The organism is Patescibacteria group bacterium (assembly GCA_041661625.1).
Lineage (GTDB): Bacteria > Patescibacteriota > Patescibacteriia > JAHIZJ01 > JAHIZJ01 > JBAZUB01.
The window spans coordinates 230,686-288,356 of sequence record JBAZUB010000002.1; the positions used below are offsets into that span (position 1 = coordinate 230,686).

Here is a 57,671-nt window from a genome sequence, read left to right on the forward strand (position 1 = left end):
ATAGCATCAGGACGCTGCCGAGAACCGCCCAGATTCCGACCCGCCGCATTTGCCCGCCGACCCGGCCGAATGACAGCTTGAGGAAGCAGACAAAGTCCATCAGATCGAAGATAAGGCCGCCGAATATGATATAGTCCAGCAGCCGAATGACACCAACAAGGGCCAATGGTACGATTCCTCCGAATAACGAGCCCGCTATCGCACCGTAGTACCACGCGCTCGCTTGGATTTGCCAGCTGATGCAAGTTCCAACGGTGAGGCCGAAAGCCATGCCAATAGCGATGACAATGAGCATTGAACGCGTCATGGCGCCCTCCAGGTTGAGACCTACGGTTTAGTATTGATTTGAAAGCATCCTAAACCATATGTGACCAGGTGTCAATGTGGGAAGACTCAAATTTTTATATTGACGTAGGCGGGCCCCGTACCAGAATCGGTACGGGGTTCTGCCCGCCTACGGTTGTTTTGTTGTGTTGGGGTGATTGTGATTTGCCTTATTTATCAAAATCAGTATAATGCCAGTGGTCCCGAAAGAAGGAGGCATGGACTATGTACGTACCACCCAAGCGTCACCGTACTCATGGTGGCACGGCGATGCAGACCACGGATGCGCCTGGAGGATGGCGTCAGATACGAGTCCGGGGCAACAACTACATCATTTTCGGAAGTGGCCGATGTATGCGCGTCGTGATGGCAACGTCGGTTTGGCCCGTTCGACAGTGTGCGTCGAAGAACATTCCCGGTGCCGTCAAGCTTCGCATGAGCCAGTATCAGGCCTGTTCGCGCAGTCGGTACCGCCGCATCCGTCGTCGGAAGTACTAGGAGGTCCCACCCGCACACCGTGTGGGTGATTTCTTTTGGAGGTCTTGACACCCCCCATACGGCCATGATAGTATACCCGAAGTAGGAAACGTCTTACTTATAGGATATTGTAAATATATGATTCATTCCCTAAAAGGCCAAAAGGAATTCTACGGTACCACCACCATCAGCGCCAAAGGCCAAGTGGTAATTCCAGCCGAAGCCCGCACCGCCATGAAATTAACCAAAGGCGAGAAACTGCTGGTTTTTGGCATGGGCGGGCGGGTATTGGCTTTCATGAAAGCAGAAAACGTCGAAGCGATGGTGGCGCATATGGCTGAACAGCTGGCCGGCTTACAAAAAGTGATTAAAAAGGCCAAACAGTAATTATTATCACCTCGAATGCTCAAACTGGTTAAATATTTAAAACCATATATTTGGCAACTACTGGGTTTGCTGGTGTTTGTCTTTTTGTTGGTGGCGGCAAATTTAGAGCTACCAGACTTTATGGCCCGGATTGTTAACACCGGCATAGTCAATCAGGACATGCGCTATATTTGGAAAGTGGGTGCCGAGATGTTGCTTATATCCTTAGGCGGCGCGGCCAGCTCGGTGATCGTGGGATATTTTGCCTCGCGGATTGCTACGGGCTTCGCGCGCGATATTCGCGAGAAGGTTTTTACCAAAGTCGAGAATTTTTCTTTAAACGAGTTCAATACTTTTTCCACTGCGTCCCTGATCACCCGATCGACCAACGATATTCAGCAGATTCAAATGGTGCTGGTGATGCTATTACGATTGGCGTTAATGGCGCCGCTAACAGGAGCCTGGGGTATCGTTAAGGCCTATCATACCGCTCCTTCCATGACCTGGATCATGGCTCTGGCGGTGGGTGTGTTGTTGGTGGTGGTTGGTGCGGTATTCGTGGTGGCGATTCCACGATTCAAGATGCTACAGAAACTGGTTGATCGCCTAAATTTAGTTACTCGGGAAATATTAACCGGTTTGCGTGTCATTCGCGCATTCAATACCGAAGCAAAGCAGGAGCAGAAATTTGATGCAGCCAATGTTGATCTGACCAAGGTAAATCTGTTCGTTAATCGGATCATGGTCATCCTCCAGCCGATCATGATGCTGATAATGAATGTGACTATGTTGGGCATAGTTTGGGTGGGTGCGCGCGTGATTGACGCAGGCAATCTCCAGATCGGTAGCATGTTAGCATTTATGCAATATGCCATGCAGGTGATCTTCTCGTTCTTGATGATTTCAATTATTTTCATTATGGTACCGCGCGCGTCAGTGTCAGCCCAGCGGGTGGCGGAAGTGCTCGACAGTGAACCTAGCATCAAAGACCCGAAACAACCCGTACCGGCCGGTCGCAGTCAGGGGCGGGTGGAGTTTGACCACGTGACCTTTACCTATCCCGGCGCGGATGAGCCGGTTTTGAAAGATATCACTTTTACTGCTGTTCCTGGCCAGACAACGGCGTTTATCGGCAGTACCGGCAGCGGCAAGTCAACCTTGATTAACCTGATTCCCAGATTATACGATGTCAGTGAAGGTGCGATTAAAATAGACGGCGTTGACGTGCGACAGATGCGCCAGGAAGAAGTGTTTGCCAAGATCGGCTATGTGCCGCAACAGGGTGTGCTGTTTTCCGGTTCGGTTGAGAGCAATATCAAATACGGCCGTCCCGATGCCTCAGATGATGAAGTAAAACAGGCGGCGCGCATTGCCCAAGCGGACGATTTCATCACCCAGCTTGAGGGCGGTTATACCGCACCGATTGCCCAGGGCGGCACTAACGTTTCCGGGGGCCAGAAGCAGCGCTTGTCCATTGCTCGAGCGGTAATTCGCCGACCAGAGATATTCATATTCGATGACAGTTTTTCAGCGCTGGACTTCACCACCGATGCCAAGCTGCGCCAGGCACTGGCCGGCATTACCAAAGGCCAGACCGTATTGATTGTGGCTCAGCGTATCAGTACCATTATGAAGGCCGATCGGATCGTCGTACTGGATGAAGGCCGGATCGTCGGTCAGGGTACGCATCGGGAATTAATGCGTGACTGTTCGGTTTATCGCGAGATCGCATTCTCCCAGCTTTCCGAAGAAGAATTGAAGCAGGTAGCCACCGTGCGGCCGGCCCAGGAGGCGACACAATGAACCCAGCCCCACGACCACAATCGATGCCGAATTCGAACACGCCACCGCGGCCCGGTCAGTTTGGACCGATGCGCGGCGGTCCGGCAGCCATGATGATGCCCGGCCAGAAGGCGAAGAATTTCAAGGGCACCATGAAGCAGCTGGTGGCTTATTTGAGGCCATACTGGATCTCGATTATTATAGTGATCGTCAGCGCGATCGGCAGTACCATCTTTGCCATTATCAGTCCGAAGGTGTTGGGTCACATGACCAATCAGGTCGTGTCCGATTATATTCACAAAACCGCCTACGAACAAGTTCAAGCCAATTTACCGGCCGGGACGATAATTCCACCCGGAACGACCGGGGCCCAGCTGCTGGAGCGGATGCCCGCGGTCGTGGCTGATAAAATACCGGCCGCCATTCGCGAAGGATTGAAGGCGCTTGATTTGTCTACGAAGCCGGCATTCGATTATGTTAAGCTGCGCAACTTCGCGCTTGAGCTGATCGGTTTATATTTATTGAGCATGATCTTCAGCTACATTCAGGGCTGGATCATGACCAACGTTTCACAGAAAGTAACGTACAAATTCCGGCGGGATATTTCGACCAAAATCGGCCGAATGCCTTTGAAATATTTTGACAGTCAAACGCACGGCGAAGTTTTGAGCCGGGTCACGAACGACATTGATACGGTCAGTCAAACGCTCAATCAAAGCCTGAGTCAAATTGTCACATCGGTGACCATGATTGTCGGTATTTTGGTAATGATGTTGACGATCAGTTGGCAGATGACCCTGGTGTCCTTGATAATTCTGCCGATAAGTTTTGGCCTGGTCGGCCTGATCGTGAAACGATCTCAGAAATATTTCAAACAGCAGCAGGATTCGCTGGGCCAGATCAATGGCCACGTGGAAGAAATGTATTCCGGCCACAATGTGATGAAAGTCTTCAATGGCCAGCAACGCTCGATCGCCAAGTTTAATGCCATTAACAAGGATTTGTTCGGTAGCGCCTGGAAATCCCAGTTTCTATCCGGTCTATTGTTTCCGTTGATAAGTTTTATCGGCAACCTGAGCTATGTGGGCGTATCGGTGGTTGGCGCTTGGCTGGCGGTGCAGGGCCGGATCAATATTGGCGACATCCAAGCCTTTATTCAATACGTCAATCAATTCAACCAGCCGATCATGCAGACCGCCAACATTGCCAATGTATTGCAATCAACGGCCGCGTCGGCGGAACGGGTGTTTGAGTTTTTGGCCGAGTCAGAACAGTCGTCAGAGGCTGATCAGCCGGTCACGATTAAGGACGTAAAAGGCCGGGTTGATTTTGAAAACGTGGTATTTGGTTACAATCCCGATAAGATTATCATCAACGGTTTTTCGGCTTCAATCCAGCCGGGTCAGCGGGTGGCGATTGTCGGCCCCACCGGTGCTGGAAAAACCACCATGGTAAATCTGCTGATGCGATTTTACGAAGTCAATTCGGGCGCGATCAAGATTGACGGCGTTGATATTCGAACCCTGAAACGGGCCGACGTGCGCAAACTGTTTGGCATGGTATTGCAGGATACGTGGCTGTTCAACGGGACGATTCGCGAGAACCTAGCCTACGGTAAAACTGACGCATCGGAAGAAGAAATTATTGCCGCCGCCAAAGCCGCGCACGTGGATCATTTCGTGCATTCATTACCGCACGGCTACGACATGGTGCTGGACGAGGAAGCCAACAATATATCCCAGGGTGAAAAGCAGCTGCTGACGATCGCCCGTGCCATGCTGGTTAATACGCCGATGTTGATTCTGGATGAGGCCACCAGCTCGGTCGATACCCGTACCGAAGTGCTGATCCAAAAAGCCATGGAACGTCTGATGCATGGCCGGACCAGTTTCGTCATCGCCCATAGGTTGTCGACGATTCGCAACGCCGATTTGATTCTGGTGATGCGCGACGGCAATATTGTGGAACAGGGCCAGCACGAAGCGCTATTGAAACTGAACGGCTTCTACGCGTCGTTATATAACAGTCAGTTTGCCGGACCAACGGGGACGAACAGTCCCGCGGCAGTTTCGGACGTCGGTGCGTAACCGGTATCGGTTTGAGGCGTACAGGGAATTGACAATCATCCTTGTTTTGATATAGTCAAACCGATCTTGATGCGACAGAGGCGCGGATATGACAACCAGGAGGGCTCTTTCAATGCCGAAAATCGTTGTTGATCCAATCGTCACACTCACGACGTATGAGCTGGTCATTGGGGTGCTGTCGCGGTTGCCTAGGCGCCGTTTCACCGAAGGGCGGTATTTCCAGTTCTTTTTGAGCTTGTTAGAAGACAGGCCGGAGGTCGTTCAATACCTCCCAACCACTTCGCCAACTCGCGGTATGAAACTGAAGAGTCTCTATCGAGTTCTATCGATCATGGAGATAGGCCAATTCGTGGCCTGCTACCCCGAAGTTTATGAAATTCGACTATCAATGGCAACTGCCACACGCGCCGATGAACTGCGGACAATTCTTGAGGCGAGACATGGTGCGCTCTTTGATGCTTTAGCTCGAGAGTTTATAACCGTCCGAACGAGGGGAACCACAGCGGTGGTTCCCGGGAGGTAGACCGTGGTTGAAATCGTCACTCGGCACACGAACCCCCACTGCACCGCCCCCCGTTGTTTTGTCAGCGCGAACGGAGATCACGCCCAGATCATAGTGGTGCGAGACGGTCGTCCGGAAACCGTCTTCACCGGTCCGAAGTTCGATGAGGTAGCGGCGAAACAGTGGGAGGACGAACGTCCTCACTTGCCCATCCATCGCATCAGAGAGGCTATCCCCACGTCCTAAAGTGGGGATTATTTTTTCATCTCATTCTTTCGGTCTCCAAGGATAATGTGGGATTGTTTGGCATTCCCAGATGTTCCGATTGACAATCAAGGTGCCTGTCGTATAGTTATATTGGTGTCGACATGTCGGAAGGAGGTCGTCGATGCACGATGGATGTGGGGTAGAAGTCGGGCGTTGTCACTGCAGCTGCCACACTGAAGGCGGCGTCAAGGCGGTACACTGTTCGCCTTGTTGTGGTTCGTGTCCAATATGTGGTTTGGACCGAATCAGTAATGCGCATATGGAAGCGCATCTAAAGACGCATGAACCAGATTCCCGGGTCGAACCCGAACCAACCAGTTGAAGCGACTGTGGCAATCCAACGGCAGTTACCCTCGGTCAACCTGACCGAGGTTCTTCTTTATGATTGCGCGGAATACGCAGTTGACAATAATAAGATATTTTGATTGTATGTATGGGTACGAACTGGATTCTTGGGGAACAAACCGGGGAGGCGAATATGAACCAGGTATCTTGGGTCGGTATCGCAACAGCGCCGCTGGCCTTCGCGATTTGGCGGCTGTTCGTATGGATCGTCGGCGTTCCCGTGGTTAGCGCGACGGTCAGTAGGCAAACCACGAATTCACGGATGGCTATCCAACAACTATTGGTGGTGTTGCCACTCGCAGTAGCCGTGACTTTCGTACACTGGTGCTTGTTTCACCAGTTGGCCTGGTTGTCGGCTGGACTGTTCGCATGGCTGGGCTTGATCGCGCTGGGGATGGGTGAAGGACGCCACGGACTGGGAAGCTTGAACGTGATCGCGGCCGTTATCATCAGCTTCTTAGGAGCGGGGCTCTGGCTCAAGTCAATCGCGTTTCCGGAAACGTACATCGCCGCAGCGTTTGTAAGCGTGTGCTTCTGTGTACTACTGCGGCGACGCGTAGCCGAGTTCCGTGTATTTGTACCCGAAACCGATCGGAGTGGACAATGGTTGCTGCGGCGGTATGACGAGTCGGTAACCTTTGCTATGATGGTGTCAGCCACCACAATGATCTGGAAGGGCTAGGTGTCTAGTACGCGCCCTGATTCGCATCGGGGTGCTTTTTTGTAATGTTGTTTATACGGAAGACACTAATTGGAAAGACTAGTGTATTTATTTCTGGTATATGTTATAATATTCATTGCAGTCAAATAACACACATTTAATTAAGACAAAAGACAATGGTTACAAAGAGAAAAACAGCCGCCAAAAAGAAAATCGAGTCTAGGGAAATTTTACCCACCCGGGAACCGAAACTTTACTCCAACTGGGAGCTGATCTCGTCCACTAACCTTCTGTTGGGGATACTGATCGGCGTTTTAGCGTATTGGAACTACCAAGTCAGCGGCAATGTGCTGGCGCTATTTATCGCCCTGGCCTTCATCATGTTCTGCGCCTCTCATGTTACCCAGGTGATGGTGGCTGAGAAATGGCGCAATTTGGCCGTGACACTAATACGTTTTATCGGATACGCGGTTTTACTGGCGGCACTATTTATCGCTTAGCCGCTACCTAGCCCGATGTTACTATACGCTGCCTGCTTAGGTTAGGTTGGTTTGTGTTGGTTGTGTTGATCTAAGTCGGTACCAATCCATATGAGCACCCACAGAAAAATAATAAAACTTATGATCGGTATTTTGGGTGCCTTGCTGGCAGCCGGTATTAGTCTTTTCTTTTGGGGTGTTTACCGGCCCCGAGTAATTTCAGTTCAGCCCGGTAGTAATGGTAGTGTGGCCTTGGATTCCGAAGTGATGATTCAGTTTGATAAACCAATCGATCGCTCAACATTGATACCAAGCATAACACCCGATATCAATGGTCAGTGGGTCTACGAAGACAAGTGGCTGGGGCGGCATCTTTTCAAGCGTTTGCGATTCCAGGCCGACCGGGTGTTTGATCCCGATACTACCTACACCGTGGAATTAAAAGAAATCACTGATATCGTTCAATTAGCGCCCAAGACATACTATTCCTATCAATTCCGAACCGCTGAACTGCCCACCATCAGTTCGGTTACGCCAGCCAATGGAGCTACGGCCATTCCGCCGAAAAGTGAGGTGTCATTGATCCTGACCGGACAACGTCCGGCCGAGGCTGAATTGGAATATATCCTTGAGCCTGCGGCATCATTTCGGGTGCGGGAGGCAGAGGATAACAGATCAATTACCTTTACGCCCGATCAGCCGTTAACACAGGGTACCACCTACCGGCTGAAGGTCAATCGGATATTTGTGGTGCGCAGCCGAATGACTGGGGAAATCGAGTATCGCGCCGAGCCAATCCAGGTATGGGACAGCACGTTCACTGTGGCGCCACCGCCCATTGTGGCCGCGATCAGTCCGACCGGCAGCGGCGTGTTGGTAAGTACGCCGATTGCGATTACTTTTGACAGCCCGATGAATATCGATTCAATACGATCCCACTTTACGATCGATCCACCGACAATTGGCAGCGTGAATATCTCCGAAAATGGTAAGGCGCTGACATTCCAATCAACCGAAAGCTTGGTGTTTAATACCGCTTATACCGCCACAATCGCGGCTGGAGCCGAAACAGCTAATGGCGGGACATTACCTGAAGCCGCTGTGATAAAATTTACCACCATTGGTCCGGTGTCGGTCGCTCACATTAGTCCGGCCGATGGTGCTACCGGGATAGATGTCCGTTCTGGTGTGAGGGTAACATTTGATCAAGCGGTAGATCACGGTTCAGCCGAAGCAGCGTTCGCAATTGATCCAGCCATCGTGGGGACGTTTGGCTGGGCGGATAATGAAATGCATTTTATACCCGCGGGCAGTCTTAATTTTGACACCTCGTATCGGATAACGCTGGCTAAGGGCATCCGGAGCCAAAGCGGACAAGATTCAATCAGTGATTTTGCGACCACTTTCAAAACCGCACCTCAAACAATCAAATTGGCCGTGGCCATAGATTTCCAAGACAAGCCGTTATCATGCGAAGCGGCCGCTTTGAAAATGGCTTTAGCAGCCAAGGGAGTTAAAGTGTCCGAAAATGACATTATGGCGAAAATCGCGGTTAATCCTGCGGCGCGAAAAGGCAGTGTCTGGGGCGATCCTTATAAAGAGTTTGTTGGCAGTATCAACGGTCGCCAGAATACCACTGGGTATGGAGTATATTGGGACCCAATCGCTCAAGCCGCCAGTACATGGCGAACGGCAGCGGCTCGAACGGGTTGGAGTATTTCAGAATTAACTCTGGAGATAATCAGCGGTAATGCCATCGTTGTCTGGGGTGTCTACACGGGTGGATATCAGGACAACTGGCAAACGGCCGATGGCAAGCAAATACTAGCCTGGAAAGGGGAACATGCGCGAACGCTAATTGGTTTCGTGGGCAGCGCGGATAATCCCAGCCAGCTGATTCTCAATGATCCAGTAGCCGGACAGATAGTCTGGACCAAGGACAAGTTTCTGGCTGATTTCGCCAAGTTTGGGAACGCGGGCGTGGTGGTAAGATAAATAACAAAGTAGCAATTAACAAGTAAGTAGTAATAGTTCGAAAGGCCATAACGTTAAGTTTGGCGTGTTTGGTCGTTGACAAAATTATGCTAATTGACTAATATGCGCGTGTATCGAAGCGGAAAGCTGTTTGTCATGATGAAAGGAGGCAATCAGATGTTCAATGGCAGGACGTGGTCGGCGATCCTCATTCTGGTTTTGTTTGCCAGTCTGGGGCGGCTGTTCACCCTGGGGTTTGGTTATAGTGTTAACCCCACCACCCTGTTCTTAACAGCGACAGTCGGAGTCATGCTTTGGTTTTTGGTGGGTATGCTGCTGATTGAACGGCCACTTGGCGAGCTGGTGGAGAGCCGGGCAGTACACCGGGTACTCGAGCCAATCGGCATGATCGTCGGAGCCTTGCTCTGTGTTGGGTTCCTAATGATGTTAGTCTGCCTGGTTACTCCGACCAACATGACAGACGCGACGCTGGTGAAGTATCAGCAACGTCTGCTGGGTTGGTATGTGATCCAGCTTGCAGTAACCGTGGCGTTCGTTATCGGGTACTTCTTGTTCTTCTCCCGGCGGCGGGTAAAGGATGGCATCATAGTCCAGCGGGCTGGTCGAGTGGTCTATCCCGGTGAAACAATCGGACTGTTCCCGTGGTTTACTCCGTTGATCACGTCGGTGAATTGCCGCAAAATGGCCGTCGGTTTTCCGGTCGTGCTGGCTGTGGATACCGAGGTTATTCCCGCTCGTATGCTCGTGACCATCCAGCTCGACTTCGTTGAGGCCAGGCGACTTGGCATCCGGTCGTTCGATCAAACGGGGTTCCTACTTGCTGCGGCTGTGGAAATAAAATCGCAAGTCTGCGGCTCATCCGGGCGTACTACTTTTGAACAAATCGGACAGTGTGCCCGCCACATCATCCCGCTAAGTGCCGGCGGCTTCCCGTTCCATTGGGATGGAAAATTCAGCCTTACTACTGGCACCGAAATCCAGGCCGGATAACATCTTCGCGCTCCCAAGACAAAACAACTCCACCGACTAAGGTCGGCGGAGTCTTTTTATACAGTAACCAAATTATTCAGATCGGCGATGTTTGATATGCCGCCAGACGTACCACACGATTACCAGAATCACCAAAACCAATATGGCCATGTCAAAGTTGTGTAGCTTCTCGCGGATCAGTTCCCAATTACTACCCATCTTCACGCCCAGCCAGGCAAATAATAGCGACCAGGGCAAGGCGCCAAGAAATGTGTAGGCCGTGAATTTTTTCCAGTTCATTTTTGAGATGCCGGCCGGGAACGAAATATATGTTCGAACCACGGGCAAAAGTCGGCCAAAGAAAACCGTCAGATCGCCAAACCGCGCGAACCAGCGATCAGCCAGATCCAAATCATGCTTTGATATTAGAATATATTTACCATATTTTTCAATCAGCGGCCGCCCGCCCTTGAACCCGATCCAATAGGCCAACAAAGATCCGACGACATTACCCAGTGTACCAATAATCACAATTGCCCAGAGCGCCAATCGGCCATCGGCTACCAGGAAGCCGGAAAAGGGCATGATTACTTCCGAAGGCATTGGAATACCGCAGCTCTCAACCAACATCAGTCCAAAAATACCAGCGTAGCCGATGGCGTCGATGGTCTGGGTGACAATCTGGGCGAGGAAATCTATCAGTGCGGTGATCATTGATGTAATATTAAATGACCGTTTTATTGTATCAAGCGCGGTGACAAATAACAAATATCAGACAACGGTAAACAGTAGACCTGTTAAGTAACCCATCATTTGTAATGCAGCTAAATAGTTTGAAACACCTTTTGACCATAAGTTATATCGTTACTTTGGCCCTGTGGATAATCAGCTTGCCAGTTTATTTTGAGCAGAATATAATTAAACCAAGTTCGGCTAGCGTCCTGTCGCACAACGACGTAGTGATGGCACGCAAGCTGGTTCTGGATCAGGCTGTGACAGCCTGAAGGGAGAGTGCACCATGAAACGGTTTCTGGATCGCGGATCCACTTCGTTCGCCGCCGCTACCATCACCAACTCGCAGGTCTGCCGCGTGACCAAGAAGAAGGTCGAAGCCGAGGACAACGTCATCGCCGCGAGCACCTCCTAGCCCACGCATCCGGGCGCCGAGCAGCAGGGGTTTCTCGGTATGTTGCCGGCCATAGTGTGCCTCTCCGGGTATACACAAAGCCGGGCGCAGAAGCTCTTTATCTACATCCTTTGCTAGCTCAGTCTACCTGACGGGACGCGGGGTCTAGGCTCCACCCAAACCGGGTAGCTAGGTGCAAAAAAGAGTCCGGGTGGAGTCGCAACGGCGAGGCCACCCTTTTCTAATTCATAAAAGCTTTTTCTGGTTCACATTGTCTAATTGCCACCGTTAGCCAAAGCGGCTGATTTCTGATATTCTTTAAGCATAACAGTTCAATCATTATCCTATCGAAATGCGCCAATCCCAATTGTTCACCAAGACATCACGTCAGGCACCGGCCGGTGAAACCAGCATCAACGCCCAATTGCTTGAACGCGCCGGTTTCGTAACCAAACACATGGCGGGCGTATATAATTTTCTACCGCTCGGTTGGCGCGTCATGACTAAAATTGCCAATATTATTCGCGAAGAAATGAACGCCGTGGGCGGTCAGGAAGTATTGTTTACCGTTCTGCAGCCGAAGGAGCTCTGGGACAAGTCGGGTCGCTGGCAGGGAATGAAAGAGGTGATGTACCAATTCGAAGACTATTCGGGTAAGCCAGTTGGTTTGGCGGTAACGCACGAAGAAGTCGTTGCTGACACCATTAAACGATTCGTCCGGTCGTACAAAGACCTACCATTCGCGCTCTACCAGATCCAGACGAAATTTCGCCATGAACTGCGCGCCAAGTCAGGCCTGAACCGGGGGCGCGAATTTCTCATGAAGGATATGTACAGCTGCCATATTACCCAGGACGATTGTGATAAATATTACGAAACAGTGATGGCGGCGTATACGAAGATATTCGATCGGATCGGATTAGCCACGAAGATTGTGGAGGCATCCGGTGGTGACTTTACCGATGACAATACGCACGAGTGGCAGGTGCTCACCGATGTGGGCGAAGATCACATCTTTTGGTGCGACGCTTGTAACTTTGCCCAGAATAAAGAAATCGCCCGAGTCAAAGATGGCGATGCTTGTCCTAACTGCGCCAAAGGAAAAATTAAAGTATCGCGTGGCATTGAAGTGGGTAATATTTTCAAACTCGGCACTCGCTACAGTGAGGCGATCGGCGTGAATTTCGCGGATCGCAATAGCAAACCGGAGCCGGTGGTGATGGCCTCGTATGGCATTGGTGTCAGTCGGGCGATGGGAACGACCGTGGAGATGCACCACGACGCCAACGGCATGATTTGGCCCGAGAGCATCGCGCCATTTCAGGTGCATTTAATACGATTGGGTGATACGGAGGCGGTAAAAAAACAAGCGGACAAGATGTATCACGATTTAAACAAACGTGGCGTCGAAGTTTTGTATGACGATCGTGAAACTTCGGCCGGTGAAAAATTCAAGGACTCGGACTTGATCGGCATTCCGCATCGGTTGGTCGTGTCGGAACGTTCGGGTGTAAAGTTCGAATATCGGCGGCGCGGAGAACAGTCGTCTCGGTTAGTGACCGCTACGGCCACGTTCAAATTGCTCAAACGTTAAAATGGAATCACTTACCCCGCATTCTAAATCGGTTCGGTTGTGGTTTTTTTGGTCGGGGATTGTGGCCACGTTTCTGTACCGGGCAATTATTGTGTTGAACAATTACAGCACGACCTGGTCTAACATTGCTTGGTACGCTGGCACGGTCGGTTTTGTGATTTACTTCGCTCATCGCTTTCAGATTGCCGAAAAACGGGAACGGGTGATCAAACAATATGAGTTAGAACAAAAAGTGGCCGGTGCGCAAGGTTTGAGCACCGAAGATAAAGCGGCCATGGAATATATATTCGGCACCTTGCGATCATCGAAAGAGCGCTGGAATTACATATTTATCTTTGTCAGCTCAGCGGTGGCGCTGGTGATCGGGGTGATTTTAGATATTCGATAACACGTAGGCGAACAAGCGCTTGTTCGCCTACGGTGGCTATTATTGCACATAAACGACCATAAAATGGCCAATTATGGCCAATATTTGGCATATTCGACCCATAGGGTATTGACAAGTTTTTTAATGTGCGCTATACTGCGCACGAAATCTGTTACATGCGACACTTCGGCATCTTGCCGGGGTGTAATCGATGGACGCCAACTTGCAAGGAGGTGCTCTATGACCCGTGCAGGCCCGATGGTTTCCCGGAAGGAAACCCTTGATTGCACCACCACGACCTCGGCCCGGACGTCGACCGCCTGAACGACGGGCGCCGGCGGCGGGGGCGGCCAGCGCTGAGGCGCTAGGCGGCCCACCCGCGATCCAGTTCTCTGTCCCAGTCCCTGACGTTCTCCACGGCCTCAAACCGCCGCCGACTGAAATCGGCGGCACTAGAAGGAGTATGGATGGATACGCCACCGGACTAGGAATCATGGCTCTAGGCGGGTAGCCTCCATTTCTGTCGGGCATGCGGCTGCAGCGTTCGCCGCGACGCCCACTCGGAGGTGCCCAGTTCGTACGGCAAAGTTCCCGGCACGCTGGCGGCTCGACAACGCCGCCGATGCCGTCGGGAAACAACCAAGGAGGTCAGCATGACCACCTGTACCGCTGGACGTCGAAAACGCAGCGGATAAGCTAGGCTGGTGCCACTACAGCCTGGTGACCGCACCGTAAGTGGAACCCTGAATGCGACCATTCTGTCGAGGTTACTTGTCGGCGCAGGTCAGGGGCTGGCACAGCGCGATGTGCCCGGTGGCGACCCCGTCCGATATGGGGCTCGGCCACTGACGCCTTCAAAACGCAGTGATATCATGTCGATGTCCGCGTAGGTACGCCGTCCTCTGTGTGGACTCCAGCACTCTGACTGGAGTGAGCCCCGGAACGCCGGTTGCTCGAACCACTTGGGATCGCGTTTCAGCCTCGCCGCAGAGGCTGGCGCCCCAGTTACTGAAGAGGAACCCTACTACGGGCATCGTTCACCGGGGGAGCTATCGCCGCCAGCCAACACGGGTAACCGTGTCACGCAGTCGGCGGCTCCTCCGGCCTTTCCCCAGCCCAGCAGCCCTGGTCGACCGGGACGCCCTTCGGTCAACCCAGCGGTGTGCGCGGGGCTGGTATTTCTCCGCAGAGAATACCGTTTGAGCGTGTCTGCACGCGCGGAGTATGAGGTCGCCAGTTGGATCTCACACGGTATAGGCGGAGTTCACGAGCGGAGCGGGGCAGCGATCGACTGTGGTAACACGGCCGGCCACGCCCCCTCCGATTCTTCTAAGGCGCTACCGCGGGTGTGGGAGCGCATTCAATGTCGAAAGACAACGAGTGCCCTCCCCACCCGCTTTTTCAGTTAAAGGGGAAATTTAAAATAAAAATTTAAAATTCTAAATGATGGAAGGTGCATATCAAATGTAGCGGAAACCTTTAGGTTTCTATGTCGGTTAAAATGATGGAATCCTAAAGGATTCCGCTACATAATTTAGGAATATACAAACCTCGCGGTTTGGCTTTTAATATTTCATTAATATGCTATAATGTCCTCGACCAATAATACCAAATAGCCAATATTACCCATGAAACGAACCGTAATACTAGTAGCCGCATTTATTCTGCTGGTAGGCGGAGGCAGCCTGCTGTATCGCCAGTCGTCCAACTCAAGTCCGGAACTTAAATCTAATAACGTAAAAGGAGCCTCTACGACCATGGAAAATAGCGCCGCGTCTGACCAGACCGCCAAGTTAGCCAATCTGCCTGTGGTAACCGTGGAAACGAACCTGGGTACTTTTAAGATCAAGCTATATACAAGGGAAGCGCCGGAGCTGGCCAAGAATTTTATTGAATTAGCGCGCAGCGGTTATTATAACGGCCTGACCTTTCACCGGATCATACCGGGCTTTGTGGCGCAGGGCGGCGATCCGAAGGGTGATGGTACCGGAGGGCACAGCTACAAGGGCGAGGGTAGTGGGCTGGCTGATGAGCCGGGCGCCTTGAATTTAAAACATATCCGTGGCGCGGTGGCCTGGGCCAAGTCATCGTTGCCAAATTCGATCGGCAGCCAGTTCTATGTCGCGCTGGATAACCTGACTCAGCTGGACGGCGGCTACTCGGTATTCGGCCAAGTGGTTGAAGGCATGGATGTAATCGACAAGATAGCCGGTGTGCGTACGGACTCGGCCAATAAGCCGGTCAACCCGGTGGTTATGAGCCAGGTAACCGTATCCGAATAGATATTAATTAATCAATCATGACTGACACACCGAAGAAACTGCGCCGCTCTCGACAGGATCGGGTCATTGCCGGTGTCTGCGGCGGTTTAGCTGAGTACCTAGCGATTGATTCGACCATTGTCAGAATTGTGTTCGCGCTTTTGACTGTGATACCGAATGGGGTTGGATTGCTGGCTTATATTATCCTGGCGATCGTGGTGCCGGAAGAGCCAGTCATCGAAACCGCCGCTTCGGATGGTGGACACGATTCGGCTGGCTATGTCCGAGTTACCAATGGCCGGGTGGAAACATCAGAAAATACCAGCTGGCTGTCGCAACGGCGGAATATAATAGGATTGGTGATAATTGTGCTGGGAGTGGCGTCCTTAATGAAAGCTACCATACCCAGTTTGATCTGGGCGGATCACGTGTTTTGGCCGATGATGGTGATTTTGATCGGCATATATTTGATATTTACCACTAAACGCAAATAGATGGATGAGCCCAATAAACCAGTGAGCGAAACGCCGCCGCCTGAACCAGCGGCCGAACACCAAACGAACGTGCCTCAACCAGAAACGCCGGTCACAGACAATCAACTCAAAAGCGAAGTAATCAAAGAGATCCATCACCATCACTACGAACCAAAGCGCGGTATCGGTTTGGGTCGGTTGCTGATTGGCTTGGTGTTGGTCATGGTAGGCTTGGCATACCTGGGTAATTCGACCGGCTGGTTTCATATTAACATTGATCTATGGCGCCTCTGGCCGTTATTGATTGTTATCTTAGGTCTGTCGATGCTGTCGCGGCGGGGTTGGGTAGCCTGGCTGATCGGCGCGATTGTTACCATGGTTGTCCTGGGTGCGGTGGCTCTAGCTCTGTTTTCTAATACGTCATTTGGCAATCGAGACATAGTGCAGAAAGACATCGCGATTGATAAAATCACCGGCGCGGAAAAAGCCACGATCTCGATTGATACGGGCGCCGGCCAATTGATCATAGCGGGCGGTGCCGACCGGGTGGTGAATGGGACATTTGAATCAAACTATGCCGATCTCGCAACCGAATCAACGTTAAGCGGCACCGAACAAAGCGTTGAGATTTCAGCCAAGGGCAAATGGAGCGGATTTGGCAATCATCGCAATGATTTGGATCTGAAATTGATGTCTGACCTACTAACGGAACTATCAATCGACTCCGGAGCCAGCGATATGAATTTGGACTTGCGTACGATCATGGCCAGCCGGATCAGCATCGATACCGGCGCTTCGGATCTGGAATTACATCTGGGCGACCGAGCGACGTTGACCAATGTGAAGGTTAAGGCCGGCGCCAGTTCGGTGGCGATTACCGTACCGACCGCCGTTGGGGTTCGGCTCAAGCTCGATGCCGGTGTGTCGTCAAAGGATATCGACAACGACATCAAGCGCGTCGATGATCAGAATTACCAGACCGACGATTATGACACGGCGGATAAAAAGATTGAACTCGACCTTGATCTGGGCGTGGCCAGTTTCGAATTAAAACAGGAATAGTCATGCCGGTCCGTTGGTTAGAAACTGGCAGGTTTGAAGGTACGAGGTTTCCCCGAGATGTGCTATACTGGCAGCAGTAGCATTAATTGCCCGAGCCATGACCGAGGTTAAGCAAAAGACAATTGAGCAATATTTCCTCGAAATCTCCGTGCCGGAAGATAAGCGCGAAAAGGTTATTATGTGCACTACCCGGCAGATTTACTCCCGAAACCAAGATGTGATTGCATGGGAAAAAGAACCCGACGCGGCCGAAAAGGAAAAGCTATCGGCCAAGATAGCCGAAAGTGACGCGGCTATTCTACAGCGCATCACCAACATAATAAACGGCCAAGAACCAGACCTGCATTATGAGTTCTAATCCAGTTGTCCTGATTATCATGGACGGCTGGGGGGTGGCCGCTCCGTCACGAGGAAATACGACGACGCTGGCGCGGTTGCCATTTTTTGATTACATATTAGCCAACTATCCCACCATGACGCTGGAAGCAGCCGGCTTGAGCGTCGGTTTGCCGTGGGGCGAGATGGGCAATTCCGAGGTCGGACACCTTACCATCGGGTCCGGCCGCATAGTCTATCAGAGCTTGACTCGGATCACCCAAGCGATTGAGAGTGGAGCATTTTTTAAGAACTCGGCGTTTCTGTCTGCGATTGAACATGTTAAAAAGAACCAAAGCAAACTACACCTGATCGGCCTCTTGGGATTGGGCGGTGTTCATGCCCACCAGATGCACATGGAGAGCTTATTGCAACTGGCCCAAGACAATGGTGTGCCGGAAACTTATCTGCATTTATTCTTGGATGGACGGGACGCGGCGCGTAATTCCGCCACCCAGTATTTGGAAATACTCCAGCAGCGCATCACCGAAAAGAAATACGGCCGAATCGCCAGCCTGGTCGGCCGCTACTGGGCGATGGATCGGGATAACAAATGGGAGCGTACCAAACGGGCTTACGATTTGTTGACTGCCGGAACCGCCGATGTACGCGGCACGGATCCTATGGCGTTAATCAAGGAATCATATCAACGGGAGGTATACGATGAGGAAATCGAACCCACTCTCATCACCGACGGTGATCAGCCGGTAGCAACGATAGGTGATAACGATGCAGTGATCTACGTAAATTTTCGAGCGGATCGAGCTCGGCAGCTGACTCAGGCTTTTGTGACGGATGATTTCAAAGGATTTGAACGAACCAAGAAACTGGCCAATCTTTGCTTCGTCACCATGACGGAATATCAGAAAGATTTGCCGGTGTTGGTGGCATATCCGCGCGAATACATTCGTGAGCCGCTAGCCAAGGTGGTCAGCGACAGCGGCGCGAAGCAGCTGCACGTAGCCGAGACTGAAAAATACGCTCACGTGACATTTTTTATCAATGGCATGCAGGAAGCCAGTTTTCCAGGCGAGGATCGCGTGTTAATACCCTCGCCGTTAGTTGATTCTTATGCCAAGACGCCCAGCATGTCCGGTCAATTAATCACCGAGGCGGTAGTCAAGGGCCTCAATCAAGGTGATTACGGGCTGATTATCGTAAACTTTGCCAACCCCGATATGGTCAGCCACACCGGTGATATTCAGGCATCGATAGCTGCGTTGGAAGCGGACGACCAGTATTTGAAAGAAATCGTAACGACCGCGCTAAGTCACGATGGCACGGTGGCAATAACGTCTGATCACGGGAATTGCGAAGAGGTTATGAAACTGCAAACCGGCGAACTCGACAAAGAACACAGCACCCGGCCGGTGCCGCTGATTATTATCAACAACCAACTGCAGGGAAAATATCCGCCGATTACGCGGGATCAGATGTATACGTTGAAAAGCCGCGGGACGCTGACCGATGTGGCGCCCACCGTGCTGGGGCTGATGCATTTGAACAAGCCCAAAGAAATGACCGGCATTAACCTGATAAAGATTATCTAGCGCATATGCCCGAATTTAACTACTCACAAATTACCAAATATCTCTATCTAGGCAGCCGGTTTTACGATTCCAAGAATATGGAGATGGTGGTGCGGGACGGAATTAGGGCGGTGGTGGACTTGAACTTGGAAAAGATGGATCGACCAAGAAATTTGCTGGCCTATCTCTGGTTGCCGGCTCGGGACTTCAGCCCGCCATCGGTTGAACAATTTTTTATCGGTATCGACTTTATCGATCATTTGGTACGTCGTCGGATCAAGACGTATGTGCACTGCAATGTCGGCTTCGGCCGGGCGCCCACACTGCTGGCGGCTTATTTGGTAGCGATTCGCGGGTATACTTTGGCCGAAGCGGTAATCTATTTAAGCCATCGCCGGCCGGGCATACATCCCAATCCCGGACAGATTGACGGGATAAAGAAGTTTATCCAGGCATTTGGCCGCTATCGCAAGTCTAGCCAGAAATTTCATATCGCTTAAGTGGGGGCGATGTATTTCCAGCTGACTTTGTATCACGTAAATACTGTTCGAGACCATCAGGCCTATTAGTTTTTTGTATCCGAGCAATATTATAACCACCATGAGATTACAACTATATCTCGCCAAGGCCGGCATAGCGTCGCGGCGGCACAGTGAGGATTTGATTCGCCAGGGCAGAGTATCAGTCAATGATCGCGTGGTGACCGAGATGGGGGTGCGGGTTGATCCCAGCCGTGATCGCGTAATCTACCAAGGCTGCCGAGTGCAACCTTCACATAAGAAGGTGCTGATTATATTCCACAAACCAGCCGGCGTGTTGAGCACCATGCAACGGGGGCGCGAGCGGGGAAAAACATTAGCGGAAACAATAAAATATCCCGAACGGTTGTTTCCAGTTGGCCGGCTCGATCGGGATACCACCGGGTTGATCCTGCTGACTAATGACGGCGATTTAGCTCAAAAATTAAGCCACCCTCGTTACGAGCATGAAAAGGAATATCAGGTTACTTTGTCGACCGAGCCAACCGTTGAACAGATTCAGCGGCTCAATCAGCCATTTATGATGGCCGGTTATCAGACCCGGCCGGTTGCGGTAACCAAGGTCAAGCCGCGGACACTGCGCTTCATTCTAAAAGAAGGCCGCAAACGCCAGATCCGCGAAATGTGCCACCAAACAAAGTTACATATTACCCAGTTAAATCGGGTTCGGGTGGGAGCTTACAAATTGGGTAGTTTGGCTGTGGGACAGTGGCGGGTAATTGATTCAAAGTTGTAGATTGCGGCTGAGGTTGAGTTTGAACCACGGCTACGGTATACTGTCGATATACTATTAAATACATACCCATGGATAGTTCGAACATGATTTTTGCCATATTGCCGGCATTTATCGGCGCGGCAGTGATATTTGCCATTATATTTGCCGTGGTCGCGATCGTCGAAGGTCGCCATACGGCGGCGAAGAGCGGTATAATCAAACAAATATATTTCTATCTCGTTTCGATTCTAACGCTGTTAATCAGCGTGGTCGCGATCGGTTTTATTGTTCAGACGCTGCTAAAAAGCACGGCCTTTCCCCGCGCTGATTCATATGACAAGGCCTCGGTGACTCCGCCCAGCCTATATCTTACGTCAGCGAAGTTTCCCAGCGAAACCAGTACAATAACCTGTGCCACGGGTTGCGACCTGACGGAATCTCAGAAGGGCGATATCGCCAACTGGTCGGAAAATTATCAAAGCTGGAAACAATCACAGGATATGACTGCCCGGCGGCAACGCGACTTAGTGGCCGCGATTTCAGTCTTGTTAGTAGCGCTGCCCTTGTTCTATGTCCATTATCGCATTATCCAAAAGGAAAACGCGGCTCAGACGCCTGATCAGCGATCATTGCGCATGATCCGGCCCACCTATTTCTATATTGCCACCTTTGTCGGCTTGGGCATGATTATCACGTTCGGATCGCTGCTGATCAATCTGGTGCTCAAAACTTACCTGTTTCCCAAGGCCAACACGGCTGACAATAGCTCCGACTCTTATATGATGGCAGTGTCACCAGAAACATCCGGCGCCGGTACGATACAAGACTGCGCCACAGCTTGTAATCTTGACGCCAAATACGTTGCATCGGCTGAGCAATATCAGGTTGATTACCAAGATTGGCAAAACCGGAATCGCAGCGCGGGGCGCAATGATAGCGAAGCCGCGCGGGATATTGCGTTTCTGGTCGCGGCGATACCGTTATTCTGGTATCATTGGTCGAAGATTCGGAAGGAAAGCCGCGATTCAAGCGCACCAAACCAAGCAAATAACTAGATTAATAACAACCTACTGTCAATATGAAAATAGAAATCAAACGTGATTTGTGCATCAGTGCCGCTTCGTGCGTGGCCATCGCGCCGGGGGTGTTCCAACTCGACTCAGAATCAAAAGTTTATCTGGTCGATCCGAAGGCAGCCGATGAAGCAACCATACTTGAAGCCGCCAAGTCTTGCCCGACCCAAGCGATCGTAATCAAGGATGACTCCGGCCAACAGATATTTCCAGCGTAATAACAGAAATAAAATAACAGAAAGATCCTCGGACGGGGATTTTTCTTATTTGGGTTGAGTTATATTACATTCTGTGTATACTGTGATTATGACAAAAACCATTACGAAAGCTTCTCCAGCCAAGTTCAGCCTAAAACAACGGGTCAAAGTTGTGATCGACCAGATCAGACCAGCCGTGCAAGGTGATGGTGGAGACGTGGAATTAGTCGATGTCCAATCCGGCGTTGTATTACTGCGGCTAACCGGAGCCTGCGCTACCTGTCCCATGTCATCGATTACCTTGAAGCTTGGCATTGAACAGCAATTGAAGCAAAAGGTAAAAGGAGTAAAAGAGGTGGTGCAGGTAGATTAGATTATTGGTTGATTGAGTTATTTAGATCAATCAAATCAAATGTAGTGGAAACCTTCAGGTTTCTACGCCTTTAATATCAACCATTTATCCGAATAGACATATTTACCTGTTGATAACATTGACGGGCGGCTGTATTTGTTTTTTCGTTGAAGTTGTGCTATAATAAAAACCGAAAATATGGAAAATACAAACGTAAATCAACCGGTATCGGCTAGCGTCAGCAATGTACCCGCTGCTGATGACATTGCAGCCCAAATAAGCCAAGCCATTTCCAGTCAGACGCCCAAGGCGTGCCTGCAAGCTTTGTCGTTGTTGTCAGGCCATAATGCCAACCAGATACCCGACGTGGAAAATAGTCGGAAAAGGCTCAAAGTATTGGCGATGCCCTTGCTGAATGCCAATGATATAGCGACGATATTTTCCAACTCTTTATCGACGATATTCGAGTACCCAGTACCCGACCGGCTGCGCGTCAGGCTGCTTTCGTTGCCCAATGACCAGCGTGACGAAATTAAACGCCAAGTCGAAAACAATCTGATGGCCAATATCCAGCCATTCATTGGAGGATCGTCAATTAGCCCGTCTGAATGGATTGCGCGCTGGCTGTTGGTTGACCAGCCGGTAGCGGAGTTTGCCAAGTACGATCCGGATTATCAGAAACTGAGCCAAGCCGACCAATTGTGCGTCGAACGCCTTTTGTCTACTTACCAGATGGTCAGCCATTCTTCGGCCACGATTGAAGGGGTTGATGAGGAAATTGTCATGCGCGACGAATCCGGACGTCTTAAGGTCTTGAGAAATGGCCGAGTGATGGAGTTAAATAGTGATCGGTTTGAGGATAGTCCGGTAACAACGGCTCTGCCACCCATTCCGCCAGATACCAAACCGGTCGCCAAATCCGCACCACCCCCGCCGCCCAAAGTTGTGATGCCGCCGCCAACCCTGCCTGTTGTGCCAGAAATTCCACCAGCAGTCAAAACTATCAAACCCACGCCGAAACCCGAGCCGATCATCACACGGGCGCCAGACATGCTGCCTCGAGCCAAGCCGACCCTGCCGCCAGCAGTTTCAACCGTGGCGGATAAGCCGAGATTCTTTTTTCACGAGGAAGATGAAGCGGACATAGCCAAACATCGGGCCAAACTAGCTAACGAAGCATCGATTGGAGCGGCTAATTTTTCTCAAGCCATAAATCAGCTGGTTAAGGACTACGGCGTTGAATTGCCCGATGAACAAACGCGGGCACGCTTTGAAAATATCATCACGTCACGTTTCAATGACGTGCGCGATTTGATTGAAACCAAGGCGATGCTCAGCCGACCGACTAAGATCGGCGGAGTCGGCTTGCCTCCTGAAGTAGTCGATCAGCTCACCAGCCAACTCGAAGAACAGGCTCGGCTGGTGCATGAAGCCAAAAGTCCACCGCCTCCGGTTGAAAAACCTCACATATCCGAACCGCCATCCCCGTCATCCAACGTTGCTCCACCCCCGCCCGAACGACCGACTGCGCCGGAGGTTCAACCCGTCGTCCAACCTAAGCCGCTAGAAAAAGCTAAGCCGGTCGTGGTAACGGCGACAAAAAAAGAGCCATCCGCGGTAAAGCCACCACCTGTAAATAGCCCTCCGCCACCAGTGATCAAGCGGCCAATCGACGGCATTAGACCGGTCGTGTCTGACATTCGACCGCCGACTCGGGTAATGGGCCCGATTGAAGAGTTGGCGGCGCTAACCATCGATGATTACCGCCGATTGGGGCGCAATTTGGCCGAATCAAACGATAAGGTAATGGAAAAGCTTGATCTACTGGAAGAGGAATCCTTCCTGAAGCGCGATGAGGGCGTCAAAGCTTGGAAGACCAGCCCGACGCACAAGTTGTATCTGGCGATTGGCCGAGCCAGCATGGAAAAAAACTTAGCCGTCACGGACGTGATTCGGCAATATAACGAAAATGGAAGTAACACTATGACGCCTCAGGAGTTCGAGGCGCTGGCCGATTTAAACAAACGGATAAGTTACTAGTTCGAATATGCCTCTGCAATTTACTGTGCCACAATTTATCGACGTTGAAGACAAGATAATCGGACCGATTTCGGTACGTCAATTCTTAGTTATTCTGGGCGGCGGCATTATGGTAACGGCATGTTACTTTATCTTTACCTTCATTCCATTCATTATCATCTCGGTTGTTTTGTTGGGCATTACTGCCATGTTTGCCTTTTATCGGATCAATGGACAACCATTCCATGTGTTTCTTCTAAATATATTAACTACGTCGCGGCGCCCAAGATTGAAAGTTTGGCACAAACATCTAGCAGATGAGGATATTCGAATGCAGCGTGAAAAGTCAGTTGATCTGTCTCTTCAAGCGCCCAGCAGTAAGCCCACTCCCAGTACCAGCCGGCTCCAAGAACTGTCTTTGATCGTTGACACGGGCGGGGCTTATGGTGAGGAATCTTGGGAGGTGGCTCGCGAGAACGATTTGCTGTAAAATTACCCTATGGCTACCACAAAAAAAACCAGCATACCTTCAACGCAGAGGTATCTGCCAATTGCCGAAATAAAGGACGACGCGGTGGTAATGAAGGATGGCACCCTGCGGGCGGTGATCCTGGTCTCGTCGATTAACTTTGCCTTGAAGTCGGAAGATGAACAAAATGCCATTATCCAGGCATATACCCAATTTCTCAACTCATTTGAATTCCCGGTCCAGATTATTATTCAATCTCGGAAACTAGATATTGATGAATATTTAGCCCGATTGGAAAAAACCGAGAAGGAACAGACCAACGAACTGCTCAAAATGCAAACCAGGGAATACCGCCAGTTTATTGGCGAATTAATCGAGCTGGCCGATATTATGAGCAAACGGTTCTATGTTGTGGTGCCCTATAGCCCGATTAATGCCAAGCAGAACTCAAAAAGATTTCTCGATCGATTGCGGGAATCACTGACGCCCAGCAGTATGATTCAATTAAAGCGCGCCCAATTCGAACAATACCGCACCGAGCTGACCAAGCGGGTGGATTTTCTGATTAGTGGCTTGGGAGGCATGGGTCTCAAGGCGGTTAGTCTGGACACCCAAAGCCTGATCGAGCTGTACTACAACACCTACAATTTAGAAAGCTACGACCAGCAGCAATTAGTCCCGGTCAATAAATTACGTTTGGAACAGTAATGCCCAATTTCAATCCCAACCAAGTCCAGCCAGTAAAGCCAGTCGGCAGTATGTCACCCAGAATGACGCCGGCGCAGCAGCGGGAGCTGGAACGCCAAAAACTGGAGAGTGAAAAGAAATCCATTGAATCGGAGCGGATTTATCGTGAGGGCGTAGTCACCATTATGGACGTGATCGCGCCTGCGTCAATGCGGATTCAACCTTCGTTTATCGAGCTGGGCGGTAAATTCGTCCGTACCGTGTTTGTAGTGACTTACCCACGTTATTTGGCGGTGGGTTGGTTTGCGCCCATTATTAATCTCAACCAGGCGCTGGATATCTCGATGTTTTTTTACCCGGTCGGATCCGACGTGATGCTGCGCCGACTGCGCAACAAAGTCGGTTCGATCGAAGCCCAACTGTCGGCCGATGCCGAAAAAGGCTCGGCGCGCGACCCGATGCGTGAAACGGCGCTGCAAGATATTGAAAAATTGCGCGACGAACTAACCCAAGGCACGGAAAAGTTTTTCAAGTACGCGCTGTATCTGACCATCTATGCCGATTCGATCAAGGAACTGAATGAACTGACCGATCGAGTTGAAGGCATGTTCGGGTCACGCCTGGTATATTCGAAACGGGTACTCTATCAAGCTGAGCAGGGTTTCAATTCTACTTTACCGCTGTGCTTAGACGAACTGGACGTAGCCTTTAATATGAATACTTCGCCGGCCGCGTCATCGTTTCCCTTTATTTCATCGGAGCTGACATCAGACAACGGCATTCTGTATGGCATCAACCGACACAATAACAGCTTAATTTTGTTCGATCGTTTCAGTCTGCAGAATGCCAATTCGTGCGTCTTTGCCACTTCTGGAGCCGGCAAAAGCTACGCTGTCAAACTGGAAGTGCTGCGCAGCCTGATGGTGGGCTGTGATGTGATCATTATCGATCCGGAAAAAGAATATAAGTATCTCTCGGATGCTGTCGGCGGCGCGTACGTCAACATTTACCTTAACTCTGATTCAAAGATTAATCCGTTTGACTTGCCGCGTCCGGTCGGTGAGGCCGATCGCCCCGCTGATGTGATCCGTTCCGCGGTCATAACGCTCAAGGGCCTACTCAAGTTGATGATGGGTGAATTTACGCACGAAGAGGATGCGCTGGTTGACCGGGCTCTGATCGAAACCTACGCCAAAAAAGACATCACAGCTGATAGCGATCTGACTAAGGTTGATCCACCGCTGATGTCCGACTTTGAAGAGGTGCTGGCCGGCATGCAGGGCGGCGACGAGCTGGTCAAACGGCTGAAGAAATACACCGAAGGAACCTTTGCCGGCCTGTTCAACAGCCCGACCAACATTGATGTCAAGAATCAGCTGGTAATTTTTAGCGTTCGGGATTTGGAAGACGAACTGCGCCCGATCGCCATCTATATGATTGTCAACTATATCTGGAACGTGGTTCGATCCGAACTGAAGAAACGAATCATGGTAATCGACGAAGCCTGGTGGCTAATGCAAAACGAAGACTCCGCCAAGTTTATCTACGCCTTGGTCAAGCGGTGCCGTAAGTATTATCTAGGCGTAACGACAATTACTCAAGACGTGAATGACTTCTTACGATCACCGTACGGTCAGGCGATTGTGACCAACTCTTCTCTGCAATTATTGTTGAAACAATCACCGGCCGGTATCGACATTCTGGCCAAAACCTTTCTGCTAACTCAGGGTGAAAAATATCTATTACTCGAGTGCGGTGTCGGTGAGGGCATTTTCTTCGCCGGTTCGCGGCACGCAGCCATCAAAGTAGTAGCCTCCTATACTGAAGACCAGATCATCACCTCAGATCCGAAGCAACTACTCGAGATCGAGGCGGCTAAGAAAGAATTCGATGAAAACATGGCCGATCAGGGCACTAAGCCAAATGGTTAACGACTAATTGATCTCCTATGAAAAACATGCGTTACATTTTAATCGCCGTCGCCGCAGTCGTTGTGTTATTGGCTGGTGCTTTGCTGTACCTGCGTTATCGCGGTGCCAGCACGACCAATCAGTCGAATGTAAATACTAATAGTAATCAAAATTCTAATAACAATATACCGGTATCGAATACCAACAATAATACTAATACTTCGCCTGGCAATACCAACACAGTGAACGGTAACACAAATACCAGCACCGGCGATTTTAGCGAAGCCAGCCTCAAATCGATCGCTCGGAGTTTTGCTGAACGATTTGGCACCTATTCCAATCAAAACAACTTTGAAAACATCGAGCACCTGATACCTTATATGACCGAACGGATGAAGCAATGGGCGACGAATTATTTAGAAGAAAAAAGGACCAACCCGGTCTACGCCGGTATTTATCATGGAATTACCACCAAGTCATTATCGATCACTACGGTCAGCTATGATACCTCAGACGGAACCGCTGAATTTTTAGTCAAAACACAGCGCCGGGAATCGACCGGCTCAACCTCCAACAGTCAATTAACCTACCAGGACATTCAGATCAAATTCAAGCGCGAGCAAGGGATCTGGAAAGTTGATGAAGCGTGGTGGAAATAACACATGCCTTCCGGTGCATCAGAACAAGAAAGTAAATACTCTCGGGGATTAGCGGCCGATCGCATTGCGCAATCAATCGTACCATCAATAAATTCAACGGCGGACATTGAAAAATCGATGCGATCGATGGGCTCCAAAATGCCACCAACGCTTCGTCAAAGGTTGGCCGATCGAGCGGAAAGCGCAGTTATCCGGCAATATGAATCCGACCGTCAAAAAAATCAATCAAAAAGATCGGACGCGGGCAATACGACCAGCGAACAGGAGGAAAAACATCGGCGTAATCTGCAAAGATTCAAAAGGCTATCCCAGTTTGCTAGTCAAATCGGTGAACTGACCGGATCAAGAAGTTTGGAGGATATTGGTGGAACGGCCGAAGAGATGGCTGACGATTACTCCCAGGGTGGGGTAAAACAAGCCGCTTTGGGTGCGGGCAGACGATTAGCCGCTTCCGGGACGGGCTATGCCACCAGCAAAGCTGCCAGCAGCAAACTGGGCGCGAGCGGCGGTAAGGCCGGCGCGGCCGGTGGTGTGGCAGCTGCGGCTACTCGGGGCGATGGGTTGGGTGGGTTGAGCGAAGGGGCTTTGGCCGGTGCGGCATCGGCCAAGAAGTGGCAAAACTTTCGCATGATTCTGGCCGTGATTCGCGGTGTGGGCGCCATCAGCATAGTTGGCATAATTGTGACAGTGCTAATCTGGGCGCTGCAGTTGCTGCTGGGACACGTGCTTGGCAAAGAAGCCTGGAAAATGTCGCAGCTTGAAATGATCATCGCCGTTCCGGTATGCGTATTGCTGCTAGTAATACTGGTAGCGCTGTTTATTCTCCTGATTATACTAACAACATCAATATTTAAAATCGTCGGCTGGATATTTTTCTAAAATTAGAATATATGCTTAAAAGAATAAAAAAACTGCGGTGGTCGATCCTGCTGATTGTTTTGTTTGCCGTCGGTTTTATTACGTTATCCAGCCCAGTGTCGGCAGCGGCTAATGAAGCTCCCGTCTGCAAGCCAAACGAGATCCAGCTGAATATCCCATTCGGCAAAAGCTGTGTAACCGACTTAGCTGATTATATTTCGATATTCTACCGCTACATGGTTGGCGCGATCGGCATTGTCGGCGTCGCCATGATAATGTATGGCGGTATTCGTTGGGTGTCTTCAAACGGTAATTCAAAAGAAGTTGACGAAGCTAAGCAGACTATCATCTCGGCCATAGTTGGCGTCGCGCTGGCGCTGGGTTCCTATGTCCTGCTCAATTTTCTCAATCCCATGATCACTCAGCTGGAGGATCCGCTCAAGGGTCATACCATCGGCAGTACCGATACCACGGTTTTTTGCCGCGACAAGCTGGGCGTCGGTTGGCAGCAAAAAGTTACCCTGGATAAAGAAGACACCTGCGGTAACGAATTTGTGGAAAAGTCAGGCGGGCAGACCTGCACCAGCGACACCTGTGGTGAGGGCCAGATATGTTATAATGATCGAGTCAACGGATCGGGTTTTTCGTGCCAGTCAGCCGAATCGGTGTGTGTCAATGCGGATAATAACTCATGTGATCAGGTAGACACCCAGATCGCCCGTTTTCAGTCCGACTTTGGCTGTTCGAAGCGTTTCAGCAATGATTTTCTATCCGCGATTAGTAATTATATCGAGGATTTTCAGCCAGGCGATAAATGTGTGTACGGCCAAATAATTAAACCCCCGGCGGGGTGGGAACGCGTAAATTGTACCACGCCGACGGCTCAGCATATCTGTTTTGAAAACGAACCGAATTCGGGACAAAGCTTCCCGCTCGATTGCGCAGGCTCCACGCCAGCTTCGCCATTTAAGCCAGCGGACAGTTATGGCAACGGTTCGCGTCCATGTACCGATAAGGCGCGTCCAGTAATGGGCGCTGATGGTATTTGCATTCATTTGACAGCCGGCAACGATTATAAATGTGTTAACTGACTATGAGCGAACTATTTTCTAGATACAAGCGGTTATTCCTAATGATTGGATTGGTCCTGGTTGTAGTATTGGTCGGGGTGCTGATCTATTTCTTGCTGTTCAGAACCATAAAAACGGATACCAATAATCAGAATAATACTAATAATGGCAATATAAATAGTAACGGACAACTACCCGACACAAATACAAACCGGGTCGTAAATCGGAACACAAACCAATCGACCAGCAATAACAACGGCACAACATTGCCAGACATTGCCCAGATAGCGGCCGGTGGCGCGACATTGGTTAACGATGTAACCAGCACCCGCGTCAGTAGCGGCAAACCAACGGCTGATCGAACCGGATATGTTTACTATGACCGGGACGCTAAGAAATTTTATAATGTCGGGTTGAATGGCGAGAAAACTGAATTATCCAACCAGGCCTTTTATGAAGTTAATAATATCGTATGGTCGGCCAGTGGCCAAACAGCCATTCTTAGCTACCCGGATGGCAGTAAGGTATTTTTTGACTTTCGAACCAATCAAGCCACCACTCTGCCCAAGGAGATGAAAGAAGTCAGTTTTTCCGGCAATGGCGACAAAATAGCCTATGAGTTTGTCGGCACTAGCGACAGCGAACGCTGGCTGGCCGTTTCTAAGCCGGACGGCAGTGAACAGCAAATTATCGAACCGATCGGCGACAAAGCGGCGAGCGTGGAAGTAAATTGGTCGCCGGATTCGCAGGTAGTTGCCACCTATCGAGAATCGGTGGGCGTTAATCAGGAGGAAATATACTTTATCGGCCAGAATGGGGAAAATTTTAAATCAATGGTAGTTGACGGCTCCGGTTTTACTTCAAAGTGGTCACCGGACGGCAAGCAGCTGCTGTACAGCGTATACAACAGCGCCTCGGGTTATCGGCCAACTTTGTGGCTAGCATCAGGCCAGCGTGATTCGGTCGGGGCCAACGCCGTTAATCTGCAAATTGCCACCTGGCCCAGCAAATGCGCTTTTGGGGCAGTCACAATCTACTGTGCTGTGCCCACTACGTTGCCAGAAGGAGCTGGTCTGGCACCCGAAGTAGCCAGCATGACCCCGGATGCTTTTTATCAGATTGATCTTGCCACTGGACAAAAATCCCTCTTAGCCGTACCGGCGTCAATCGGCGGCCAAAATCAGTATAGCGCCGACGTGGTCTACGTTTCTCTGGATGAAACACAGCTATATTTCCATAATACTATCAGTGGTAAATTAGAAACAATACGTTTGAAATAATCCAACTATGACTGAACAAAAAGTTCGTACCCGCCTTCAGCTGAAACCCGTTCTTTATGTGGCCGTCGGGGTAATCGCCGTGGTTGGTATTATGTGGCTAGCCGGCTTTTTTGGCAGCGCTCTGAACATATTCAGTAACAACACCGATATCAGAAAAAGCCGCGGCTTGCATGATAATATCGACCAGGGAACTGACGCCTTGCTTACCCAGGCTGAGGCGCCGATTAGCGGTGTACCGGATGTGTTGGTTTCCGATCCGAAGCTTGGTAATGTGACCACACCGCTGCGGATTGTTATATTCGGCTCCCTCACTTCGGGCTACACGGCCGGAGCCTATGATGTGATTAATTCCATTCGAGCCGATTATCCCAATCAGGTACAGATTGTTTGGAAGGATTTGTTTGATCATGATGATCAAATGGCGCGCGATCTAGCCATTGCGGCGCGGTGCGCTAACCAGCAAGATAAATTCTGGGAATACGTCGGCGGGGTATTCAATCAAACCGGCGGCCTGCCCAAAGTTGTGGTCGACGATGTGGCCAAGAGCGTCGGACTAGATTTGGATGCATTTCATGTTTGTCTAACGGACGCGAATATTGCCAGCCAAATTGATCACAATCTGTCCGAAGCAACCAATTTAAACGTAAGAGAGGTGCCGGTCTGGTTTGTCGGCACCCAGCCGATCGACGGACTTTTTCCGTACAGCTGGATGAAGCCAGTAATCGACGAGCGGCTGCCCTAGATTAATATTTTAAGCCGAAAATATAAAAGGCAGAACATTGGTTCTGGTGGCTTGGTTTATTTGGTCTCAAGCCGCGAGAATCAAGTCTACCTTGGCTGGCGTCACCCCTGACGCCGAACGCGCGTGGCTCGGCCGTTGCCCGGTGCTGCGTGCTGCTCGAATACCATCTGGCACTTGATACAGCGCTGAGCTGCCGGGCTGATTTCCAGCCGCCCCGCTTCGATGTCATGCGGTTCGGCGCTATCGCTGTCTACGCAGACACCGTATCGTCCATCGGCGTCCTGAAGTTTGGCCTTGGCGGCTCCGACTTCGAAAACTTGCAGCTCAGTGACTGGCTCCAGTCTCTCGACCAAACCCCGCCAGAAACTGAGTGGCCGCCCATGGACAGTCTTCCGTACAACGGGCTTCGTTTCCCCTCCGGATCCTTCCGGAGCGTGACGAGTTTTCATGTCAACCTCGTGGTGATTTCCCCCCGGTACCGCCATCAGTCCGACGGCGGCGTTAACAGAACCACACATCGGTCTTAATTACCGCAGCGCCACCCCCCTTCATGTCATTCGCGTCCGGTATTTTTTGAGCGACCAACACCGTGTTGGCCGGAAAACCAAGCCAACCGGATGCGATACTAGCTGACTATCAAAATACCCCCAATATTAGAGTTTGTCAAGCAAGTTATTCCCAGTGGATTGACTCGCGGAATCGGCGCATTTTTTCCTGCACCAGCGGATGATGTGTCAAATTCGGATCGGCCGATAGAATATTTTGAGCACTATGTTGCGATTTGGTCATAATCGGAAAGTCGGTCAGCCGGGCAATCTTGAAAGCTGGGAAGCCGGATTGCCGATAGCCGTATATTTCTCCAGGGCCGCGCAATTCCAGGTCTTGTTCGGCCAGCTCAAAACCATTGTGAGAGGCGGCTACGGCTTGGAGTCTTTTAATGGCGGTATCGCTCTCGGTCTCGGTGAGCAGAAAACAGTAGGATTGATATTTACCCCGGCCCACCCGGCCGCGGAACTGATGCAGCTGCGCCAAGCCGAATCGTTCAGCCCCCTCGATCATCATGACGGTCGCATTTGGCACATCAATGCCAACCTCAATCACCGAAGTTGAAACTAATATTTGGATATGATTATCAAGAAACTTTTTCATCACCGTCTCGCGCTTATCGGAGGCCAGACGACCATGGAGCAGGCCGATTGTTAAATGAGGAAAGATTCTTTCGCTCAACCGTTTGTGTTCTTCGGTGACCGATTTGACCCCTAGTTTGTCAGATGGATCGATCAGCGGACAAATAATAAATACCTGTCGCCCGGATGCGATCTCGTGGTTAATAAAATCATAAGTATTTTTTCGTTCGTGGGGCGGTACAATCTTGGTCTGTGTCTCCTGTCGGCCAGGCGGCATCTCGTCAATTCGGGAAATATCCAAATCGCCATACAGGCTCAGAGCCAGCGTGCGCGGTATGGGCGTGGCGGTAATACTTAAAAAATGCGGTGATACGGCCAATTGTTCGTTATTGCGTCCCCGACTACGCGCCTTATTCACGATCAATTGACGCTGATCCACGCCAAAACGGTGTTGTTCATCCACCATCGCCAAGCCCAACTGGTGAAAGCCCACGCCCTCCTGCACGAGCGCCTGGGTACCGATTATCAACCCCACCTTCCCCGAACCAATGGCTTTCAACATGGCCGGACGAGTTAAAGATTGCGAATGGGTGCTGATGGTTTTATTATTACGCGTCAACAAGCCAACGGTGATCGGGCGACCGCGAAATAATTTGCAAAATGTTTGATAGTGCTGCTGGGCTAGTATTTCGGTGGGCGCCATCAGTACGGTCTGAAATCCAGCCCGAGCGGCATTAAGTACCGCCAGTCCAGCTACGATCGTCTTGCCAGAACCGACATCGCCTTCCAGCAATCGGTTCATTGGGTGAATTCGGCCCATGTCTTTTAATATTTCCCAGGCGGAGCGCCTTTGGGCGCCAGTTAAAGTGAAGGGGAGTTTTTTCACGAACGACTTGGTCAGCTTTTCATCAAACGGCACCGGTTCGGCTGGCGTCTGTTGCGACTGCCGCCTATTTTGAAGCACATAAACGTTAATCGGAAAAAGCTCGTCAAATTTTAAGCGCTCCTGGGCGCGTTTCAGCATCGCCTCATTCTTTGGAAAATGGATCTGCTGAAGTGCCATTTGCAGGTCAAGCAGATGATGTTCCTGGCGCAGTTCAAAAGGCAAATAATCCTGGGCCTGACGAACCAGGGGCATAACTAGCTGAGTGAGATAGCGCAGATGTCGCTGGGTTAGGCCATCGGTGGCGGGGTAGACGGGCACCAGCCGGCCGGTGTGGATTTGGGTAGGCCCAATCTTCTCATATGACGGGCTGGTGAAGTGCAGGCCGTATTTATCCATCTCCAGTTTTCCGGATACGACAATACGGTCGCCAGGGGCAAACGATTTGGCTAGGTAGGGTTGATTGAACCATATCACCTTAACAGTCCCGGTATCGTCGCTAATTAGCGCCTCGGTGATATTTAGGCGCCGTTGCCAACTGCGGCGATTCTGAATGGCGTCTATCTTGCCTTTGATGGTAACCTGTTGGGCCGGAGATAGGCTGTCGATCTTTTTGATTTTGGAGAAATCGTCATATCGGCTGGGATAGTGATAAATAATGTCTTCGGCGGTACGCAAACCCAGCCGTTTTAACCGCTGGGCAACGGCAGGTCCAACTGAGTAAAGTTCTGTTACCGGAGTGTTCGGCATAATGCGCTGCATGATGTAATGGTAACAAAAAACAGTTAAAATAACTAATCTTAAAACAATTATTTTACATTATTGAAGACAAGACGAGTCTTGACGAAATGTGGGTAAATGAATTAGAGTAGTATCGACATAAACGATGTCGGATATCGGGGTAGGTCTGTTTATGGAGGATTCTAAGATGGAGATCAGCGATTTCCAGCTGTCGATTCCAACGCCGTCGTTTCGTATCCGGCTTGTGCCCCTGGTTGGCGCCAAGTCGGTTTGCATCGTGCTGCAGACAGCAGGCGAGCCGAACGCGTTTCGTCATTGGCCCACTCGGATCAGCCAGGCAATGGCGGCTCAGCTTGGTTGTGTTGCCGGCAATCTTGAGTTCGTACTGATTGAGCCTGTGACGATGGGCAGCAGTGACCGGCGGGAAACTATCAACCAGCTGATGGCGGCTAAGCAGGTAGTCGCACGCGATGGCACCACGTTCTTTCGCTTTCTTCCGACCTTCCACTCGCATACGTCGCCGCTGGTAACGCAAGCGGTGGCCGAGATGATCGGCGGCACGGTTCGTCCGGTTGCCGCGGCCTAAACGGAGGCGTCCACATCTATGCGGACGCCCTTTCTTTTACAATACCGAAACACCCCCGCCTGCCACAGCGAGGCAGAGCGGGCAGGTTTTGATCAAATGGTGAATTGTTTTTTAGTATTTCTCATGCTACAATTCAGGACATGTTATTTGCTTATCCTATCCGGCTGGACCTAGTGGTCTCGCACGCGTTGCAATATTATCATCCGTCTTGGCTGACATATGTGGCTAAAGGCGTTAGTTTCATGGGGTCGCCGCTATTTGTGACGCTACTGGGATTAGCGCTTGCTTCGCGCTGGCTGCTGACTAATCGTCGCACTGAAGTGATTCGGTTATTGTTGGTTTTGTCCGGCAATATTATGACGGCAATTTTAAAACCGGCTTTTGGTCGGGACCGGCCTATGCCTGGGTTTGTCTTTGCGCTATTTGACGAATCATCTTTCAGCTTTCCCAGCGGTCATTCCTTGTGCGCAATGCTGATTGGAGGATATCTTTGGTTCATGTCTTCGGGTTGGCCAATAGCGCCTAGGCGCGTAATGCGCCTCGTTGCAACGGTGTTTGTCTTGGCGATCGGTTGGTCGCGCATTTATCTAGGCGTTCACTGGCTGACTGATGTTATGGCGGGTTATCTTTTTGGATTCTTCTGGCTTGCTATAGTGGCCGCTATTTGGCCGCATATTGAGCGATCTCTACATAAGAAGCCTCAAGAGTAAGACTGGCGGTATTGAAAAAACACAACCAATCGTTATGTTTATCGTGCCGGATTTTGAGAGTTAAATAGCTGTATGGCGGGGCGCTAAGCGCCTTAATGCACCACGCTTGGTGTGGTGCGCTCGGCAGGGGTCGAACCTGCGACCTTCAGCTCCGCAAGCTGACGCTCTATCCAGCTGAGCTACGAGCGCATGTAACTGAATGCACAATAAACATCTGACACTTCCTTAGCGGTGTAGAAAGTGGGACGACTGTGTTTGTTTTATAGCTTATACGTCCGAGTCATGGCTTCGGCAACAGACTCATCTTCTTTTTTCGTATCTTCGGTGAGAAACCGTAGTAATGTCTGTCGGACAGAGACCGGATTGGCATCCTCCAACGGTATCACCAGATCTGGCCTAAGAGAACTTTTGAATTTGAAATACAGATACTTGATATCGGGCGGGCGATAGATGATCCAGAAAGTTGATAGGTCATCATGGCGGTACAGTTTGTCATTAATGGTGATACCGTCTTCCCAAAGCGTTGCAGCCAACTGATTGGGCTGATGCCGGTTGGTAAACAGAACCAGGCTGCCGCTAATCAGTATGATCACCAAAAACAACAGGTTAAACGTCACCAAACAATAGGTAATCAACAGGCCGGCAATGACGAAAAAAATGATATACCAGGCAGCGCCGCGCTCATGCCGCTGAAATTCGAGAAAATGCCAGCTGTCAAATTTTTCCCCGTAATCCTCCATAATTCACAAGTTTTTATTTGTCTAACTCGACTCCATTAGTCGAAACTGTCCGATACGCAGCCATTATACCGCCAAAAAGCCGGATTAGGCAAGCCTGGGCAGTCTCGCAAGTTACACCACTAATTAAGTAGAAAGTAGCGTTTTTAGTTCGTCGTAACTCTGGAAGTTTTTGAGTTTCTGGCCATTGAGGAAAAATGTCGGCGTACCCTGGATGCCAGCCTTGAGGCCGCTTTGGTAGTCGTCCTCGATCCGCTGTTTAACCAGGTCAGAATTGAGGTCAGTTTCGAATTTCTCTTTGTCCAAGCCCAGCGATTCCGCGTATTGCAAGAAAAAAGCTTTGGCATCGGAACTGCCGGACCACTCGTCCTGTTTGGCAAACAGCTTGTCGTGAATTTCCCAGAATTTACCCTGCAAGCCAGCTGCCTCAGCGGCCTGGGCGGCAATTTGGGCATTGGGGTGGATTGAACGCAGCGGAAAATCACGAAAAACAAATTGCACCGAGTCTTTAAATTCAGTCATGGCTTGGTTTAACCAGGGTTCGTAAGTCGAGCAGGCTGGACATTGAAAGTCGCTGAAGACCAACAGTAATTTGGAAGCGCCAGACTGACCCTTGGTCCAATCCTCCGCCACGGTGGTATTAACTGGAGTGGCATTGGCATTACCGGATTTCCGGGTGATTAATGCAGCAATAATCAAACCAAAGCCAACGATAATAACGGCAATAATTGATATAGCACGCCACTTACGACCATTGGTAGATTTTTGATAGTTATCCCTTTGCTGCTGACGTTCCAGCTCTCGTCGTTCATGACGGCTCAGGGGCGGCTGTTCGGTGGTCATATTTAAATCATTGAATAATCAAATAGTTAAGCTAGCAAATAACCAGCCGTATCATTGTAGCATAACGAGGATTAAATGAAAAAAGACTGATTTTATTCCAGGGTCAATTTAGCCAATTTGAAGATCTGTTACTACCGCCGGCTCGGTGCTGTCGCACTCAGCCGATTCCACCGGCCGCCCGGCATCGGAGCCGCAGTTGTAGTTATCATGACAGGACCGGGTTTGAATCGAATCGGCACAGACTGACCAGTCGGAGCAATCCCAGGCGGGAGTACAGTCGGCCGCTCCATCTAAAACAGTAATGGTAATATCTTCAGTATCTGTGTCGGTTCCGTCGGTGACTTCAAAATGTACGTTCGGATATGTACTAGCTTGTTGATCGGTCGGTGTCCAAGAGAAGGCACCCGACCCGCCACCATTATCTGTAAAAGTAGCGCCGGCGGGCAGATTAGAAGCTGACAGAACCAGCGTATCTTCCGAATCATCATCTGATGCTAGTACATTAAACGTCAAAACTTCCTGCTCGTGAATGGTTTTGGAGTTGATGGGGGTTAGTTCGGGTGGTTGATTCCCGGCGCAGGGTATTGGTCCAATGTCCGCGCCATCTTTACCGGTTCCACATAAGTTACCTTCTGGTGTGGGCGTAAAATCGTACGACATTAAATTATCACGATCCCAGTCGAATAATTGTGGCGCTTCGTTTATTCCATGCGATTCACAGCTCGGACACCCAATTTCAGCGAAATACTGCTGCGTTTGTTCAATATTACTGGCTGCCTTGTCATCTGGAAAAACTAGAAAATACGAACCTGGAGAATGACCCAGCGAATTATAGTAAAGGTTGTAATCCCAATTTAATACGTTGTAATTTGGTGACGCACCCTGCTGGCCGTTTATAAATATATTGTTAATTAACGATATTGAGCTTCCTGCCGGAGGAGACGCCTTTCCCACAAAACCGTACGCATATGCGAATAAATTATTTTCGTATCGTTGGTGAATGATGTTGTCAGCCGGAGCAAAAAAGAAGTCATGCGCCTGGTCATCGTTCCCGTCGGCGCCTCGACACGCCGGGGCGTAGGGGACTTCGTTGGTGTTATAGTCCCAGCTGGCAAAAATACTATTTTTTACCGTAACAACACCGGCCTCAGTATTCGATGTATCGAGCTTAATTCCGATGTGGTCTTCTTCGCCACAAGTACCCAGCAGCTTAATGCCATTTACGTCAATGGTAGACTGAGGGTTACTTAGGATTGTATCTATCAAACGCGCATTCGGACCAAGTTGCGAATCATTAACCATGATATGAACCGGGACGGTTAAATCGCCGCTATTACTCTTAACCAGCAAGGAGCTTGGTAGGCGGTAATTCAGGGCGTGATTGGGTGCGATATAAACATCAGTAAGATCTAAAATATGTCGGGCGGTATATAGATAGAAAAATACCGTTGCTGAAACCGATAGATTAAGATGCTCGGCAACGAGTGATACTTCTGGCGAAGCTGTGGCTGGCGTACTGATAAGCACTGTTCCCGAGCCGCCTATACCGCGAAATGTCAAATTGCGAAGATACACGTTTCCAGTCATACCACTTACCTTCAACGGTGCCACACTAAGGTCCCCCGAACGGCTAATCTCTAAAGCGTGTGAAGTAGGCGCAGAATTACCGCTTAACCGGATATACAAATTACCATTCTCAACCGCAAAGCCATCAGCACATCCAACACTGGTTAAATACTCGCTCGGGGATACCGGATATTCAGCGGCGTAAAAACCATTTACCTGACGGAGAAAACGTTCACTGGTCAAATCGACGACCCCAAAATTTTCAGTAGTAATTCCGAGGTCTACCAGCGACGCCACATAAACACTAGGATCACGCGGATCAGGCACTAGTTTACTTTCATCAATCTCAGAAGCCGAAGTTATAATTATTTGTTCCGGCTCTCCCACGCCCTGTATGGTGTATCGACCGGACTTTTCCATTTGGGTTAATTCTCGATACACTCCTGGATAAAGATATAAGGTTCCCCCGGTACTACTTAATGCTGCCAGTCCGCTTGACAAGTCCGCGTAATAAGGTGCCTGTGGACCAACTAACGACTGATCTACAACTACGTCGCCGGGTTCAAGAAGCGGATAAGCTAACGCTTTTTGGGGTGCTGGTTTAATGTTCATTATCATACTAAACGTACCGACAAAAACCAGCATCTTGATGAAATTGGCAGATCGTAGTCGAGCAGACAGTCTTATGCAACTCATATACAAAAAGAAAGGAAATTACTCCTCTATTATACCATTATTGGATACGCTAGGCTACGTTGAGTTTTATCGTAAATCCATCACCACTGCCGGCGCCGTACTGTCGCACTCGGCTGATTCCACCGGCCGCCCGGCATCGGTACCGCAATTGTTATCATCATGGCAGGATCGAGTTTGAATCGAATCGGCACAGACTGACCAGTCGGAGCAATCCCAGCTGGGAGTGCAATCGTTTGCGCCAGCGAAAGTAATTGGATAACCGGTGGTATTTACCACTCCATTCTCATCTACCACATAGAGATAGGCCGACTCACCATTAGTGAAGGTACCTTGGTTGACGGTGAATTGAATCTGGTCGTCATTCCAAGTGGTGTGGGGTATTTGAATCTCACGATGAGTGTTCGTATCCCAGGTTGAGGTATTGCCGATCTCGACACGGGCTTGGGTATAGTCAAAATAAATATCATCGTAATTATATGAGCCATCCCAAGTTGGATGAGCAGCGCATCGATAAAGTCCAGGATCTAATTCTCCTGGTTTATCAATGAAATTGGCTATATTCCACCCATAATCACTTGGTCCTGGACTATAGTTACCAACCCAAGAAGTACACCAATCCGCTTTTTCCCATTGCAAGACTCCATCCATCCATGTCTTAACATCGAGATCGTCTATCGCTGAATGGACTAAAATATCAACGCGGTGCCAAACATTTGGTTGGAATTGATCGGGGCTCGTATACTGGATGTCTTGAGTATTCTGAGAACAACCATTTCCTGCTCGTAAATAATTATCCGAGCAGCCGGTATAAAATGACAAGGTGTCAATTGAGTTGTTCGAGAACCAAAGCCTAAAAAACTTACCACTCTGTTGATTTTCTGGAACCATAAACCAGAATGAAGCATAATACGTACCGTTGATAAGGTCAGTGTTTTGAGCATTAAGGCTTATTATTTCTTGTGTCGTACCATAGTAGAAATGTCCATAGCTTCCGGTATGCCCTCCAACTGTAATCACGTCGCGAGAGTCGTCATACCAAGTAGTAAAACCATCAGACTCTATTCCACTATCCTCAAAATCCTTAAAACGAAAGTTGAGAAATCGTATACCTTGCCAAGAATCATTTAAATTATTGAAATCGCCGCGCGTCCCAAATCCGCTTCCAGTGATTGTCGCGCTCTGGCCAATTTCGAAAGATCCGCTTACTGTATTGATAACAGGAAGTCCGTCGGCTTGTACGGACATGGGCTGGATATTTAGCAAACACACAAGACCGGCAACAACCATCACCGGGATAACTATTCTACAGTAGTGTTTTTGAATAATGCTTTTCATGGTTATGTAGCGATCGGGTTGGTTACCGCCCCCGGCGCCGTACTATCGCACTCAGCCGTTTTCATGGACAGACTGGGCTTTGGTAGTAAACATTATTAACAAGAGCCAAGATTAATGCTCTAATGCAGGATTTTGTCTTTGATTGGATCATGATCGAGACGCTACCATGACGAGAAATATACGAGTTAATTATACACGAAATAAACCCAAAATGTAATTTTGGTTGAGCGTTGTCTCTGAATAAAATATCATCGCAAACCAGGTCCCACACAGAACGGAAAGGGAAGGGTTTGCTCAGCACCAGGGCGGAGGCGGTAGGATTCGAACCTACGAGACCTTTGCAGGTCTAACGGTTTTCAAGACCGCCGCGTTCGACCACTCTGCCACGCCTCCACCTCGGTGCTGGGCCCAATACTATTGACGTAGTATGTTATTTGATCTTGGGTTTGTATCGTGAAAATTTTGCATTCTTTTTCTTTTCCAGAGCGATATACTCCTGCCAATTTAGGTGCATTTTCATATCTAAGATATACTTTGACGTATATTTTAGGTATTTATTCGTTCTTTGTTTAGGTAAATCTTGATATGGCTTAACCACCTTTCGGCAGTTTCTCTCGTGGCAATGACATTGCATATGCCACAAAGGGTATGTTTCACTAAGCGCATAATCAATCGTTACTTCTTCGCCCTTCTTGAGATTCCGTATGGCCACAATAGTATTTTTACCGCGGACTCCGGAAGTTGGGTTACATGAATGATTGAGATATCTTCCGGCAGTTCCGGGTTTTGGAACTAGCCACTTCGCATAACCAACTTGAAGCCAGCATGGACCATGAAACCAATCTCTGGAGGTAACAGTCACCGCGTGTCCTAAAAAACGAAAGATTGTTTCGTCCTTTTTCACGTCCCGATCAAGAATTATTCCCCTTCCATTTATCCTTGATCTACCGATGTGGAACTTCCTCATTTCTGTAGTAAGGGTTGATGTATTCTGGCGGAGAGTACAGGATTCGTGTCCGGGGCAGCGACGTATGCTCCCGTTAGTCGCATCCGTCGACGCTCTCCTTGTCTCACTGCGTTCACCCGGATCGCTTCTGCCCTTCTCATCCGGTCCTTATGTTTACAATCGCTTCCGCTTCGCTCTAGCGTTTGGCGGAGAGTACAGGATTCGAACCTGTGAGGCGCCTTACGGCGCCACGGTTTAGCAAACCGTTGCCTTAAGCCACTCGGCCAACTCTCCACGTTGGTACTAATTATAGACTAACAATGAACGTATACTATCCAGTATCCACGGTCCGCGCAGGGTAAGGTGTTCAATCTCTTTCAATGTTAACCAGCGGGCATCTTTCAATTCTACTAGATCGGGTTTCCAAGCGCCACCGATTATTTCGGCCAGAAATACATGTTCTGGATAGCGCATGGTCGGGGAGTCGAATACGTTTAACTTCCGAACAATATGAATGTCATATCCTACCTCTTCTTTTACATCTCGGGTAACAGTAAGTTCGGGGGTGTCGCCAACATTTATTCTTCCACCTGGGGGACTCCATATACCTTCCATTTCGCCGCCTTTCTCTTGGACGAAAAGAAATTTATTGTCTTGAAGAATAATGGCGCGACAACCGACAAATGGTTTTTGTAGTGCTCCCATAATCAATTGTGTGAACGGGCTAATACGGCGCCCCAGACTTCGGCGGCACCGGCACTTTTTAGTACTTTGGCGCACTCTTGCAATGTGGCTCCAGTAGTGGCCACATCGTCAATAATTATAACGATTTTACCAGAAAAATCAAGTCCCCGGTCTAAGGCAAATAGGCCGGTTAGGTTGGATAATCGATCTTGCCGGGATAAAGTCGCTTGTGGGGCGGTATATTTCGTTCGTCTGATGGCGTGCGGCCAGCACGGGACGTTTAGCACTTTAGCGCCGGCACGCGCCAGTAAAGTGGCCTGGTTGAAGCCACGCTCGTTCCGACGCTGCCAGTGCAAGGGGACCGGCACTAGTACAATTGACCCAGGTAGGGGCGACGCATAAACCATTATTTGCTGGGCGAGCGCTCGACCAAGCAGTGTTGATAGGCCAGCCACAAAACCGTATTTCAAAGCGTGAATGGCCTTTTGAATAAGTGGATTTTGGTAATCCGCCCACACAATCAGCCGATCCAGTGATATTTGACTTAGACAATCAATACACGCTTGGTTAGTCGGCATAGATCTTCGACAACCGGGGCATTCGACCTGAGCCAGTTTGACGCGCGCCAGGCATTCGTCGCAGATCCATATGTCAAATTTACCGCAGCCGAGACAGCGGATGGGGAAGACTAGATTAAGAAGCCAACGGAAGATTTTCTGCAGCAACCGAAACATGCGGGTGACCCACTAATTCCCCGCGTCTTTTTACCCTTATGAGCGGATTATAATCCCTTTGGCGGTTTTGGCAAGTCGCACCGGTAAGCCGGGTTTAATCTGGTGTTGGAGGACAGCGTCGGCCAGTTGATGTTCAATTTTGTCCTGTATTATCCGTCGGATGGCGCGCGCCCCCTGATCCGGCTCACTACCCAAACGGGCAATCTCGGCCACCACGTTCGAAGCGTACTCCAGATTGATGCGATGCGATGCTTGGAGGCGCCCAGCCAGTTCCTGGAGCTGTAATTCGGCAATCCGAGTCAGCTCCGGTTTGCCTAACGGCTGGAATACCATAATCTTATCAATCCGGTTAAGGAATTCCGGGCGGAACGAATCTTTAAGGCTGGCTAGTATCCGATCTTTAATTTCGTTGAAGTTTTCCAGAGCCGTAGGAACCTTTTCTGAATCGCCGAATCCTAACGCGGCGGCCCGGTTCAGTTCTTCGATCCCGATGTTCGAAGTTAAAATCAATACCGTATTTTTGAAATTTACATTTTTTCCGGTCGCATCGGTTAGCTGGCCGTCTTCCAGCACTTGAAGCAGCAAATTGAAGATATCCGAATGAGCTTTTTCGATTTCGTCAAACAAAACCACCGAGTAAGGCCGCCGCCGGACCGCGTCGGTCAGTTTGCCGCCTTCTTTATAGCCGACATAACCGGCGGGAGCGCCGATTAATTTCGATGCCTGGAAACTTTCGTTGTACTCCGACATATCGATCCGAATCAGTGATTTTGGATCGCCAAACACCTCTTCGGCTAGTACTTTGGCGAGCTCGGTTTTGCCGACGCCAGAAGGACCCAGAAACATAAATGAGCCAATCGGCCGATTCGGGTGATTCAGGCCGGCTCGCGATCGGCGTAGAAACTGGGCCAGCGACGTGACGGCCTCGGTCTGTCCGATAATCCTCCGGCTCAGCAATGCCTCCAGATTAATCAGGGCGGTCTGTTCGTCCCGGATCAGCTCGTTGACCGGTACGCCGGTGATTCGTGAAACAATCTGGGCTATATCCCGGGCCGTTATCTGCCCCTCGGTTTGGCTGGGGCGTTGAGAAATTTTCTGTTCCAACTGCGATCGCTTGGCTCGCAGAACCTCCTGCTGAGTTTTTAATCTAACCGCGTCATTAAAACGTTCGTGATTAACGGCGTCGCGCTTGGTTTGATCGAGCCGCTGGATTTCCTGATGTACATCGCGCAATTCGCGGGTTAACGGATCGGGCTTGCGTTTAACTTTGACCTTTGAAGCCGCTTCATCAATCAGGTCAATCGCCTTATCGGGCAGAAATTTGTCCTGAATATAACGCCGGCTTAATCGCACGGCGGCGGCAATAGCATCGTCAGTAATGGACACGCGGTGATATTTTTCATAATTTGATCGCAAACCCTCCAGCACCGCCACGGTTTGCTCTGCTGAGGGTTCATTGATGATGATAGGCTGGAATCTTCGCTCCAGCGCGGCGTCGGATTCAATATGCTTGCGGAACTCATCGTAGGTGGTGGCGCCGATGCATCTGATATCACCTTTAGCCAGCGCCGGCTTTAATAAGTTAGCCGCGTCCATCGAGCCATTGGCGCCGCCGGCGCCGATCAACGTATGAATTTCATCGATAAAGAGTATTATATTGGAATCTTTTTTTACCTCATCGATGATCTGTTTCATCCGGCTTTCAAACTCGCCCCGGTACATGGTGCCGGCCACCACAAACCCCAAATCCAGGCTCATGATGCGCTTATTCATCAATATATCCGGTACGTCGTGGTTGGCTATTTTCTTGGCCAAACCTTCAACGATGGCTGTTTTACCAACCCCGGGATCGCCCACCAGTAGTGGATTATTCTTTGTCCGGCGGGATAAAATATGGATCATGCGATCAATCTCTTCACTTCGGCCAATTACGGGGTCAATCTTCTTTTGAACGTTTGGGCTGGTCAGATCGGTGCAAAAATACTCGAGTGCTTGGGGCGCTGATCGGTCGTCGGTTTTAGTGTCGGGTGGTTGAAACATGTCCGTCAGATCTGGGAACTTCGAGGTGCTGCGCAGCACTTGAGTCACCTGGATATGCAGATCTTCCACATTCAGCCGGTGCAGCTTGAAAAGCGCCCGCAGTCCAGGCAAATCGTGTTTCAACAGCGTGGCTAGAAGATGTTCGGTGCCGACGTATTTGTGGCCATATTGGCTGGCCAGCAAACTGGCTTTGATGATGGTTTGCATTGCCGCCGGGGAAAAATCTGGTACCGCGGGTAGCTTGGCCGGCAGCACTACTAGATTATTTTGGGAGTGTTGATCCAGGGCAAACATTTTGATGGACTCTTCCTGGCACCCAGCCTTGGACAATAATTCTGAACCAATGCTGCTTTTCTGCTGGATTAAGCCATAAAGGATATGTTCCGGCTCGGCTTGGGAGTGCCGCCAGTCAGTGGCCGCACTCACCGCAGCCAGCAGAGCATTGCGCAAATTCGTACTGAACTTATCGAATATGTTATTTTGGGCCGTTTTCATAGATTAAGCCATAGTTCGAAGAATGTTAATGCGTTCGGTTATGGGCGGGTGTGTAGAGAATAGATTAGCAAAAGATGCGCTTTTTTTCAATGGGTTGGCGATGTAGAGATGGGCTGTAGCTTGGCTGGTCCGGCGTAGAGGCGTCGAATCTTGAGCAATCTTTTCTAAAGCATTGGCAAGCCCGGCCGGATAACGGGTCAATAAAACACCCGATGCGTCCGCCAAGAATTCCCGCTTCCGTGATACGGCTAGCTGGATTAATTTGGCGAATAATGGGGACAAAATAATCAACGCCAGCCCAACCAAGGCTAGAGGATTGCCGTTGTTGTCATTTTGATTGCGCCGGCCGCCGAATAAGCTGCCTCGCAGGAAGAAGTCGCTCATTAATACGATAATGCCGACACAAACTATCACAATTGTCATTAGTCGAATGTCGAAATTCTTGATATGCGACAGTTCATGGGCGATGACGCCTTCCAGCTCCTCGTTTTCCAGTTTTTCAATTATGCCCGTAGTCAGCGCGATCGATGCGTGCTTGGGGTCGCGGCCGGTGGCAAAAGCGTTCATCGCTGAATCATTGATGATGTAGATGCGCGGCATAGCCAGGCCGGCGGTAATGCAGAGATTTTCAACCAGGCGATAAACGTAGGGATTTTGCTCTTTTTGGATGGGTAGGGCGCCGGCGGTCGATAGGGCAATTCGATCACCGGAATAATAACCGACCATACTGGTGCCCAGCGCGACGGCTACCGCTAATACCACAATACCCGGTCCCGTTTGGAACCAGACTTGAAATGCCCACCCGATCAAGCCAATCAACATCACGAAAAGTATTATCAGCAGGACGGTCTTTCTTTTATTTGCAGTAATGGCTTGGTACATAGTTAGTGTTAGTAAAAGGCTGTTGCCAGCCTTTACTATTATCCAGTGGGTAAATGTTTTACTAGAATTTTACTTGGGGTGCGGCTCGTTCAGCCTCGTTGGCAATTTCGAAGAATTCCCGGGCTTTAAAACCAAGCGAACCAACCATCAGGTTGTTTGGGAAGCGTTGGATCTGAATGTTAAAATCACGCACATTGCCATTATAGAACCGACGCGACGCCTGAATCTTATTCTCCGTGTCGGACAGCTCGTCTTGCAGCTTGGCAAAATTTTCAGACGCGCGCAGCTCGGGATAGTTTTCAGCCACGGCGAACAATGATTTCAAGGCTCCGCTCAGGCCGTCTTCCGCCTGCGCTTTGTCAGCTGGTGCCTGGGCGCCCATGGCAGCGGTGCGGGCTTCGGTCACTTTCTCAAATACTTCACGCTCATGGGTGGCGTACCCCTTGACCGTTTCAATTAGATTCGGAATCAGGTCATACCGGCGCTTTAATTGGACATCAATGTCCGACCAGGCTTCATCGGTTTGGTTCTTGAGACGGATTAAACCATTGTAGACGGCAATTAACCACGCTACGAGGCAGAAGATGATGACGATGATAACCCAGAGAAATGTAGGCATCTTGTTTGCTTATTAGTTATTTGACACTGCTGTGTGATTATGGTAAAATCTACTAAGTCATTTACCAAAACCCAATTCAATTATATAATGTGGGTACCAGGCTGTCAAAATATTAGCCCATCACCCAATGAAAATAAAGAAAAGCAAAAAAAGTAACCTATCATATTTTATGACGAACCTTAGCCGGCAAAAGGTTTTTTATTTTGCGATATTGCTAGTAGTTGGCGTAGGGGTCGCGGTTTTGTATATCCGAATCAGCCAGGCGGCGACTCCATGCAGCGTATTAAACGGTAATCCAAACAAAACATTTGAACAAATCGTCGGACCAGGCCCCGTTACGATTGGCGCTACGGTTACGTATACAATCAAGGGTTGCGGCATGGAAGAAGACGATGAATTTATTTTTTCCAATGGCACCTACACTGTTTCCGCCTGGCCCTACCAAATTACTAGCGAACCCAACAGTCGTACTAAAGCCTGGGTAGAATTTGATCTTTCTCCATTGCGGGATGTGGGATACTATGACATGTCATTGATCGATCAACTAGTTCCGGATCCGCCTGGTGGGACTAAAATATACAATAAAACTCTCTATCCGATATTGGCTCATACCCTAGAGATATTTTCTTCTGATGTCATCGGCTGGGGCTGGTTTGGCGCAAGTGTGGCACCGGGGACTGATGCTGCTCCCGGCTGGCTAAGTCTTAATTGCCAAACGTCGGGTGATGATCCATCTGACAATTGCTACAATCCGACTATCAATACCGGCGTTGATTTCGGTTTGGCTTTGTACTGGCGAAGCGTCAACCGGTCCGAGTTGAGCGGCTATGCCTGGTTTGGGACCAGTGAGGATGATAATGACAACTCAAACGACAATACAGTGCTGGGCTGGATCAGATTTGATGATCCGGGGCCATATCCCAGTACTGGCCTACCGGCGGGAGTGTCCTGTGATGGAAACATCGCCACACCGGCATGCGAACCAACTAATTCAATGTGTTCCGCGAGTCAATTTTGTCGCTTGGCGGATTGCACCTGCCAGAGCAATCTGGGCGTAGCCGACATCGCCTACGTGGATACCATGACGGATCAAGTACTGGGCTGGGCGCGCAGTGCTACTCTGGCAAACTATGGCAAGAGTCTGCAATGTCCAAGCTTCAAACGTGATTGGAATCCCAAGGAAGAGGTCAGCAGTGTTATGGGCTCAATAAGTCAGCGAATTGCAGCGCCGCCCGATGGAACGCTTCGCGCGGTTTGGGTGTCGCCCGGCAATAAAATTATGTATCGTCAACGGGTTAGGGGAATTTGGTCGGGCAGTGACGGTGTCGATATCTCGACCGCAGCGGGCATAGTTTCTGCCACCACCCCGGATATGGTAGTCCAGGGGAATAAAATTCACCTGGTTTACGTGAATACCAGTGATGGTATCATGCATTATCAATATTGTTTGATGACATCGGATTGTACGCTAGCTGCCAACTGGATTGGGGATACAAATATTACTCTAGCTGGTCCGTCCGCAAACCCACGCGTTGCCATTGCCCCAAATGGCGACATGATGCTGATTTATCAGAGCAGTGACGGTCAGATTTACGCGCGTATCAAAGATAAATTTAATATCTGGACAAATGTAAACAGTCCGATGCCGGGCAGTACCGCATACGTGCCGGTGGTAGCGGCGGATTATACAAACAACTTCCATGTGGCATTCTACAATGATAGCGATGCTCAAATATACTACAACAAGTATGATCAGACACTTGGTTCTTGGGGCGCGGCGGTTCAGGTTAGCGATCCGGCGAACTATGAGGTAAGCAGTCCGGATATAGCTGTCGATCCAGCCGCTCAACCTCATATCGTGTTTGACACAACCCATTGGACCCTGCCCGCCTTACCGAACGCATTACATGATGTTGCGTATGTGCGCCACACTGATCAGGCTGGCTGGCTGGCCGAAGAGAAAGTGAGCGATGTAAGCAATAGTACGCAGGATGGCCCGCCCGCCTCCTCCTACGATCCTCGTCGTATGCCAAAAATTGCCATTGGCACGGACTATATTGCTCATGTTTCCTACGAATGGCATAACGAAGATCCTGCTACATTCTATTATGGAAACAAAGTCAACCACAGGGAAATAGTGATCGGTCAGCCCTGGGCCGGTTCGGCTGTAAATCTATTGGCAAATGCTTTAGGCACTGGAGTCCTAGTAGAGATAACCCAAATGGTGATGGACCAATCAAATATGGCTCACGCTATAGGGACATATGGCAACCGGCCGTACGAATTCGACTCACAAGCACAATCATGCAGTGTGGCTCAGGCTGACCCAGGTTGGGGCTGGTTGAGTCTCCGGGGCGGAGCCGCGAATTCTGCGCTGGGTGGAGAAGGAGTTGGTAGTTGCTATGACTGCACGGATGATGCGTCTGGTAAGAATTGCCGGATTTGCGAGACTGACGTAGCTCTGTATCCGGCGCCTAATGACAACCCACCGATCTATGCCTGCAATATGTGCACCAAGTGCGGCCGCTGTACGGGAGACGGCCCGAATTATCCGATGTACTGCTCTTCAAACCTAGAGTGCTTCAGCGTCGGCAAGGGTACTTGCGAGATGCGCCGTGCTTGCCGTTTAACCGGTATTGACTGTACTAATTTAATTGGCAGCTGCGGCGGCGGTTCGAACGAGTGCCTGCCGGTGTGCCAGACCTGCACTACCTGTAATCAATGGGGCGTGTCAATGGAGAGTCTTGGTGCTGACCGAGGTCAGTTTCACGGCTACGCCTGGTCGGCGGGCGGGGACATCACACTGGATCCAGATCAGCTGCGGGCAGGTGGCTATGACAGCGGCGCGGTCGAAGCCGAGGCTAGTATTGGCTTCACGGCGGGCAATTCATGCAGCTCATTGGTCGACTGCAGACTTGATGGTTGGCGCGCCACCGACGGGTCAGCGGTTCAGCTGTGCGGTAATGCGACGTATTATGGTACAGCTACCGGTGCCTGCGAGATCGAGAATGCCACGCCCAAGTGGTTCAGCATACCCGCGAATATTCCTGCCTTATCGGGGTTGACTGATGGGTATTATTACATTTCATTCCAGGGCCGCTATACGAATAATGCCACCCCAGAACTGGCCAGTATTGTGGTTAATGGTCCCAATGGCCGAATTGATCAGCTGGACGCCGCTGACCTATCGGACGCCGGTCCAGCCCCGATCGCTAAGGAATGTACTTTTTATCACCAGGTGTACATAGAAAAAAGCGTTTCGACTTTCAGATTCCAAGCTCGAAACGGTCAGACAGTGCCAATCGATAATTTCAGAATTACCAGCTTGCCGATATCGAGAACCAACTGTGAAACCGGAGCCGACTATGTGGCGCCGTTTACAACCTATACCAACGATGTTGGCTTTGGTTGGGTAGATTTCAGCAATGTTTCAATGGTCACGCCCTGGACTCAAACGCAGTTTGGCGATGTCTATTCGCTCCAAAACATTGGCCAGACGGGCGGTGCCGCTCCAGCCGGCCGGTATAATGCCACCTTTATCCTAGAAACAGGTCCGGGTTCGTCGATTATCGCCTGGTCATCACAAGCCAGTCAGTCATCCTCCGAGTATGTCCGGGCTGGTTCCGGTGCTTCGATATTTCTGCCAAAACCGAGTTTTGGATATGCCAACTTTCTTGGCCGGATCGATTACGCGGGCTTAACCGAAAAGACTTCAGGTGCGGGCACCAGCGTCGACCCGGGCAAGAATCAGTACAGCAAGCGGGTGGTTGATACATTTGCCGGTGATTCATGTGATGACAATACAATGTTATGGTCGAATATCAAGGACCAAGTACTAAATGCGGGTGTATTAAACGGCGGTATCTATCATATCGGCAGCGGTAATAGATTTTGTAAGTTAGTCATTGATCAGCCGATTGAATTCAATAATGGTGATGGCTTGAATCCGGATACGAAACTTGGCAACGGACTATTCATCGTTGAGGGTGATCTAGAGGTAAATCAAGACATTACTTATGGCGCCGGCGCCGTGTCATCGACTGATCAGCTCGCTTCGGTCGGCTGGATTGTCAAAGGCAACGTTGTTGTAGCTGGAGATAGCTTGGGCATCCCAGTGGAAAATATGGTCGGAGCGTATGTCGCTATCGGCTGTGAAGCGGGTAATAACTGCCTTGGATCATTGGGCGATCATGGCGGCATCTTTTCTACCGGCAGTACTAGCGGCACCACGCTGTATGTTCATGGATTGGCGATGGCGCGCACCTTCAATTTCGAGCGACGCGTTATGTCTTCCGACTTCGGCGCTGAAGTATTCATCAGTGATGGTCGGGAAAGAGCCAATACACCCCCGGGCATGGCATCAATATCGGCCGCGTTGCCGAGGGATATCACCTCAGTTGCTCCGTAACAAGATCGAATGCAACGCCGGTTGGATAGAGCGAAACAGTAGAAAGCGCCGACAGTGGCGCAGCGTGCTCGTGTTGCCTTGAAAAGTTTGCGATTTTATGCTATACTTAGATGGATGGCACGCAAATGATTCGATATCGCGGCATGATATTCCAGTCCGCAGACCGAGGAATGAATGTATGATCGGCTAACCTGCCGGATAGACTTACACCAAAAAAGCAATATATCTCATGGCACTATTTGGGAATAAAGACAGTTATGTCGGTATCGATCTGGGTACCGCTGGCATAAAAATAGTCGAGCTGTCGGGTGCTGGCGGCCAGCCTAAGCTGGTTACTTATGGATATACCGACGAAGCAATCAATATTGTCCGGAACGACTCGGCTGAGGTTCAGGGTAAGGTAGTCGCCTTGTTGAAAGAAATATTCAAGAAAGCCCGGGTCGGATCGAATAAAGTAGTTGCCGCATTGCCAAGTTTTGCCGTATTTAGCGCCGTAATTAGCCTGCCGGCTATGTCGCGTCGGGAATTGGCTTCAGCGGTGCGATGGGAAGCCAAGAAATTCGTGCCCATGCCGATTGATGAAATGATTCTGGACTGGAAGCTATTGAACGACGAAGAGGCCAAGGATGAAAAAGCGCCAGCTCCAGCCAATGGAGAGGCGGAGGAAGCTGCCGCACCAAACAAGAACCTGAGCGTTCTGCTAACCGCGGCACCGCGTAATCTGGTTCAGCGTTACGTTAATATTTTCAAAACGATCAATGTAAAACTGGTCGGCATCGAGACTGAAGCCTTCGCGCTCGAGCGCTCATTGATTGGACAGGACAAGTCGGCCGTTATGGTGGTGGATATCGGTGGCATGAACACCAATGTCAGCGTCATACGAGATAGCATCCCGCTGCTCAACCGGAGTATCGACGTGGGCGGCGCCACGATTACTAGTACGATTGCCAATGGATTGAATGTTGACCTCAGCCGTGCGGAACAGTTCAAGCGAGATTTCGGCATGACCAGCAGCGGCGAGGGGAATCAGCAAATCCCAAAAACAATCGAGTTTGTCATCAGCTCTATTATCAATGAAATTAAGTATTGCTTCAACCTATATCAGAACCAGACAGTTGGACAGGGCGGACAGATGAAGCAGATTGAAAAAGTAGTACTCACCGGCGGATCAGCTTTTCTGCCAGCGCTGCCGGAATATTTAGCCAAGGTGCTCAATATGAGGGTATTTATTGGCGATCCGTGGTCGCGGATTGCCTATCCCGAGGAACTACGGCCGGTGCTCCAAGAACTCGGCCCCCGACTCTCCGTAGCGGTCGGTCTGGCCATGAGAGAAATATAACACACACATGCCCAACATAAACCTGATCCAAAACACGACCGGCGAAGAACCAAAGCCAAAAGAAAAGAAAACACCGCCACCGGCTTACACGAATCCACCGCCAGTAGCAAAGGTTCCTGAGCCAAACCCGGCTAAGAAGCTTAGTCCATTGGGTACTTTTTTCGATAAACCAAAACCAGCTCAGTCGCCGGCGGCACCCATAAAAGAACCGGCTAACTTAGGGAAGGACAGCAGCAAGCCGATGTCAAAAACTGCCGAAATAATTCAGACTAAACCGGCGGAACGTCGTCGCTCTTGGCTTAGCGGGGTGATCAATTTCGTCAAACCGCAAAACAAGGCAGCCGATGAGACAACCGGATTTCCGGCCGAAGCAGCTTCCCGTCACACAACGCAGCCGACGCCAAAGGCGGATCCGGTTCGGGGAACAAAAATACTTGAAGAAAAAGTGTTGGCAAAAAGAACGGGTCGGGTTGGAGCAAAACCATCAGATGAAAATCGAGCGAGCAGATCTTGGCTGGGAGTCAATCTGATGCCCGATGATATGATAGATAACCTGGAACCCAAGAAAAAACTACTGACATATTTTATTGTATTAATTATCTCGGCGGCCATCGTAGGCGGCGGATATGGCGGACTGGTCTGGTATGAAAACAGGATATACGACCAAGCTAACCAAACCACCCAGGAAATCGACCAAGTCAATAGCAAGATCCTGGCACTGCACGCTGAGCAGCAGAAGGCAGTACTGTTCAAATCGCAAACCGACGCTGTCAGTTCAATTTTAAACCAGCATATTTATTGGACAAAGTTTTTTGCTCAGCTGGAAAAATATACTATGCCATCAGTCGAATATAAGTCGTTTTCCGGCAGTTTCACGCCGGGCACTAATCCGACTTTTTCCATCAGCGCGACCACCGATAGTTTTGACTCCGTTTCCCAGCAGATATTGGCTTTTCGTGAAGCGGTTGCGAATGGTGATTTCATATCGGTGGCACTGATCGACTCGGGTAATAAGACAATCAATAAAGATAGCGGTGTTGAGAGCGTTTTATTTACCGTGCAGATTACTACTTTGGAAAAAGTGTTTTACCGGCTAGCCAGCGACGAAGCCCTAACTAATAACCAATAGCATGTCTTATAACAACCAAGTAAAAAAACTATTCTACTTCTCACTGTTTAGAAATTCGCGGGTTGTTTCCATCTGCATAGCGGTGGTCGTTTTGGTGGTGGGCGGGCTTTGGTTGCTATATCCCAAGTACGACTCCGTCCAAAAACAGGGTTTGTTGACCTATGACAGCAAAAAGCTGCAGTTGCAGCGGCGGACGGAATATCTAAAGAAGATCAACTCGATGCTGGAGTCATACCGGAGCATTGACGCGGATAAGATCGCTTTGGCCAATCTGATACTGCCCGATGACAGCCAGATACCAGAACTATTCGTCATGTTGGATCAGTTGGGTCGGGACATGAACCTGAAAGTCAGCCGGATCGCATTTGCCACCCAAGGCGCAGTGGTCGACCCCGCGATCAAATCGGCCGGCAAGAGCGGCGGACAATTACAGCGCATGGGTATTACGATGGGGCTGGATATGGAAGACGGAATTAGCTATGGAAAGTTCAAAGAAATACTAAATACGCTGGAACAGAACATCAGGATATTAGATCTGAACAGCGTTAGCTACGATTCAGCGCAAAAATCTATCACGCTAAACTTAAATACCTATTATTTACAACACAAATAACCGTCTTCGCATATGGCTCTGGTTCAAAAAAAGTTTACCAACAACAAACGCACGGTGATACTAATTGTTACTTTGCTTGTTTTAGGGCTGGCGACATTAGTCGTGACAGGCACCGGCGGATTGTCCTGGCCATTTTCAAAAGATACCACCGGTGATAATCTAACCACCGGCAATGTGATATTAGAGGGGTCTGATCTCCCGGTTTATAACGATTTAGGCGCGAAAGTGCTGGATGATGCCCGTTTGGATAATCTGGAATTACATGGCGCGTTTCCACTAATTCCTGGACACCCCGGTCGGAGCAATCCATTCGTACAGGTCGCCCCAGAGCAATAATCACGTATCATCATTATGCCAACCCCAACAACGATCGGTTCCGGTGCCAGTTTTCTGGATATTCTAAATGCCAAAGGATTAGCCAGCTTGGAACAGCTGGAACAGTGGAAAGAAGCGGCTCGGGTCAACAACCGGAGCGTCGTTGAGATAATCGAGGAGTCAAAGCAGATTCGAGACGAAGATCTGCTCAAGGCCAAGGCGGAAGCATTCAATCTGCCATATGCCGACCTGCAGGGCAAGATTGTCGGCCGGGAAATATTGGAGATGATTTCTCACGATCTGGCCGAGAACTACCGGATGGTCAGCATTGGACGCGACGCTGATACGATAAACATTGGTTTAGTCGACCCAGGCAACTACAAAGCCATTGAAGCGGTCGAGTATATTGCCCGAAAAAACCGGCAAAAGATCAAATACTTCGTAATATCCCTAGTTGGCTACAAGTTTGTCCTTCGGCAATACGACTCGTTAAGCTCGGAAGTAGCCGAAGCATTAAGCGGTACCAAATCCACTGAGCTGCGTGATGACACGGTTTCCTCGTTAGCCGAGCACGGCTTTGAGGAAGTTGTTCGATCGGCTCCGGTCGCAAAAATGGTCAATGTGATCCTGGAACACGCTGTTGAAGGAAAAGCATCTGATGTTCACATCGAACCAATGGCCGAAGAAACCCGCGTACGGTATCGGATTGACGGTATTTTACACACATCATTATTGCTGCCCAAGGCGGTTCATTCATCGATTATCGCTCGTATCAAAGTACTATCGAATTTAAAAATCGACGAAACTCGCGTACCGCAGGATGGACGATTTCGGCGCCGGTTTGAGAATGGGGATGTCGACTTCCGTGTTTCGACTCTGCCCGTGGTAGACAACGAAAAAGTGGTTATGAGAATTCTCGATACCTCATCCAACATACTCAACTTGGAAAAGATGGGATTTTGGGGCAAGAATCTCGAACGGATGAAAAGCAACATTGAGCGGCCGCATGGTATGTTTTTGGTCACTGGGCCGACCGGTTCCGGAAAATCTACCACCCTTTACGCTTTACTGCGCCTGTTGAATAAAGAGGGTGTGAATATCGTGACATTGGAAGACCCGGTGGAGTATTTCCAAAAAGGCATCAACCAGTCACAGGTAAACGCAGAAGTCGGGCTGACGTTTGCCCGCGGTCTGCGTTCGATATTGCGCCAAGATCCGGACATTATCATGGTCGGTGAAATCCGCGATTCGGAAACCGGCGAGCTGGCTGTCCACGCCAGTTTGACTGGCCACACGGTATTGTCGACCCTGCATACCAATAATGCCTTCGGCGCGGTACCTCGATTGACTGATATGAAGATCGAACCGTTTCTGCTGACCTCATCTTTGAATCTGGTAATGGCCCAACGCTTGGTGCGCCGCCTATGCAACTTTTGCCGCGAAGAAATCACAATTCCAAAAAAATACGAGGAAGAAGTCTGGCAATCACTATCCGCTCTGCCCAAGGAATCGTTACCCAAGGATTTTCGGATGGCTCGCCCGTTGAAATTCTACGTCGGCCGTGGTTGCATCAAATGTGAAAATACCGGATACAAAGGACGGCTATGCGTCAGTGAAGTACTGGAAATAACCGATGAAATGAAGAAAATCATTCTAACCGGATCTGATTCCGACAAGATTAAAGCGGAATTCCTCCGACAGGGGATGTATTCAATGGTTCAGGATGGGTATATCAAGGCGATTCAGGGCGATACGACCGTGGAAGAGGTAATGAAAGTCACCCGCGATTAAATTATTCAGCGTTACCCATATGCCTAACAAATCAAAGAAAACGGTCAAGCTTCCTAGCCGGCAATCAAAGAAGAATATTCTGCTGGTCGAAGATGATACGTTTCTGTCAGGCATGTATATTACCAAGCTGACGCTAGCTAAGTTTGATGTGACATTAGCGACCGACGGAATCCAGGCGCTAGCAGTGGCGAAACAAGCCAAGCCCAGCCTAATTCTGCTCGATGTAATGATTCCCAAGTTGGATGGTTTTGGCGTATTGCGTGAGTTGAAAAAGAATCGTAATTTGGGAAACATTCCGGTTATACTTCTCACCAACTTGAGCGACCAGGTTAGCATAGAGAAAGCCAAGACATATCAAGTGGCCGATTATCTGGTAAAGGTGCATTACCGACCCGATGAAGTAATCGAAAAAGTTCGCCAGGTATTAAAAAAAACATCACGCAGTAACTAGCCCAATTCCATGGATGCTGCCACGCAAATTGAAGTCAGTAAATTACTTAGTCGAGTCGCGGAATACCGGGCTTCGGGTATGCATTTGACCGTGGGCTTGCCGCCGATTTTACGGATCGATGATCAGCTGCAGGCGCTGACGGATGTACCAATGATGACCCCGTCGGAACTGCAGAAAATTGCCGATTTTTTACTTAACGATATCCAGCGGCAGCAACTGCAGGCGGACAAGGAAGTGGTTTTTACTTATTCGCTGGAAGATCGGGCGCGTTATAAGGTCAGTATTTTTTACCAAAAAAGTTATTTATCGGTTTCGTTAAAGTATATTCCACCGACAGTGAAGTCACCCAAAGAGCTGGGCTTACCCTCGGTAGTCGATCGTTTCGTCAAA

The 57,671-nt window shown here is 49.9% G+C and carries 56 protein-coding genes and 3 tRNA genes (2 of these 59 only partly in view); 41 read left to right on the top strand and 18 right to left on the bottom strand.

Features of this window, described 5'->3' with window-relative positions:
- A protein-coding gene (locus WC734_04550; GenBank protein ID MFA6198389.1) for a hypothetical protein crosses the window boundary here: on the bottom strand, nt 1-307 show its beginning. 353 nt of this gene lie to the left of the window's left edge; the window shows 307 of its 660 coding nt (coding positions 1-307); it begins with the start codon at nt 305-307; its stop codon lies beyond the left edge, outside the window.
- Between the two features lie 235 nt (nt 308-542).
- On the opposite strand from WC734_04550, the gene WC734_04555 reads away from it, so the two are divergent.
- The 9 genes from WC734_04555 (at nt 543) to WC734_04595 (ending at nt 10,275) form a co-directional block, all read left to right on the top strand.
- Nucleotides 543-851 carry a hypothetical protein gene (locus WC734_04555; GenBank protein ID MFA6198390.1) on the top strand — a complete coding sequence of 103 codons (309 nt, stop codon included), beginning with the start codon at nt 543-545 and terminating at the stop codon, nt 849-851.
- Nucleotides 852-939: 88 nt separating this feature from the next.
- The gene (locus WC734_04560) at nt 940-1,188 is read left to right on the top strand and encodes an AbrB/MazE/SpoVT family DNA-binding domain-containing protein (protein ID MFA6198391.1); all 249 of its coding nucleotides are present in this window, start codon (nt 940-942) and stop codon (nt 1,186-1,188) included.
- Between the two features lie 15 nt (nt 1,189-1,203).
- Nucleotides 1,204-2,970, top strand: a complete 1,767-nt coding sequence (locus WC734_04565; GenBank protein MFA6198392.1) for an ABC transporter ATP-binding protein — start codon at nt 1,204-1,206, stop codon at nt 2,968-2,970.
- 23 nt (nt 2,971-2,993) lie between these two features.
- Nucleotides 2,994-5,036, top strand: coding sequence for an ABC transporter ATP-binding protein (locus tag WC734_04570; protein ID MFA6198393.1), 2,043 nt, complete (start codon nt 2,994-2,996; stop codon nt 5,034-5,036).
- Between the two features lie 112 nt (nt 5,037-5,148).
- On the top strand, nt 5,149-5,559 hold the full coding sequence (locus WC734_04575) for a hypothetical protein (protein ID MFA6198394.1): 411 nt from the start codon (nt 5,149-5,151) through the stop codon (nt 5,557-5,559).
- A gap of 724 nt (nt 5,560-6,283) precedes the next feature.
- A complete protein-coding gene (locus WC734_04580; protein MFA6198395.1) occupies nt 6,284-6,832 on the top strand; it encodes a hypothetical protein in 549 nt (182 codons plus the stop codon).
- Nucleotides 6,833-6,987: 155 nt separating this feature from the next.
- Nucleotides 6,988-7,311, top strand: a complete 324-nt coding sequence (locus WC734_04585) for a hypothetical protein (protein ID MFA6198396.1) — start codon at nt 6,988-6,990, stop codon at nt 7,309-7,311.
- Nucleotides 7,312-7,401: 90 nt separating this feature from the next.
- Nucleotides 7,402-9,285 (top strand): Ig-like domain-containing protein, encoded by a 1,884-nt coding sequence (locus tag WC734_04590; protein MFA6198397.1) that lies wholly within the window; start codon nt 7,402-7,404, stop codon nt 9,283-9,285.
- 135 nt (nt 9,286-9,420) lie between these two features.
- Nucleotides 9,421-10,275: a hypothetical protein gene (locus WC734_04595; GenBank protein MFA6198398.1), complete on the top strand. Its 855-nt coding sequence runs from the start codon at nt 9,421-9,423 to the stop codon at nt 10,273-10,275.
- A gap of 72 nt (nt 10,276-10,347) precedes the next feature.
- Here the strand turns inward: WC734_04595 and WC734_04600 are convergent, their stop codons facing one another.
- Complete coding sequence (locus WC734_04600) at nt 10,348-10,968, bottom strand: DedA family protein (GenBank protein MFA6198399.1); 621 nt, start codon at nt 10,966-10,968, stop codon at nt 10,348-10,350.
- Nucleotides 10,969-11,272: 304 nt separating this feature from the next.
- Here WC734_04600 and WC734_04605 point away from each other — a divergent pair, with 304 nt between their 5' ends.
- The 3 genes from WC734_04605 (at nt 11,273) to WC734_04615 (ending at nt 13,362) form a co-directional block, all read left to right on the top strand.
- A complete protein-coding gene (locus WC734_04605; protein MFA6198400.1) occupies nt 11,273-11,401 on the top strand; it encodes a hypothetical protein in 129 nt (42 codons plus the stop codon).
- A gap of 331 nt (nt 11,402-11,732) precedes the next feature.
- Complete coding sequence (locus WC734_04610) at nt 11,733-12,974, top strand: aminoacyl--tRNA ligase-related protein (protein ID MFA6198401.1); 1,242 nt, start codon at nt 11,733-11,735, stop codon at nt 12,972-12,974.
- Nucleotide 12,975: 1 nt separating this feature from the next.
- A complete protein-coding gene (locus WC734_04615) occupies nt 12,976-13,362 on the top strand; it encodes a hypothetical protein (protein ID MFA6198402.1) in 387 nt (128 codons plus the stop codon).
- A 478-nt stretch (nt 13,363-13,840) separates the two neighbouring features.
- Here WC734_04615 and WC734_04620 read toward each other — a convergent pair whose 3' ends face one another.
- A complete protein-coding gene (locus WC734_04620) occupies nt 13,841-14,098 on the bottom strand; it encodes a hypothetical protein (GenBank protein ID MFA6198403.1) in 258 nt (85 codons plus the stop codon).
- Nucleotides 14,099-14,969: 871 nt separating this feature from the next.
- On the opposite strand from WC734_04620, the gene WC734_04625 reads away from it, so the two are divergent.
- The 19 genes from WC734_04625 (at nt 14,970) to WC734_04715 (ending at nt 31,611) form a co-directional block, all read left to right on the top strand.
- Nucleotides 14,970-15,623 carry a peptidylprolyl isomerase gene (locus WC734_04625; GenBank protein ID MFA6198404.1) on the top strand — a complete coding sequence of 218 codons (654 nt, stop codon included), beginning with the start codon at nt 14,970-14,972 and terminating at the stop codon, nt 15,621-15,623.
- A gap of 17 nt (nt 15,624-15,640) precedes the next feature.
- Complete coding sequence (locus WC734_04630) at nt 15,641-16,096, top strand: PspC domain-containing protein (GenBank protein MFA6198405.1); 456 nt, start codon at nt 15,641-15,643, stop codon at nt 16,094-16,096.
- The gene (locus WC734_04635; GenBank protein ID MFA6198406.1) at nt 16,097-17,137 is read left to right on the top strand and encodes a DUF5668 domain-containing protein; all 1,041 of its coding nucleotides are present in this window, start codon (nt 16,097-16,099) and stop codon (nt 17,135-17,137) included.
- A 97-nt stretch (nt 17,138-17,234) separates the two neighbouring features.
- Nucleotides 17,235-17,495: a hypothetical protein gene (locus tag WC734_04640; protein ID MFA6198407.1), complete on the top strand. Its 261-nt coding sequence runs from the start codon at nt 17,235-17,237 to the stop codon at nt 17,493-17,495.
- Nucleotides 17,485-19,062 (top strand): 2,3-bisphosphoglycerate-independent phosphoglycerate mutase, encoded by a 1,578-nt coding sequence (gpmI, locus tag WC734_04645; GenBank protein MFA6198408.1) that lies wholly within the window; start codon nt 17,485-17,487, stop codon nt 19,060-19,062. Before WC734_04640 ends, gpmI begins: the two co-directional genes overlap by 11 nt.
- A 5-nt stretch (nt 19,063-19,067) precedes the next feature.
- Nucleotides 19,068-19,541: a dual specificity protein phosphatase gene (locus WC734_04650; protein MFA6198409.1), complete on the top strand. Its 474-nt coding sequence runs from the start codon at nt 19,068-19,070 to the stop codon at nt 19,539-19,541.
- A 100-nt stretch (nt 19,542-19,641) separates the two neighbouring features.
- The gene (locus WC734_04655; GenBank protein MFA6198410.1) at nt 19,642-20,316 is read left to right on the top strand and encodes a pseudouridine synthase; all 675 of its coding nucleotides are present in this window, start codon (nt 19,642-19,644) and stop codon (nt 20,314-20,316) included.
- 68 nt (nt 20,317-20,384) lie between these two features.
- Nucleotides 20,385-21,350 carry a DUF5671 domain-containing protein gene (locus WC734_04660; GenBank protein ID MFA6198411.1) on the top strand — a complete coding sequence of 322 codons (966 nt, stop codon included), beginning with the start codon at nt 20,385-20,387 and terminating at the stop codon, nt 21,348-21,350.
- Between the two features lie 23 nt (nt 21,351-21,373).
- A complete protein-coding gene (locus WC734_04665) occupies nt 21,374-21,586 on the top strand; it encodes a ferredoxin (protein ID MFA6198412.1) in 213 nt (70 codons plus the stop codon).
- An 88-nt stretch (nt 21,587-21,674) separates the two neighbouring features.
- A complete protein-coding gene (locus tag WC734_04670; protein ID MFA6198413.1) occupies nt 21,675-21,938 on the top strand; it encodes a NifU family protein in 264 nt (87 codons plus the stop codon).
- 177 nt (nt 21,939-22,115) lie between these two features.
- A complete protein-coding gene (locus WC734_04675) occupies nt 22,116-23,957 on the top strand; it encodes a hypothetical protein (protein ID MFA6198414.1) in 1,842 nt (613 codons plus the stop codon).
- 7 nt (nt 23,958-23,964) lie between these two features.
- Nucleotides 23,965-24,426 carry a PrgI family protein gene (locus tag WC734_04680; protein ID MFA6198415.1) on the top strand — a complete coding sequence of 154 codons (462 nt, stop codon included), beginning with the start codon at nt 23,965-23,967 and terminating at the stop codon, nt 24,424-24,426.
- Between the two features lie 9 nt (nt 24,427-24,435).
- Nucleotides 24,436-25,113, top strand: coding sequence for a TraC family protein (locus WC734_04685; protein MFA6198416.1), 678 nt, complete (start codon nt 24,436-24,438; stop codon nt 25,111-25,113).
- A complete protein-coding gene (locus tag WC734_04690; GenBank protein ID MFA6198417.1) occupies nt 25,113-27,023 on the top strand; it encodes an ATP-binding protein in 1,911 nt (636 codons plus the stop codon). The genes WC734_04685 and WC734_04690 overlap by 1 nt, the downstream gene beginning before the upstream one ends.
- A gap of 17 nt (nt 27,024-27,040) precedes the next feature.
- The gene (locus WC734_04695; protein ID MFA6198418.1) at nt 27,041-27,661 is read left to right on the top strand and encodes a hypothetical protein; all 621 of its coding nucleotides are present in this window, start codon (nt 27,041-27,043) and stop codon (nt 27,659-27,661) included.
- Nucleotides 27,662-27,664: 3 nt separating this feature from the next.
- Nucleotides 27,665-28,540: a hypothetical protein gene (locus WC734_04700; GenBank protein ID MFA6198419.1), complete on the top strand. Its 876-nt coding sequence runs from the start codon at nt 27,665-27,667 to the stop codon at nt 28,538-28,540.
- Between the two features lie 11 nt (nt 28,541-28,551).
- Nucleotides 28,552-29,610 (top strand): pilin, encoded by a 1,059-nt coding sequence (locus WC734_04705; GenBank protein MFA6198420.1) that lies wholly within the window; start codon nt 28,552-28,554, stop codon nt 29,608-29,610.
- Between the two features lie 2 nt (nt 29,611-29,612).
- Nucleotides 29,613-30,869 carry a hypothetical protein gene (locus WC734_04710; GenBank protein ID MFA6198421.1) on the top strand — a complete coding sequence of 419 codons (1,257 nt, stop codon included), beginning with the start codon at nt 29,613-29,615 and terminating at the stop codon, nt 30,867-30,869.
- Between the two features lie 7 nt (nt 30,870-30,876).
- Nucleotides 30,877-31,611: a thioredoxin domain-containing protein gene (locus tag WC734_04715; protein MFA6198422.1), complete on the top strand. Its 735-nt coding sequence runs from the start codon at nt 30,877-30,879 to the stop codon at nt 31,609-31,611.
- A 101-nt stretch (nt 31,612-31,712) separates the two neighbouring features.
- Here WC734_04715 and WC734_04720 read toward each other — a convergent pair whose 3' ends face one another.
- Both WC734_04720 and recG read right to left on the bottom strand, forming a co-directional pair.
- Nucleotides 31,713-32,129, bottom strand: a complete 417-nt coding sequence (locus WC734_04720) for a hypothetical protein (GenBank protein MFA6198423.1) — start codon at nt 32,127-32,129, stop codon at nt 31,713-31,715.
- Between the two features lie 154 nt (nt 32,130-32,283).
- Nucleotides 32,284-34,371, bottom strand: coding sequence for an ATP-dependent DNA helicase RecG (recG, locus tag WC734_04725; GenBank protein MFA6198424.1), 2,088 nt, complete (start codon nt 34,369-34,371; stop codon nt 32,284-32,286).
- Nucleotides 34,372-34,606: 235 nt separating this feature from the next.
- Between recG and WC734_04730 the strand changes: the two genes are divergently transcribed.
- Together WC734_04730 and WC734_04735 are read left to right on the top strand one after the other, a co-directional pair.
- The gene (locus WC734_04730; protein MFA6198425.1) at nt 34,607-34,948 is read left to right on the top strand and encodes a hypothetical protein; all 342 of its coding nucleotides are present in this window, start codon (nt 34,607-34,609) and stop codon (nt 34,946-34,948) included.
- Between the two features lie 242 nt (nt 34,949-35,190).
- The gene (locus WC734_04735) at nt 35,191-35,658 is read left to right on the top strand and encodes a phosphatase PAP2 family protein (GenBank protein ID MFA6198426.1); all 468 of its coding nucleotides are present in this window, start codon (nt 35,191-35,193) and stop codon (nt 35,656-35,658) included.
- Between the two features lie 112 nt (nt 35,659-35,770).
- Here WC734_04735 and WC734_04740 read toward each other — a convergent pair.
- The 13 genes from WC734_04740 to WC734_04800 all read right to left on the bottom strand — a co-directional run bounded on the left by WC734_04740 (nt 35,771) and on the right by WC734_04800 (nt 47,235).
- Nucleotides 35,771-35,847 (bottom strand) — tRNA-Arg (locus WC734_04740).
- A gap of 71 nt (nt 35,848-35,918) precedes the next feature.
- Complete coding sequence (locus WC734_04745; protein MFA6198427.1) at nt 35,919-36,398, bottom strand: hypothetical protein; 480 nt, start codon at nt 36,396-36,398, stop codon at nt 35,919-35,921.
- Between the two features lie 123 nt (nt 36,399-36,521).
- The gene (locus WC734_04750) at nt 36,522-37,238 is read right to left on the bottom strand and encodes a DsbA family protein (protein ID MFA6198428.1); all 717 of its coding nucleotides are present in this window, start codon (nt 37,236-37,238) and stop codon (nt 36,522-36,524) included.
- A gap of 108 nt (nt 37,239-37,346) precedes the next feature.
- Nucleotides 37,347-39,416: a putative Ig domain-containing protein gene (locus WC734_04755; GenBank protein ID MFA6198429.1), complete on the bottom strand. Its 2,070-nt coding sequence runs from the start codon at nt 39,414-39,416 to the stop codon at nt 37,347-37,349.
- A gap of 150 nt (nt 39,417-39,566) precedes the next feature.
- Nucleotides 39,567-40,835, bottom strand: a complete 1,269-nt coding sequence (locus WC734_04760) for a hypothetical protein (GenBank protein MFA6198430.1) — start codon at nt 40,833-40,835, stop codon at nt 39,567-39,569.
- A 306-nt stretch (nt 40,836-41,141) separates the two neighbouring features.
- Nucleotides 41,142-41,228, bottom strand: a tRNA-Ser gene (locus WC734_04765).
- A 37-nt stretch (nt 41,229-41,265) separates the two neighbouring features.
- A complete protein-coding gene (locus WC734_04770) occupies nt 41,266-41,802 on the bottom strand; it encodes an SET domain-containing protein (protein MFA6198431.1) in 537 nt (178 codons plus the stop codon).
- 183 nt (nt 41,803-41,985) lie between these two features.
- Nucleotides 41,986-42,075 (bottom strand) — tRNA-Ser (locus tag WC734_04775).
- A gap of 9 nt (nt 42,076-42,084) precedes the next feature.
- On the bottom strand, nt 42,085-42,486 hold the full coding sequence (locus tag WC734_04780; protein ID MFA6198432.1) for an NUDIX domain-containing protein: 402 nt from the start codon (nt 42,484-42,486) through the stop codon (nt 42,085-42,087).
- 2 nt (nt 42,487-42,488) lie between these two features.
- A complete protein-coding gene (locus WC734_04785; protein MFA6198433.1) occupies nt 42,489-43,199 on the bottom strand; it encodes a ComF family protein in 711 nt (236 codons plus the stop codon).
- A gap of 36 nt (nt 43,200-43,235) precedes the next feature.
- Complete coding sequence (locus tag WC734_04790) at nt 43,236-45,734, bottom strand: ATP-dependent Clp protease ATP-binding subunit (protein MFA6198434.1); 2,499 nt, start codon at nt 45,732-45,734, stop codon at nt 43,236-43,238.
- A 3-nt stretch (nt 45,735-45,737) separates the two neighbouring features.
- Complete coding sequence (locus WC734_04795; protein ID MFA6198435.1) at nt 45,738-46,616, bottom strand: M48 family metallopeptidase; 879 nt, start codon at nt 46,614-46,616, stop codon at nt 45,738-45,740.
- Nucleotides 46,617-46,677: 61 nt separating this feature from the next.
- Nucleotides 46,678-47,235: a LemA family protein gene (locus WC734_04800; GenBank protein MFA6198436.1), complete on the bottom strand. Its 558-nt coding sequence runs from the start codon at nt 47,233-47,235 to the stop codon at nt 46,678-46,680.
- Between the two features lie 127 nt (nt 47,236-47,362).
- Between WC734_04800 and WC734_04805 the strand changes: the two genes are divergently transcribed.
- From WC734_04805 to WC734_04840, 8 genes are all read left to right on the top strand, one after another.
- Nucleotides 47,363-51,643, top strand: a complete 4,281-nt coding sequence (locus WC734_04805) for a hypothetical protein (protein ID MFA6198437.1) — start codon at nt 47,363-47,365, stop codon at nt 51,641-51,643.
- A gap of 229 nt (nt 51,644-51,872) precedes the next feature.
- The gene (gene pilM, locus WC734_04810; GenBank protein MFA6198438.1) at nt 51,873-52,982 is read left to right on the top strand and encodes a pilus assembly protein PilM; all 1,110 of its coding nucleotides are present in this window, start codon (nt 51,873-51,875) and stop codon (nt 52,980-52,982) included.
- A gap of 7 nt (nt 52,983-52,989) precedes the next feature.
- Nucleotides 52,990-54,111, top strand: coding sequence for a hypothetical protein (locus WC734_04815; GenBank protein ID MFA6198439.1), 1,122 nt, complete (start codon nt 52,990-52,992; stop codon nt 54,109-54,111).
- 1 nt (nt 54,112) lies between these two features.
- Nucleotides 54,113-54,724 (top strand): hypothetical protein, encoded by a 612-nt coding sequence (locus tag WC734_04820; GenBank protein MFA6198440.1) that lies wholly within the window; start codon nt 54,113-54,115, stop codon nt 54,722-54,724.
- Nucleotides 54,725-54,736: 12 nt separating this feature from the next.
- Entirely contained in the window at nt 54,737-55,060 is a 324-nt protein-coding gene (locus WC734_04825) for a hypothetical protein (GenBank protein ID MFA6198441.1), read from the top strand.
- A gap of 15 nt (nt 55,061-55,075) precedes the next feature.
- Nucleotides 55,076-56,830, top strand: a complete 1,755-nt coding sequence (locus tag WC734_04830; GenBank protein MFA6198442.1) for a GspE/PulE family protein — start codon at nt 55,076-55,078, stop codon at nt 56,828-56,830.
- A gap of 19 nt (nt 56,831-56,849) precedes the next feature.
- A complete protein-coding gene (locus tag WC734_04835) occupies nt 56,850-57,281 on the top strand; it encodes a response regulator (GenBank protein MFA6198443.1) in 432 nt (143 codons plus the stop codon).
- A 9-nt stretch (nt 57,282-57,290) separates the two neighbouring features.
- Nucleotides 57,291-57,671, top strand: the beginning of a protein-coding gene (locus WC734_04840; GenBank protein MFA6198444.1) for a PilT/PilU family type 4a pilus ATPase. Its footprint extends 693 nt past the window's final position; the window shows 381 of its 1,074 coding nt (coding positions 1-381); it begins with the start codon at nt 57,291-57,293; its stop codon lies off the right edge, out of view.

What these genes read in the sequence shown, in the direction of transcription:
- WC734_04555 (MFA6198390.1), top strand. Translation starts at nt 543, where the DNA reads ATGGACTATGTACGTACCACCCAAGCGTCACCGTACTCATGGTGGCAC.
- WC734_04560 (MFA6198391.1), top strand. Translation starts at nt 940, where the DNA reads ATGATTCATTCCCTAAAAGGCCAAAAGGAATTCTACGGTACCACCACC.
- WC734_04565 (MFA6198392.1), top strand. Translation starts at nt 1,204, where the DNA reads ATGCTCAAACTGGTTAAATATTTAAAACCATATATTTGGCAACTACTG.
- WC734_04570 (MFA6198393.1), top strand. Translation starts at nt 2,994, where the DNA reads ATGCCGAATTCGAACACGCCACCGCGGCCCGGTCAGTTTGGACCGATG.
- WC734_04575 (MFA6198394.1), top strand. Translation starts at nt 5,149, where the DNA reads ATGCCGAAAATCGTTGTTGATCCAATCGTCACACTCACGACGTATGAG.
- WC734_04580 (MFA6198395.1), top strand. Translation starts at nt 6,284, where the DNA reads ATGAACCAGGTATCTTGGGTCGGTATCGCAACAGCGCCGCTGGCCTTC.
- WC734_04585 (MFA6198396.1), top strand. Translation starts at nt 6,988, where the DNA reads ATGGTTACAAAGAGAAAAACAGCCGCCAAAAAGAAAATCGAGTCTAGG.
- WC734_04590 (MFA6198397.1), top strand. Translation starts at nt 7,402, where the DNA reads ATGAGCACCCACAGAAAAATAATAAAACTTATGATCGGTATTTTGGGT.
- WC734_04595 (MFA6198398.1), top strand. Translation starts at nt 9,421, where the DNA reads ATGATGAAAGGAGGCAATCAGATGTTCAATGGCAGGACGTGGTCGGCG.
- WC734_04600 (MFA6198399.1), bottom strand. Translation starts at nt 10,968, where the DNA reads ATGATCACCGCACTGATAGATTTCCTCGCCCAGATTGTCACCCAGACC.
- WC734_04605 (MFA6198400.1), top strand. Translation starts at nt 11,273, where the DNA reads ATGAAACGGTTTCTGGATCGCGGATCCACTTCGTTCGCCGCCGCTACC.
- WC734_04610 (MFA6198401.1), top strand. Translation starts at nt 11,733, where the DNA reads ATGCGCCAATCCCAATTGTTCACCAAGACATCACGTCAGGCACCGGCC.
- WC734_04615 (MFA6198402.1), top strand. Translation starts at nt 12,976, where the DNA reads ATGGAATCACTTACCCCGCATTCTAAATCGGTTCGGTTGTGGTTTTTT.
- WC734_04620 (MFA6198403.1), bottom strand. Translation starts at nt 14,098, where the DNA reads ATGGTCGCATTCAGGGTTCCACTTACGGTGCGGTCACCAGGCTGTAGT.
- WC734_04625 (MFA6198404.1), top strand. Translation starts at nt 14,970, where the DNA reads ATGAAACGAACCGTAATACTAGTAGCCGCATTTATTCTGCTGGTAGGC.
- WC734_04630 (MFA6198405.1), top strand. Translation starts at nt 15,641, where the DNA reads ATGACTGACACACCGAAGAAACTGCGCCGCTCTCGACAGGATCGGGTC.
- WC734_04635 (MFA6198406.1), top strand. Translation starts at nt 16,097, where the DNA reads ATGGATGAGCCCAATAAACCAGTGAGCGAAACGCCGCCGCCTGAACCA.
- WC734_04640 (MFA6198407.1), top strand. Translation starts at nt 17,235, where the DNA reads ATGACCGAGGTTAAGCAAAAGACAATTGAGCAATATTTCCTCGAAATC.
- gpmI (MFA6198408.1), top strand. Translation starts at nt 17,485, where the DNA reads ATGAGTTCTAATCCAGTTGTCCTGATTATCATGGACGGCTGGGGGGTG.
- WC734_04650 (MFA6198409.1), top strand. Translation starts at nt 19,068, where the DNA reads ATGCCCGAATTTAACTACTCACAAATTACCAAATATCTCTATCTAGGC.
- WC734_04655 (MFA6198410.1), top strand. Translation starts at nt 19,642, where the DNA reads ATGAGATTACAACTATATCTCGCCAAGGCCGGCATAGCGTCGCGGCGG.
- WC734_04660 (MFA6198411.1), top strand. Translation starts at nt 20,385, where the DNA reads ATGGATAGTTCGAACATGATTTTTGCCATATTGCCGGCATTTATCGGC.
- WC734_04665 (MFA6198412.1), top strand. Translation starts at nt 21,374, where the DNA reads ATGAAAATAGAAATCAAACGTGATTTGTGCATCAGTGCCGCTTCGTGC.
- WC734_04670 (MFA6198413.1), top strand. Translation starts at nt 21,675, where the DNA reads ATGACAAAAACCATTACGAAAGCTTCTCCAGCCAAGTTCAGCCTAAAA.
- WC734_04675 (MFA6198414.1), top strand. Translation starts at nt 22,116, where the DNA reads ATGGAAAATACAAACGTAAATCAACCGGTATCGGCTAGCGTCAGCAAT.
- WC734_04680 (MFA6198415.1), top strand. Translation starts at nt 23,965, where the DNA reads ATGCCTCTGCAATTTACTGTGCCACAATTTATCGACGTTGAAGACAAG.
- WC734_04685 (MFA6198416.1), top strand. Translation starts at nt 24,436, where the DNA reads ATGGCTACCACAAAAAAAACCAGCATACCTTCAACGCAGAGGTATCTG.
- WC734_04690 (MFA6198417.1), top strand. Translation starts at nt 25,113, where the DNA reads ATGCCCAATTTCAATCCCAACCAAGTCCAGCCAGTAAAGCCAGTCGGC.
- WC734_04695 (MFA6198418.1), top strand. Translation starts at nt 27,041, where the DNA reads ATGAAAAACATGCGTTACATTTTAATCGCCGTCGCCGCAGTCGTTGTG.
- WC734_04700 (MFA6198419.1), top strand. Translation starts at nt 27,665, where the DNA reads ATGCCTTCCGGTGCATCAGAACAAGAAAGTAAATACTCTCGGGGATTA.
- WC734_04705 (MFA6198420.1), top strand. Translation starts at nt 28,552, where the DNA reads ATGCTTAAAAGAATAAAAAAACTGCGGTGGTCGATCCTGCTGATTGTT.
- WC734_04710 (MFA6198421.1), top strand. Translation starts at nt 29,613, where the DNA reads ATGAGCGAACTATTTTCTAGATACAAGCGGTTATTCCTAATGATTGGA.
- WC734_04715 (MFA6198422.1), top strand. Translation starts at nt 30,877, where the DNA reads ATGACTGAACAAAAAGTTCGTACCCGCCTTCAGCTGAAACCCGTTCTT.
- WC734_04720 (MFA6198423.1), bottom strand. Translation starts at nt 32,129, where the DNA reads ATGTGTGGTTCTGTTAACGCCGCCGTCGGACTGATGGCGGTACCGGGG.
- recG (MFA6198424.1), bottom strand. Translation starts at nt 34,371, where the DNA reads ATGCCGAACACTCCGGTAACAGAACTTTACTCAGTTGGACCTGCCGTT.
- WC734_04735 (MFA6198426.1), top strand. Translation starts at nt 35,191, where the DNA reads ATGGGGTCGCCGCTATTTGTGACGCTACTGGGATTAGCGCTTGCTTCG.
- WC734_04745 (MFA6198427.1), bottom strand. Translation starts at nt 36,398, where the DNA reads ATGGAGGATTACGGGGAAAAATTTGACAGCTGGCATTTTCTCGAATTT.
- WC734_04750 (MFA6198428.1), bottom strand. Translation starts at nt 37,238, where the DNA reads ATGACCACCGAACAGCCGCCCCTGAGCCGTCATGAACGACGAGAGCTG.
- WC734_04755 (MFA6198429.1), bottom strand. Translation starts at nt 39,416, where the DNA reads ATGAACATTAAACCAGCACCCCAAAAAGCGTTAGCTTATCCGCTTCTT.
- WC734_04760 (MFA6198430.1), bottom strand. Translation starts at nt 40,835, where the DNA reads ATGAAAAGCATTATTCAAAAACACTACTGTAGAATAGTTATCCCGGTG.
- WC734_04770 (MFA6198431.1), bottom strand. Translation starts at nt 41,802, where the DNA reads ATGAGGAAGTTCCACATCGGTAGATCAAGGATAAATGGAAGGGGAATA.
- WC734_04780 (MFA6198432.1), bottom strand. Translation starts at nt 42,486, where the DNA reads ATGGGAGCACTACAAAAACCATTTGTCGGTTGTCGCGCCATTATTCTT.
- WC734_04785 (MFA6198433.1), bottom strand. Translation starts at nt 43,199, where the DNA reads ATGTTTCGGTTGCTGCAGAAAATCTTCCGTTGGCTTCTTAATCTAGTC.
- WC734_04790 (MFA6198434.1), bottom strand. Translation starts at nt 45,734, where the DNA reads ATGAAAACGGCCCAAAATAACATATTCGATAAGTTCAGTACGAATTTG.
- WC734_04795 (MFA6198435.1), bottom strand. Translation starts at nt 46,616, where the DNA reads ATGTACCAAGCCATTACTGCAAATAAAAGAAAGACCGTCCTGCTGATA.
- WC734_04800 (MFA6198436.1), bottom strand. Translation starts at nt 47,235, where the DNA reads ATGCCTACATTTCTCTGGGTTATCATCGTCATCATCTTCTGCCTCGTA.
- WC734_04805 (MFA6198437.1), top strand. Translation starts at nt 47,363, where the DNA reads ATGAAAATAAAGAAAAGCAAAAAAAGTAACCTATCATATTTTATGACG.
- pilM (MFA6198438.1), top strand. Translation starts at nt 51,873, where the DNA reads ATGGCACTATTTGGGAATAAAGACAGTTATGTCGGTATCGATCTGGGT.
- WC734_04815 (MFA6198439.1), top strand. Translation starts at nt 52,990, where the DNA reads ATGCCCAACATAAACCTGATCCAAAACACGACCGGCGAAGAACCAAAG.
- WC734_04820 (MFA6198440.1), top strand. Translation starts at nt 54,113, where the DNA reads ATGTCTTATAACAACCAAGTAAAAAAACTATTCTACTTCTCACTGTTT.
- WC734_04825 (MFA6198441.1), top strand. Translation starts at nt 54,737, where the DNA reads ATGGCTCTGGTTCAAAAAAAGTTTACCAACAACAAACGCACGGTGATA.
- WC734_04830 (MFA6198442.1), top strand. Translation starts at nt 55,076, where the DNA reads ATGCCAACCCCAACAACGATCGGTTCCGGTGCCAGTTTTCTGGATATT.
- WC734_04835 (MFA6198443.1), top strand. Translation starts at nt 56,850, where the DNA reads ATGCCTAACAAATCAAAGAAAACGGTCAAGCTTCCTAGCCGGCAATCA.